The following is a 56,615-nucleotide window of genomic DNA, read 5'->3' as shown; positions in this document are numbered from 1 at the left end:
GCGCCCGCCGGTGCCGGTCAGGGTCAGGGCTCGGCTGTCCACATCCTGCCTCAGCCATTTGCGCTGCAACAGCACCCGCAGCAGCGCCGCCCCCAAGGCGCCCGCCAGGTGCGGGCTGCGCATGCTCCAGTCCAGGCACGGACAAGCCAGGCTTCGGCGCAGCCTGCTCAGCTCGACCACGTCGATGCCCAGGCCGCGGAAGAACTCGACACCACTGTCACTGACCCGGTAGTCCTCGCCCTCCTCTCCCATCAGCAACCAGCCGGCTTCCAGCATCCGGTCGTGCAACTGCACCCCCAGGGTGCCCGCCAGGTGGTCGTAGCAAGTGCGGGCAAATTGCAGGCGGTCCGGGGTACGCGGGGTGAAGGTACTGCCCTGGCCGATCACCATCAGGGCCTCCAGGGCCTGGGCCACCAGCGGATCGCCGAGGCCGTAGTAACGGTGCCGCCCCTGGACCTGCACCCGCAGCAGGCCGGCGTCCCTGAGCTTGGCCAGGTGGGCGCTGGCGGTGGAAGTGCTGACCTCGGCAATCGCCGCCAGCTCGGTGCTGGTACGGGCGTGGCCATCCATCAGCGCACAAAGCATCCGGGTACGGGCCGGCTCGGCGATGGCCGCCGCCACGTTGGATACCCCCAGGTCGTTCTGCACTACATTCATATTTCGCTCCATGACGAATCGTGTCTTCGAAAAGATGAGGATAGTAGCAACCTGGATATCTGCCCAACAAAGAGACAAATCATGGACCCGATCAGCGCTGCCACCCACTTTGCCCCCTACGATTTCTATTACGCCCGCCTGCGTGCCCGGGGAGGCCTGACCTACGATTCAGCGCTGGGCCTATGGGTCGCCAGCAGCGCCGCCGCGGTGGCGGCGGTGCTGAACCACCCCGCCTGCCGTGTCCGACCGCCCCAGGAGCCGGTGCCCCGGGCCATCGCCGGGCGGCCTGCCGGGGACGTGTTTGCGCGCTTGATGCGGATGAACGATGGCCTGCGCCACGGCTGTCCCCGTGCAGCCATGGCGGCGCCGCTGCAGCAGCTGGGCGCCATCGACCTGCAGCCCTGGCTGGCACAGTGGCGCCCTGCCCTGAGCGCCCCCCAAGGCGCCAACGATCTGCAACGCTGGCAGTGGCGCCTGCCGGTGGCACTGCTGGCAGGACTGCTGGGAATAGCCGCCGAGCGGCGCGAAGACCTGGCCCGACGCACCGGCGAATTCGTTGCCTGCCTCTCCCCCTTGAGCAACGCAGAACAGTTGCAGGCCGCCGACTCAGCGGCGCAGTACTTGATCCAACAGATGCAGGCATTGCTCGATGCGCCGCAACACAGCCCGTTCCTGAGGGCGATCCTCGAGCGCAGCCAGGGCCTTGCCCCAGAGGATCTGCAGGCCAACCTGCTGGGCCTGCTGGCACAAACCCACGACGCCTGCGCCGGGCTGATCGGCAACAGCCTGATCGCCCTGCTGGCGGAGCCGTCACTGTGCCAGCGCCTGTCCCAGGACCCGGACCGGCTCAGTGCCTGGCTGCTCCAACGCCAGCGCCTGGACCCGCCGGTGCAGAACACCCGGCGGTTCGTCGCCACGGCTTGCACCCTGCTGGGCGTGGACCTGCAAGCCGGCGAGACGGTGCTGGTGCTGTTGGCGGCGGCCAACCACGACCCGGCCCTGGCCGCGGTCACCGGCTGCGATCCGGCATACCAGGGGTTCAGTTTTGGCAGCGGCACGCACCGCTGTCCCGGCCAGGGCCTGGCGCTGAATATCGTCCAAAGTTTGCTGCAGCAGCTGCTGCGCTCGCCGGGGCTGAGCACCCTGACGCTAGACTGGAATTACCTGCCTTCGGTCAACGGCCGCCTGCCGCTGTTCACCGATGCCGCCGGATAACCGGCAAGCGCCTTGGCAGTCTCCGCGCGCTTGAGGTAAAAGGTGCCCCACTGCCAAAACCGATCCTGGAAAAGGAACAACAATGCTGTTTGTGGTGATGCTGGGGGGAAAACACCCCAGAGCGAAAATTGAAGTCCACGATGTCCAGTTCGTGGTCGCCGAGCGTCTCGAAGCCGCCTACCCGCAACTGCGCGAAGGCTGGTTCGGCAGCCAGGCGGGCTTGCACATCGACGCCTGGATGCAGGTCGACGGGGTCGAGGACTGCAAGGTCGAACTCAGCCCCCTGGCACCGCAGCCGGGTGCACCACGCCTGTACTTCCTGAACCTGGGCGGTTACGAAGCGGCGGCCTTTGGCGAGGCCCACAGCTACCTGCTGGTGGTGGCCCGGGACAAGGCCGAAGCCAAGGCCAAAGGCAAACGGCAGATGCTGGCCCACTGGCACAAATCCCACACCGATGCCTTGCTGGACGTGGACGACTGCCTGCCGATCGACCTGCTGGAGGGCCGTTATGTGCACCTGGTGCCCGGCCCGCACCGGGGCATCGTGCAGCGCAACGACTACATCCTCCTCAACTGAGTTCAAGACGGCCAGTGACCGCCCCCGGCACCCGATAGTCCAGTTCGAGATCGCTGATATCCAGCACCTGGCTCAATAGAAACGCCCGCAACCGGGCGATGTGCTCCTGGCGTGGACTGTCGCGCAGCCACACCAGGTAATAGCCGTCCCCTGAGGCCACCGCGCTGGGGAACGGCAGGCTGATCCGCCCCAGACGAATGTCCTGCGCCACCAGATGCAGGTCGCCGATCGACAGGCCGTGCCCGGCCATGGCAGCGCAGATCGCCTGGTCCAGGGTGTCGAAGACATTGCCCCGCTCCAGCCGCACCTGCTCCAGCAACGCCCGGTCCTGCGGTGCTTGTGCCTGCAGCCAGCGGCGCCAGTCGCGACGGTCCGCCGAAGGATGGATCAGCTCGGCGTCCTTGAGCCGCTCCAGGGACCAGGGCGGTCCGTCCGCGGGCTCGGGTGGGCCGATGGGAATCAGCCACTCATCGAACAGCTTGCAGGCCTCGATCCCGGCGCCAAAGTGTCCGTTGCCCAGGAGAATCGCGCAGTCGTAGGGCTCGGCGTAAAAATCCACATGGTCGAAGTCCATCCAGACACTGGCCAGTTGCACCGCCAGCGCCGGCTGTTGCCCCTTGAGAGCCTCCAGAACCCGCAGCAGCCAGCGCATGGTCAGGGTCGAAGGCGCCTTGAGGCGCAACTGGCCGGTGTTGGCCCGCAGCGGCAGGCAGGCATCCTCGATGATCCGAAAGCCCACCTTGAGCTCCCGGGCCAGGCGCTGTCCGGCTTCGGTAAGCACCAGCCTGGGGCCGTGGCGCTCGAACAGGCGACAGCCGAACTGACTTTCCAGGGTACGGATATGCCGGCTGATGGCGCTTTGGGTCAGGGACAGTTCCTCGGCGGCCCGGGTAAAGGAGCTGGAACGGGCGGCCACTTCAAAGGCCCGCAACGCGTAGAGCGGCGGCAGGGATTCGACCATCGACAGGCACCAACAATGATTAAAACTCATAGTAGGTCATAGCTTTTTGCGTTTTTCAATGCAGCTCAAAGCCGCCAAGCTGCGGCCTTGCACATGACTTGAAAGGCGTTATTCGTGGACCTGAACCTGTCGCTATTGTTGGCCTATGCACTCAGCGTACTGATGCTGGTGGCCACCCCGGGGCCCGTGGTGGCCCTGATCGTCAACACCAGCATCAATGCCGGGCCGCGCCAGGCCGTGTTGACCGCCCTGGGCAGCAACGCCGCCTCACTGCTGCTGGCGCTGCTGGCGGTGCTGATGCTGACCACCGGCCTGGCGCTGGACCCGCGCCTGATCGGCTGGGTCAGTCTGCTGGGCTGTTGCTTCATCGGCTGGCTGGGCGTGCAAGGACTGCGGGAGGTGTTTGGCCCAGCACCCGTGGCGGCAGCGCCACGCGCTGACCAGGGCCGCCAGGGCCGCCAGGGCCTGGCCAGCGGTTTCCTGGTGGGGATCGGCAACCCCAAGGACATCGTGTTCTTTGCCTCCTTCTTCCCCCAGTTCATCCAGGTCACCCGCTCCTTGCAACACAGTGCGCTGCTGCTGACGCTGGTCTGGGTGCTGGTGGATTTTGCCGTGCTGGGGGCTTACATCCTGGTGGCGCGTCAGGGTTTCTCGCTGAAGTACAAACGCCTGGTGACCGGCATTTCCAGCCTGGCGCTGTTACTGGTGGCTCTGCTGGGCCTGGGCTACGCCGTGCTGGAACTGAGCAATGCCGGCGCCCAGCGGTGACGCGTGACTGTGCCCCGGGCATTCGTAGCCCGTGGCGACATTGTGGAAAAACCGCTCGCCAGCCGATAAAAATCTCCTGTGGGAAGCACGCCATGAATTAACATAGCCAAGTGCTATCCACCCCTCAGGACCACCCTCTTCCATGCTGTCCAGAATCCGATGATTGCTGTCTGGCCCCTGCTGTGTCTGTCCCTGTTGCTGGCCCTGCTGGCGTTGTGGCTGTTGCGCCGCGAACGCCGCGCCCAGGCCCAGTTGCGCGTCTATCGCAAACTCGCCGAAGGCGTGCCCGACGATGCCGAGCGCTTCAAGCGCAGCCAGTACTTCGCACGCATCGGCACCTGGGACTGGGAAGTGGACACCCAGCGGCTGTACTGGTCGGAAGCCATCTACGGCATGTTCGGCTTCAAGGTCGGCGAAGTGGTGCCCTCCTACGAACTCTTCTGCTCCTGCGTGCATCCGGACGATCGCGAACGGGTCCGCGCCGGTGAGTTGCGCTGCCTGGAAACCGGCGAGAACCACGATGAGGAATACCGCGTGGTGTGGCCCGACGGCAGCATCCACTGGCTGCGGGAAACCGGCAACGTGGTGAAGAACGTGCACGACACCACCATCAAGATGATGGGGGTGGTACGGGACATTACCGATGAGAAAGTCTCCACCAGCCAGTTGCAGCAATTGGCGCATTTCGATCCGCTGACCGGCCTGCCCAATCGCCTGATGCTGGAACAGCGCCTGTCCCGGGCCCTGGAGCAGGCGCGTCACAATCAGACCCGGGTGGCCCTGGTGTTCGTCGACCTCAACGGTTTCAAGGCGATCAACGACCAGTACGGCCACGCTGCCGGCGACCGGGTCCTGAGCGCCACGGCCCGGCGCCTGCAAGGCATCCTGCGCACCAGCGACACCGTGGCGCGGATCGGCGGCGACGAATTCGTGGTGATTCTGGAGGGGCTGTCCCCGGGGCTCGACCTGGAGGAAGAAGCCCGGCGCATCGGCGAAAAGATCTTCAATGAACTGTCGCCTCCGGTGGAGGTGGACAGCCATCGCCACAGCATCGGCAGCAGCCTGGGCGTGGCGGTGTTTCCCGACCATGCCGGGCGCATGGACCAGTTGCTGCACGTCGCCGACCTGGCGATGTACGAGGCCAAACGCAGCGGCAACAACCAGTACCGCCTGGGGCAGTAATACCGCCAGCCTTGCCTAGGCGTCGCGGCCCGCGCCCAGCAAGCGCTCCTGCAGCAAGCCCAGGGCCGCTTGAAACAGCGGATGCCATTGGGCCGACGGCGGGCTGGCCAGGGGATGCCAGAAAAACTCGAACTGATGGCCGCCATCATCCGCAGTGAAATGGGTCCAGCTCTCGGGCAGTGGCACCCGCACCCGGCACTCATGGAAGGCCCACACCTGGCCAGAAAACCCCGAGTGCCAAAGCCCGAGAAAGCGGCTTTCCTCGGCCTGGACGCCAGCCTCTTCCGCCAGCTCGCGGACCGCCGCAGCTCCCGTCGACTCTCCCGCCTCCACCGTGCCCTTGACCAGTTGCAGACCGGCCAGCGGGTGGCGAAAGGCCAAGACCTCAAGTTCAGTGGTGTGGCGCAGCACTACCGGGCAAGCCTTGTTGGCGGGCATCGACCTCGCTTGTGCAGTTCGCGCCTGCACCTCAATCGTCACGGGTCAGCACTTCCAGCAACTCGATCTCGAAGATCAGGTTCGAGTTGGGCGGGATCGCCCCCATGCTGCGCTCGCCGTAGCCCAGGTGCGCCGGCACCAGCAGTTTGCGCTTGCCGCCCACTTGCATGCCCATCAGGCCCTGGTCCCAGCCCTTGATCACCCGCCCGGTGCCGATCACGCACTGGAACGGCTTGCCGCGATCGTAGGAGGAATCGAAGCTGCTGCCGTCCTCCAGAAAGCCCCGGTACTGGGTGGTGATCAAAGCGCCCTTGACCACCGCCTTGCCGTCGCCCAGCTGGATATCGATCACCTGCAATTGGTCACTCATGCTTCACTCCCGTTCAAACATTGCCCCGACACGGGACCGCGGCGCGCTTTTTCGCAGAATTGCCGCTGCTTGGCAATCACTGCGCTGCAGCCGCCCCGTGCTGGACCTGGACCGCTGTGTCGGTGCCCAGAAACATCTCGCCGAACGCCGCCTCGACCTCCTCAACGCTGGCCAGCCCGGCATCCCAGCTGACTTCAAGGTTGGGCAAGGCACGGCACCAGTCCAGGGTGCTGGAAAAGTGCAGGGTCAAATGCCCCGGCGCCAATTGCAGGCGCTCGATACCACCGTAGCCGGCCACGTCCTGCCCGCCCAGTTCTACATAGTAGGTGTCCATGCCCAGTTGCCGATCCTGCTCGTCAACGCATTCGGCACGCTGTAGCAGCAGGTAATGCCCTGGCTGTTGCCCATCGTCGGCAAAGCCCAGTATCCGGACCTCGTCCTCAGTGCAGGCACTGTAGGTGGTTGCATGAAACTTCAGGCTCATCAGCATCTGCTCCTTTTAACGCTCACTGGCGCAACAACCCGGACTCATAGTCCAGCCAACCCTGTTCAAAGCATGCCTGCAGGTAGTCCAGCACGCTGTCCAGCAGCACCGAGGCCGGCACATTGATTGCGTAGAAGGCCTTGCTCATGCCCTCCCAACGGCAGCCCAGGGCATTGATCCGTTCCAGCACCTCGGACGTCCGGGCCCGGCCGGTTTCAAAAAACACCAGGCGCAGCGTGCTGTTGCCACTGCTGCGTTCGATCTGCTTGAACCACTTCAAGCCATCGTCCTGCACCTGGACTGCGACGTCGTCCTCGTAACAGACATCCGGGGAATAGAAGGGAATATTGGCGACTCGGTACAGACCGTCAGGCTGCTGTTGCGCCCAGACCCCTTCGCTGGCGACCGGTGGATAGTCGTCGACCACCGTCAACCTGAGCATGATCTTGTCCATCACCTGTCCCTGGTTCATTGAATAAAAAACGCCCGCCCGGCCTTGAGGCCGACGCGCGCCGAGCGCTTTTTCGCAGAATTGCCGGCCCGTGGCAATCCTTGAATGGCAGTGTGGCAAAGGTCTGTCACTGCCCGGGACGTTTCCGTTAACATGGCCGCCCTCACGCCCCACCCCGATAAGGACATCCCATGGCCACCGCCGATATCGTCGCCCTGGTGCTGCTCGCCGCTCTGGCGCTGTACCTGGTCAGTCTCTACAACCGTCTGACGACCCGGCGCAATCGCCTGCGCAATGCCTTCGCCCAGATCGAAGTGCAACTCAAGCGCCGCTACGACCTGATTCCCAACCTGCTGGAGACCGTCAAAGGCTACCTGCAGCACGAGCGCCAGACCCTGACCGCCCTGGCCGAGGCCCGCAACAGTGCCCGGGACAGCCTGCAAGCCGCCGCCGCGCAACCCGGCGACAGCGCGCGCATCGCCCGCCTGGGCCAGGACCAGGGTGCCCTGGACCAGGTCCTCGACCGCCTGCACCTGAGCCTGGAGGCTTACCCGGAACTCAAGGCCTCGCAGAACATGGCGCAGCTCAGCGAAGAGCTCACCAGCACCGAGAACAAGGTCGCCTACGCGCGCCAGGCCTTCAACGACGCCGTGACCGACTACAACCTGTGCAAACAGCAGGTGCCGGCGCTGTTTTTCGCCGGGCTGTTCGGCCATCGCGCCGATGCCGCCCTGCTGCAATTCGCCGACAGCGCGCAGATCCAAGACGCCAGCAAAGTGTCCTTTCAATAACCCCGCCGCCTGCCCCCGGAAGCTTGCATGAAGTTCTTTCAACACCAGGCCCGTGCCCGGCGCCACACCCTCAAACTGCTGCTGTTGATGACCCTGGCGGTGACCACCCTGGTCAGCCTCAGCAGCCTGGGGCTGGGCCTGTTGTGGCGCGAGCTGAATCAGCAGTACGGCCAGCCCAAGGTACTGAACTGGACCGTGGTCGCGGTCATAGCAGTGCTCATGCTCGTGGTGGTGGTGCTGGGCAGTTGGTACAAGACCTGGCGCCTGCGGGCCGGCGGCAAGGTGATCGCCGAGCACCTGGGTGGACGCCTGATCAACGACTCGCCACGGGGCAGCGAAGAACAGCGCCTGCTGAACATCGTCGAGGAAATGGCCCTGGCCTCGGGCGCCACCCTGCCGGCCGTGTATGTACTGCCGGAAGACGCGATCAATGCCTTCGCCGCCGGACTGACCCCGCAGCAGGCGGTACTCGGAATCACTCGCGGTGCCCTCATCCATCTGGACCGCGACGAATTGCAGGGCATGGTCGCCCATGAGTTCAGCCACATTTACAACGGCGACATGCGCCTCAATACCCGCCTACTGGCAGTGATCCACGGCCTGCTGGTGTTCAGCCTGGCGGGCATCGCGGTGCTGCGCCAGGCTGAAAAGCAGCACCTGGGCAGCGACCGCCACCGCTTCTTCTGGCAGATCATCTTCGCCGTGCTGGGCCTGGCCCTGCTGGTCTTCGGCTCCCTGGGCAGCTTGCTGGGCAATATGATCAAGGCCGCCATCTGCCGCCAGCGCGAGTTTCTCGCCGATGCCTCGGCGGTGCAGTTCACCCGCAACCCCCAGGGCATTGCCGGCGCCCTGAAAAAGATCGGCGGCAGCAGCGCCGGTTCACGCCTGCGCGCCTTCGCCGCTGCGCAGTACAGCCACCTGTATTTCCACCAGGGGGTGAAACTGCGCCTGGAACGCCTGTTCGCCACCCACCCGCCGCTGGCCGCGCGCATCCAGCGCCTGGACCCGCAGTGGGATGGGCGCTTCAAGCCGCTGTAAATGCGCTACCAAAGGGCAATGTCGTAAGTGATGTAGAGGCGGTTGCTGTCGCGTCCCCGGGAGTAGTCGGAGCGATACACATAATTGCGCAGCTTCACCCCCAACCCCTTGAGCGAGCCTTGCTGGAGTACATACGCCAGTTCGGCGTCTCGCTCCCACTCATCGACCCGGGTCCGGGACTTGCCGTCGTTGCCGCTCAGGTAGCGCGAGCTGAAGGTCAGGCCGGGGACACCCAGGCTGGCGAAGTTGTAGCCATAGCTGAGCATCCAGGTCTTCTCGCCCTCTTCGATGAACTTGCCGATACCGGCGTTACTGAAGGAGTAGACCGTGGCGCCGCTGATATACGGCAAACCCGCATCGCCACTGAGGTGCTGATAACCACCGCCAAGGGAATGCCCGGCGATGGCGTAGGTCAATTGGCCGCTGAGCATGCGGTTGGCGATCTTGCCGTCAAAGGCCGCGCCTGAATCGGCGCTGCGGAAGTAGCGCAGATCGCTGGTCAAGGTCCCCTGCCCCAGCGCCAGGTCATGTTGCAGGCCGACAAAGTCCTGCCGATAGAAGTTCTCAAGCTCGCCATGGAAATAGCTCAGGCGCAGGTTCTTGCTCCACTTGTACTCGGCCCCGCCGTAACGGAAGTCCCCGGACTGGCCGCCGCTGTAACCGTCGGGCACCAGCCCCACGCTGTCGGTGGAGTCCCGCAGCTTGAAGCGCTGCAGATAACCGCCGGTCAAGCTCAGGCCGTCGATATCCGTGCTGGTGAGCTGGGTGCCCTGATAGGTCTGCGGCAACAGACGGGCATCGTTGTAGACCAGCACCGGGGTCTTGGGCAGCAAAGTGCCGTACTTGAGGATGGTCTTGGCCAGCCGCACCTTGGCCGTGGCGCCGGCACTGGCAAATTCGCCCGCGGCGCGACCGTCGTCGTGCACCGGCAGCAGCCCGGTGCCACTGCGCCCTTTGCCGGAATCGAGCCGGACACCCAGCAGCCCCAGGGCATCGACCCCGAACCCCAGGGTGCCGGGGGTGAATCCGGACTGATAGTCAAGCAGGAAGCCTTGAGCCCATTCCGTGCGCTCGCTCTTGGCAGTGCGCGCAGCCTTGGCGCTGAGGCCGTGTTCGTCGCGGAAGTTTTCGTTGAAATAAACGTTGCGCAATTGCAGCTTGAGGCTGCTGTCATCGTTGAAATCAGCGGCCTGAAGCCCGGCCACGGGTGGCAGGCTCAAGCAGGAAAATACCGTTGCGCGAATCAGCAAATGGCTCATGTCGTACTTCTCGTTGTTGTTATTCAAGGCGCAGTTCGCCAAGCGCCCCGCCAGCAGGCGCGCCAGGCCACAAAGGAGGGTTTCGAAGCAATCAGACGAACAGGGTCAGGGCACCGGTCAGCAAGGCCAGGGCGGTAATGACCAGGGAGGTCAGCACGGCCCACTTCACCGTGGCTTTCTGGAAGTCGCCAATGTCACGGTCCACCATGCCCACCAGCAGCAGGGTCGAGGCCACCAGCGGACTCATCAGGTGCACCGGCTGGCCGAGAATCGAGGCGCGGGCGATTTCCAGGGGAGAAATGCCATAAGCCGCCGCCGCGTTGGCCAGGATCGGCACCACGCCGAAGTAGTAGGCGTCGTTGGACAGGACGAAGGTCAACGGCATGCTGGTGAGCGCCACCACCAGCGGGAACAGGTGACCCCAGGAGGGCGGAATCCAGTCCACCAGGGTCTGTGCCAGGGCATCGACCATCTTGGTGCCGGAGAAGATCCCGGCGAAGATCCCCGCGGCGAAGACCAGCAGCACCACGGTCATGGCGTTGCCTGAATGGGCAAGAATGCGCTCCTTCTGAATATCCAACTGCGGGTAGTTGATCATCAGCGCCAGGACAAAACCGATCAGGAACAGCACCGCCGAGTGCATCAGGCCCAACACCAGCGCGGTCATCACCGCCACCACCAGCAGCAGGTTGACGTAGGCCAGCCTGGGCCGCTTATGCGGCGTGTCTTCCAGAATCGCCTGGATGTAGCAGTCACCGCCACCGCTTTGCAGCTGGGTATTGCCGATACGCTTGCGCTCGGCCCGACCCAGCAGGTAGGCGGTAAACACCACCCAGGCGGCGCCGCCGATCATGGTCGGCAACAGCGGCACGAAGTACTCGCCGGCATCCAGGCCCAAGGCGGCGATGGCTCGGGTTGCCGGCCCGCCCCACGGGGTCATGCCGCTCATGATGCTCAGGGACAACATGGCGATGGTGGCGAGGATCATCGGGTTCATGCCGATGCGCTTGTACAACGGCAGCATGGCCGCGCAGGTAATCATGTAGGTGGTGGTGCCGTCGCCGTCCAGGGCGACCACCAGCGACAGCAACGCGGTGCCGATGGCGATCTTGATCGGGTCGCCATTGACCCGCTTGAGAATCTTGCGGATCAGCGGATCGAACAGCCCCGAATCGATCATCAAGCCGAAGAACAGAATGGCGAACAACAACAGCGCCGCCGACGGCGCGACCATTTTCAGGCCGTCGAGCATCATCTTGCCGGTGCTGCCGGCAAACCCGCCGAGCAGCGCAAAAACGATAGGCACCAGCGTCAAGGCGACGATGGGCGACAGGCGCTTGGTCATGATCAGGACGGTAAAGACCACCACCATGGCGAGGCCGAGTAAAGCGAGCATAAGTCGATTCTCTTGTTTTTATGATGAGCATGACCGGCGCGCGGGCGCACGGCCACCCGAGCACCGGACGCCCCGTTCAAGGGCGCCCGGCGCAGGTGTTGAGTCGGTACTTGGGGTAAAGCGGTCCTGCCTGGCGGGTCTAGCCGAGCTTGCTCGCCAGAGCGGCCGCGGGGCTGTCATCGGCGGCAGCGGCCTGAGCCGCAAGCGGCTGGCCATCGAGCGTGCGCAACAGTAACTGGCGGTCGCAGGCCTGCTCCGAGAGGGCGATCACCACCGTCGCCACGGCGTTGCTCGCCAGGCTGGTCAAGGCCCGGGCCTCGGACATGAAGCGATCGATGCCGATCAACAACGCCAGGCCGGCCAGGGGAATGTCATGAATCACCGTCAGGGTCGAGGCCAGCGCCACGAAACCGCTGCCGGTCACCCCGGCGGCGCCCTTGGACGACAGCAGCATGATCGCCAGCATGGTGACGATCTGGCCGGCGCTCAGCTCGATGTTGCACGCCTGGGCAATGAAGATCGCCGCCAGGGACAGGTAGATCGCCGTACCGTCGAGATTGAACGAATAGCCGGTAGGCAGCACCAGCCCCACCACGCTTTTCTTGCAGCCCAGGGCCTGGAGTTTTTCCAGCATGCGCGGCATCACCGGCTCCGTGGACGAGGTGCCGAGCACCACCAGGAACTCTTCACGCAGGTAGCGCAACAGCTTCCACAGGCTGAAGCCGTTTGCCCGACAAATGCCGCCCAGGACCACGCAGACAAAGAAACCGCAGGCGACGTAGAGGGTCATGATCAGCTTGGCCAAGGCGCCCAGGGAGGTGATGCCGTACTGGCCCACGGTAAAGGCCAGGGCGCCAAAGGCGCCGACCGGCGCGAAACGCATCAGGTAGGAAAAAATCTTGAACACCATCTGCGAGGCCGACTCCAGCACCTCCAGCACCGGCTTGCCGCGCTCGCCCAGGGACGACAGGGCAAACCCGCACAGCACCGCGATAAACAGCACCGGCAGCACCTCGCCCTTGTTGAAGGCGCCAATGAAGGTCTCGGGGATGATGTGCATGAAGAACTCCACCACCCCCAGCTTGGCTGCCGAATCGGTGTACTGGGACAGGCCCTGGGTGTTCAACCGGGTGGGGTCGATGTTCATCCCCGCGCCGGGCTGGAACAGGTAGACCGCCGCCAGGCCGATGCACAGGCTGATCAGGGTCAGGCCCAGGAACAGCAGCATGGTCTTGCTCAGCAGGCGGCCCAGGGAACGCTTGTCGCTCATGCCGGCGATGCCGGTGACGATGGTGCAGAACACCACCGGGGCGATCATCATCTTGATCAGCTTGATGAAGGCATCTCCCAGAGGCTTCAGGGCAATGGCTTGCTGGGCCCAGAAGTGCCCCACCAGAACCCCGAGGAACACCGCACAGAGGATCTGGAAGTAGAGCGATTTAACAACTTTCATGGCATCACCCATTTTTAGAATTGTTCTGATGCAACCGGGATCGACAGCGCGTCAACTACCCGGCAAGGCGTTGTGAAACAGGCGCGTAGACATACCCGGAAAATAACCGGCGAGCGGTGCGGACCACCGAGGCGCGGATGGTCTCGGGGCGGGTGCCGCTGTAGGACAATACGACATCTATTGCCCCGCTGGGGTGTTCGATACGGACCTTTTGCAGGCGCGGCTCGCTGATCCCGCCCAGCATCTCGGCCACCACGCTGCCGGCGGTGACACAGGCGGTAGCCAGGCCGATGGAGCCGGTAATGGCCAGGGCTCGATGGCAGTTGTGGGGCATGAAATAGCGCACCGAGAGAGTGCCCCCCGCCCGGGCCCGGGACACCAGGACCGGCTTGGGAATCACTTTGTCGCTGACATCCCCCAGGCCCATGGCCAGGCCGGCCTTCACCCGCAGGCTTTCCAGACGCTGGAGAAAGTCCGCGTCGGCGTCCAGCTCGGCCGGGCTTTCATCGCCGCGCTTGCCCAGGCAGGCCGCCTGCACCAGCACCATGGGCATGGCCATGTCGATGCAGGTCACGGCAATGCCGTCGATCAAATCCTGGGGCTGGCCCGTGGGGAACAACTGGCCGGTCTTGCTCCCGGCGGCATCGAGAAAGGTCAGGGCCACCGGCGCCGCGCTGCCCGGCACGCCGTCAATGGTGGTATCGCCTTCGTAGCTGACCTTGCCATCGGGAGTCTGGACCTGGGCATTGACCAGGGTGCCGGTGTTGAGGTTGCGAATCCGCACCTGGGTCTGTGCCCCCGTGGCCTTGACCAGCCCCTGCTCGATGGCGAAGGGCCCGACGGCGCAGAGCATGTTGCCGCAGTTGGGCGCGGTATCGACCCGCCGCTGGGACACCATGACCTGGACGAACAGGTAGTCGACATCCGCGTCCGGGTGCAGCGACGGACTGACGATCGCCACCTTGCTGGTTTGCGGGCTGCCACCGCCGATGCCGTCGATTTCCAGCTCGTGGCCGGAGCCCATCAGGTTGAGCAACAGCTCATCACGCTCGGACACGGCCACCGGCAGATCCCAGGCCAGAAAAAACGGCCCTTTGGAGGTGCCGCCGCGCATCAACACACAAGGAATTCGTTGCATGAACACTGACTCTTGTTGATCAATCGAGGTAATTGATGTTCTGGACACAAGAGTGTCAGGGATTAAAAAGTGTTTCCAATGCAAATATCAGAGACATTATTGCGTTTCACGCATGAATTAAATATCGTGTCCGGCAGCGTTCCACCCGACTCCCGCTTTGAGAAACCCGCATGGAATATGAGCTTCAGGACATCAGATCTTTCGTGAAAATCGCCGAACTGGGGAGTTTTCACGAAGCGGCCGACGCCTTGCACCTGTCCCAGCCGGCCCTGAGCCGACGCATGAAAAAGCTCGAAGAGGGGCTGGGCACCGCCCTCCTCGACCGCACCACGCGCAAGGTCAGCCTGACCAGCGTCGGTCGCGATTTTCTACCCAAGGCCCGACGCCTGCTGGACGACTTCGACGACTCGATCCTCAACATCCGTGAGCTGGCAGAACGGCAGATCGGTCAGGTGACCCTGGCCTGCATCCCCACGGCGGCCTTCTACTTCCTGCCGTCGGTGATCCGCCTGTACAACCAGCGCTACCCGAAAATCCGCATCCGTCTGCTCGATCTCAGTGCCAACGAAGGCCTTGAAGCGGTGCTGCGCGGCGAAGCGGACTTCGGCATCAACATGATGAGCGGCCAGCACCCGGACATCGAGTTCGTGCCACTGGTCAACGAGCCCTTTGTCCTGGCCTGCCGGCGCGACCACGAACTGGCCAAGCGCAGCTCGGTGACCTGGTCGGAACTGAGCGACTACCGCTTGATCGGCGTCGGTCGCCTGAGCGGCAACCGCATGCTGCTGGACCATGCCCTGTCCGGCTTGAGCTGGCGTCCCCAGTGGTTCTACGAGGTGCAGCACCTGTCCACGTCACTGGGCATGGTGGAGGCCGGGCTCGGGGTGTCGGCGATGCCAAGCCTGGCCATGCCGGCCGCCGATCACCCGACCCTGGTCAGCGTTCCGTTGACCGACCCCGTGGTCAATCGCACCCTGGGCCTGGTGTATCGACGCGGCGCATCGCTGTCGCCGGCGGCGGAAAAATTCGTGGCGATCCTGCTGGAGCAGTGGCCGCACTGACCGGTGCGTCCCTCCAACTCCCCCCTCTCCAGCCTCCCTCCTACTCCGACGTGCCTTGCAGGGCGCACCGCCAGTCTCAGAACATCCACGCCGTTTTTATCCGGGCGCAGACTGGCAACAGCCATCCGCTGATTGTCACCGGCGAGCCTTTATCATCCACTGCGCCCCGTTCTCCCTGGAGTCCCCCCGATGCCCCATGAAGGCAACCTGCTACAAGCCGCCGTCGTGTTCCTCTGCGCCGCCGTGCTGATCGTGCCCCTGGCCAAGCGCCTGCAACTGGGGGCCGTGCTCGGCTACCTGCTGGCCGGGGTGCTGATCGGCCCCTCGGTGCTGGGGCTGGTGGGCAATCCGCAAAGCGTCAGTCACATCTCCGAGCTGGGGGTGGTGCTGTTGCTGTTCATCATCGGCCTGGAGCTGTCGCCCAAGCGCTTGTGGGTGATGCGCAAGGCGGTGTTCGGCGCTGGCCTGGCCCAGGTGTTGTTGACCGGCACAGTGATCGGCGTGGTGGCGCTGTTTCTGTTCGGCCAGTCGCTGAACAGCGCCATCGTGCTGGGCCTGGGCCTGGCCCTGTCATCCACCGCCCTGGGCCTGCAAAGCCTGGCCGAACGCAAGGAGCTGAACAGCCCCCACGGGCGCATGGCCTTCGCCATCCTGCTGTTCCAGGACATCGCCGCCATTCCGCTGATCGCCATGGTCCCAGTGCTGGCCGGCAACGATCACCACACCAGCAGCGCCGAGGATCTGCGTCACGGCCTGCAAGTGCTGGGCAGCATCGCCGTGGTGGTGGTGGGCGGGCGTTACCTGCTGCGCCCGGTGTTTCGCATCGTGGCTCGCACCCGCTTGCCGGAAGTGTCCACCGCCACCGCCCTGCTGGTGGTGATCGGCACGGCCTGGCTGATGGATCTGGTGGGCGTGTCCATGGCCTTGGGCGCCTTCCTCGCCGGCCTGCTGCTGGCGGACTCGGAATACCGCCATGAGCTGGAAGCGCAGATCGAACCCTTCAAGGGCCTGCTGCTGGGGCTGTTCTTCATCAGCGTCGGCATGGGCGCCAATATCAGCCTGCTGCTCAGCGCGCCCATCGCGGTGCTGGGCCTGACCCTGCTGCTGATCGGCCTCAAGCTGCCGCTGCTGTTTGTGGTCGGGCGGCTGGCCGGCGAGCTCAATCGCGAGAGCGCGGTGCGCCTGGGCGTGGTGCTGGCGGCCGGCGGTGAATTCGCCTTCGTGGTGTTCAAGATCGGTCGCGACCAGGGCCTGTTCGAGGCCCGCCTGCATGACCTGCTGGTGCTCACCATTACCCTGTCCATGGCCCTGACCCCGTTGCTGTTGCTGGCCTGCTCGCGCTGGCTCAAACCCAAGGCCAAGCCCCTGGAAATGCCCGCCGAATACCGCCAGATCGATGCCGACAGCCCGCGGGTGGTGATCGCCGGCATGGGCCGCATGGGGCAGATCGTGGCGCGTATCCTGCGGGCGCAGAAAATCCCCTTCGTCGCCCTGGACACCTCGGTGGACACCATCGAACTGATCCGCAGTTTTGGCGGCATGCCGGTGTTCTACGGCGACCCCATGCGCCCGGAAATCCTCAGCGCGGCCAAGGTCGGTACAGCGGAGTACTTCGTCATCGCCACCGACGATCCGGAAACCAACATCAAGACCGCCGAACAAGTGCGCAAGCTCTACCCGCACCTGAAGATCATCGCCCGGGCGCGCAACCGCCAGCACGTGCACCGGCTGATGGACCTGGAGGCCCAGGCCGTGCGGGAAACCTACTACTCCAGCCTGGAAATGAGCCGCCGCACCCTGGTGGGCCTGGGGCTCAGCCAGGCCCAGGCCGACTCGCGAATCCAGCGCTTCACCCAGCACGACGAACAACTGCTGGCGGCCCAGCACGCGGTCTACGACGACGCTGCCAAAGTGCTGCAGAGCGCCCAGGAAGCCCGAGCCGAACTGGCCCGACTGTTCGCCGCCGACGAGCAGGACGAGCAGATCGAGAGCCCGCTGCCGCCGATGCGCTGAGCCACCAGCCCTGCGCCACCTCGCTTTCGCCGGCTTGCCGGCGAAGGCGGCCTTGAGGGCGCCGGGGAATAATCTGAGGGCCGTGGTGTGCCCTTCGCTGGCAAGCCAGCTCCTACAGGCACGGCACGACACACCGTAGGAGCCGGCTTGCCGGCGAAGGCGGCCTTGAGGGGCCGGAGAATGATCTGAGAGCCGTGGTGTGCCCTTCGCTGGCAAGCCAGCTCCTACAGGCCCGGCACGCTTGAGCGACTACCGTCAGGTTCTGTCAGGAGCGGTTGTGTAAAGTGGATGCCGCCTCGCCACTGAACGGATACACCCCATGAGCTCAAGCCAGCAGAACGCTCCCGCCCTCAAGGAGATCTTCAACCAGGAACGCCTGGAACACATCGCCGAGCAGATGCACGCGGTGTATCCAGACTTCCAGCGCCAAGCCTTCTTGCAGCTGGCCAGCCAGGATCTGCCCCAACTGTCGCTGATGCAGCGCCTGGCCCGGGTCAGCGACAGCCTGCATCAGGTACTGGACCTGGACTACGCCACCAGCCTCGAGCTGTTGCGCCAACTGGCACCGCGCCTGAACAGCCGCTTTGTGTGCATCTTCCTGCCCCATTACGTGGCCAGTTTCGGCCTGGACGATTTCGAGCGCTCCATGCAAGCCCTGAAGTACTTCACCGGGTTTGGTTCATCCGAGTTCGCCGTGCGCCACTTTCTGCGCCAGGACTGCCAGCGCACGCTGGCCGTGCTGCAGGAGTGGGCCACCGACAGCGATGAACACGTGCGTCGCCTGGCCAGCGAGGGCAGCCGTCCGCGCCTGCCCTGGTCGTTTCGCCTGGAACAGCTGCAGGCCGACCCGCAGTTGGCGGCGCCGATCCTCGAACGCCTGCGCAACGACCCCAGCCTGTACGTGCGCAAATCCGTGGCCAATCACCTCAACGACATCACCAAGGAGCACCCGCAATGGGTCCTGGAACGCCTTGAAGGCTGGCCCCTGGAGCAACCCCACAGTGCCTGGATCGCCCGTCATGCCTTGCGCAGCCTGATCAAGCAGGGCGACCGCCGGGCCCTGGCGATCATCGGGGCCGGGGCCCGGCCCGAGGTCGAGGTCAGCCGCTTCCAGGTGGCTCCCGGGCAATTGCGCCTGGGGGACAGCCTCAACCTGTCCCTGACCCTGGTCTCCACCAGCCCCCGCCACCAGCGCCTGGTGGTGGATTACGCCATCGACTACGTCAAGGCTTCAGGCGCCACGGCGAGCAAGGTGTTCAAGCTCAAGACCTTCACCCTGCAAGGCCTGGCCCGGGTGGACCTGGGCCGCAGCCAGCAGATCCGCGAACTGACCACCCGCCGTCACTATCCCGGACGCCATGGCGTGCAGTTGCTGGTCAACGGCGAACCCCTGGCCACCAGCCATTTCGACTTGCTCATCCCCTGACATTCAAGGAAGACCGCGTGGCAATCATCAGCAAATGGGCGAAATCCATCGCTCGGGTCCTGGAAAGCAGTTTCAGCGTCAGCAGCACCATCGCCAGCCACTCCGGGGTCCTTGGCGACGCCCGGGAGAGTTTCATCCGTGACGTCCTCAAGCGTTTTCTACCGAGCAACATCAGCATCGGTGCCGGGCAGATCATCGACGCCCAAGGCGGCATCTCCAAGCAGATCGACCTGATCATCTACCGCAACGATTTCCCCACGCTGCGCACCTTCGGCTCGGCCGACGTGTACCTGATCGAAGGGGTGATCGCCACCGTGGAGGTCAAGTCCCAGCTCAACGAAAAGAGCCTGTTCGAGGCCCTGGAGAACGGCAAGTCGGTGCGCAACCTCAAGCCCTCGGTGCTGCGCCATTCCCTCGACGAGTACAGCGCGCGCATCTATGACCGCGACTATCAGAACCTCACGGTCTCGCAGATGAATTCGGTCATGGGCCTGGTGCTGCCGCCAGCGTATGTGTACGGCTATCGAGGCTATCCCGGCGCCAGCCTGGAGCAACTGCGCAACAGCCTGAACAGCTGGCACAACCTCCCCGACCGTGCCGGTGAACTGGACGTGACCCTGATGCCCGAGGTCATCGCCACCCAGGGCTGTGTGACCCTGAAGAACCTCAACAACCACCTGGCCCTGCCCCGGCCCGGCGCCGCCGACCTCGAAGCCTGTCGCCAGAGCTACAACACGGCCATGTCCAGCAGCATGAGCAAGCAGGAATTCTTCGCCTGCTTTCGCGAAAGCAACGCTGAGAGCTTCGACTACGGCATCGCCATCAAGGCCTACGAAACGCCGCTGCAGTACCTGATTTCCAGCTTGCTGGAGGCGGTGACCTCACGCATCGGCTACCAGCAACTGGGGGGGACGGCGATCCAGTACAACCTGTTGAAATACCACCTGAGTGAAGAGATGGAGGGCGGCTGGTCCGGCGCCGCGATCAACCTGACCCGGGTGCGTGATCCCAAGCTGGATCTGGCGGGCAAGTTCGGCCTGTGGAAGGCCAGGACCTGAAGCCATCGACAGCCCCCACAGACCGTCCCCCCGCAGGAGCCGGCTTGCCGGCGAAAGCGATCCTGAGGACGCCGTGGAGAATCGGCAGACCGCGGCGCGGCGGTTCGCTGGCCTGCCGGCCACGCCGTATTTCAGCGCCGGGCACCCGGCAGCATGCGCTTGAGGGTGTTGTCGCCTACCCAGTAGTGGTGGAACAGCCCGGCCACGGCATGCAGGCCGATCAGCCAGTAGCCGGCGCTACCCAGTTGCTCGTGCCAGTGCTTGAAGAATCGCGCCTGATCAGGGTCCACCGTCACCGGCGCGGCCGGCAGGAAGAACTCGAAGTAAGGCACGGGCTTGCCCGCCGCCGAGAGCATCAGCCAGGCCAGCAGCGGCGTGGCAATCATCAGTGCATAAAGGACCAGGTGCATCAGGTGCGACAGCCCGGTCTGCCAGGCAGAGGGCGCCGGCAAGATCGGCGGTCGCGGTTGCAGGCGAGCCACCAGGCGAATCCACACCAGGGCGAAGATGCTGATCCCGAACAGGCTGTGCAGCCCGAGAAACAGCCCCCGGGCCGTACTGCCCTTGGGCATCAGGCCCTTGAGTTCGATGCAGGCATAGACGCCGACGAACAGCGCCAGCATCAGCCAGTGCATCAGGATCGACAGTCGCGCGTAACGCGATGGTACGGATTGAGCAGTCATACACAGTCCTCACGGTGGTTCGGGACGCCCGAGTCATTCAGGTCGTCGCAGGGCCCGCGCAACGCCTTTTGTCGCTCGGGTGGGCCACCTTGTGTTGCCAGCCTTAAGGCAACCTGAAGAGCGCAAAAAATGTCTTTTGGCCATCTTCAGACTTCGTTAAGAAAGCCTGCCGATACTCCTCCCCAACATGCCTCGGGAGGCTCTGCATCCATGCCTGGTTTTGACTGGAACATCCATCTGCCCCTCAACTTCGGCCGGGACTGCGCCACGGCCCTGACCCTGGCCCGCAGCCTGCCCGGGGAGGTTCAGCGCCCCGTCTTCGAAACCTACGTCAGCCAGCGATTCCAGCAGGTCCACGGCGCCACCATCCGTCAGTTCATGCCGGAGCTGTTCGGTTTGAGTGATCCCCAGGGTGCGCTGTGCGCCGTCGCCGGGGTGCGCCTGGCCAGCAGTGGCCCGCTGTTTCTGGAACGTTATCTGGATGCACCGATCGAGGAGTTGATCGACTTCGCCGCCCAGCGCCCGACGGCGCGTCAGGGCGTGGTGGAAGTGGGCAACCTGGCGGCCAGCGACACCGGCAGCGCACGCCTGTCCATCATCGCCATCACCTGGCTGCTGGCCATGGGTGGCCTGGAGTGGGTGGCGTTCACCGGCAACATCGGCCTGGTCAACAGCTTTCATCGCCTGGGCCTGCGCCCCCTGACCCTGTGCGCGGCCGATCCCGAGCGCCTGGGTGAAGAGCGGCATCACTGGGGCAGCTACTACCAAAGCCAGCCATCGGTACACGTGGGCAGCATCCGCGCAGGCTTCATCCACTTGCGCAACATGGGGATGTTCAACCGCCTGGGCCTGCCGGAGTCATTCGAGGAGAACACCCATGTCGCCTGAAGTGCAGCGCTTCAAGGAAGCACTACGCAAGCACGCCGAAGAAAAGACCACCCACATTGCACTCTGGGGCGATCGCCTGCGCCTGGACTACGCCACCCTGTATGCCGAGGTGATCGACCGCCAGCAACGGCTGCGCGAGGCACAGGTAAACGTGCTGGCCCTGGCCCTGGACAACGGCCCGGAACTGCTGCTCTGGGACCTGGCTGCGCTGTTCGAGGGCCTGACCTGCCTGACCCTGCCGCCCTTCTTCAGCGCTGCCCAGCGCCAGCACTGCCTGGAACAGAGCCGCGCCGAGCTGCTGCTGGCCGAAGACGGCCAGGAGGCGCCACTGCAAGCCGCCGGGTATGAGCGCCAGGGCGAATTCTGGCGCCGACGCTTCGATGGGCCCTCGATCCTGCCGCCAGGCACCGCGAAACTGACCTTCACCTCCGGCACCACCGGCACCCCCAAAGGCGTGAGCCTGGGCGCCGACAGCCTGCTGCAGGTGGCCCGGGAACTGGAACAGGCCAGTCACTCCAGCAACCCGCGCCATCACCTGGCGCTGCTGCCCCTGGGGATTCTCCTGGAAAACCTGGGCTGCTACGCCGCGCTCTATGCCGGTGCCACCCTCAGCCTGCCGAGCCAGAAAACCCTGGGCATCCAGGGCGCCAGCGGGGTCGACGCGCCCACCTTGCTCGGCTGCCTGGCCCAGCGCCAGCCCGAAAGCCTGATCCTGGTGCCGCAGTTGTTGCTGTTGTTGGTGGGGGCCGCCGAACAGCGCCTGTTCAATCCCACCAGCCTGCGCTTTGCCGCCGTGGGCGGGGCCAAGGTCTCGCTGGAGCTGCTGCAACGCGCCCAGCGCCTGGGCCTGCCGGTGTACGAGGGCTATGGGCTGTCGGAGTGCGCCTCGGTGGTGTGCCTCAACCGTCCCGGCGCACACCGCCCAGGCAGCGTCGGCCAGCCCTTGCCCCATGTCCGAGTGCACCTGGCAGCCGACGGCGAGGTGCTGATCGAGGGCTCGCTGCTGCTGGGCTACCTGGGTGAACCCGAGCGGGTCGAGCGCTGGTGGCACAGCGGCGATATCGGTGAGTTCGACAGCGATGGCTACCTCTATCTCAAGGGCCGCAAGAAGCACCAGTTCGTCACCAGCTACGGGCGCAACGTCAACCCTGAATGGGTCGAAGCCGAACTGACCCAGCGCAGCCATATTGCCCAGGCCTTCGTCTACGGCGAGGCCCTGCCTCGCAACCATGCCCTGCTCTGGCCCCATCGGCCAGACTGCAGCGACAGCCAACTGGACGCCGCCGTGGCCCAGGCCAACGAGGCCTTGCCGGACTACGCCCAGGTCCACCACTGGACCCGCCTGCAGCAACCCTTCACCCCAGCCAACGGCCTGCTCACCGCCAACGGCCGGCCTCGCCGCGAGGCCATCGTTGCACGCTACCGCGACCTGCTCTGCCCTACTGTTCATTCCGAGGAATCATCGTCATGAGTTTTTTCGACCAACTGCAAGCCGCCACCTCCCGGGAACGGGAACAGCTGTTCAGCCTGCCGATCATTCGTGAAGCCCTGGCCGGCCAGGTCAGCCTTGAGGGCTACCGGGCGTTCCTGACCCAGGCCTACTACCACGTGCGCCACACCGTGCCGCTGATGATGGCGTGCGGCGCACGCCTGCCGGAACGTCTGGAATGGCTGCGCGGCGCGGTGTGCGAGTACATCGAGGAGGAGTACGGCCATGAACAGTGGGTGCTCAACGACATCGTCGCCTGCGGCGGCGACCGTCTGGCGGTTCGCGATGGCCGCCCGTCCCTGGCCATCGAGTTGATGGTGAGCTTTCTCTATGACCTGATCGCCCGGGACAATCCGGTGGGACTGTTCGGTATGGTCAACGTGCTCGAAGGCACCAGCATCGCCCTGGCCACCCTGGCCGCCGGCAGCATCCAGGACAGTCTGCAACTGCCCCAGAACGCCTTCAGTTACCTGGCCTCCCACGGTTCCCTGGACATCGAGCATATGCAGACTTACAAGCGCCTGATGGACCGTCTCGACGACCCTGCCGACCAGGCCGCAGTGATCCATGCCTCGAAGGTGGTCTACCACCTGTACAGCGAGATGTTCCGCGGTCTGCCACGTGTCGGGGAGCGCGCCCATGCGCCTGCCTGAAACCCGCGCCGTGCTCACCGGGGCCAGTGGCGGCATCGGCCTGGCCATCGCCGAGGCCCTGTGCGCCAGTGGCGCCCAGGTGCTGGCCGTGGCCCGGCACAAAGACCCCCTGGAGCCGCTGCTGGCGCGTTACCCGAATCAACTGTGCTGGGTCTCGGCGGACCTGACCTTTCTCAGCGACCGGCGCAAGGTGCTGCTGGCCGCCGAGGCCATCGGTAGCGTCAACCTGCTGATCAACGCTGCCGGAATCAATCACTTCGCCATGCTCGAACAGCTCGAAGACGCCGAGATCAACGCCATGCTGGCGGTCAACATCGGCGCACCGATGTGCCTGACTCGCCTGCTGCTACCGCTGTTGCAACAGGCTTCCAGCGCCATGGTGGTGAACGTCGGCTCCACCTACGGCTCCATCGGCTACCCCGGTTATGCCGCCTACTGCGCCAGCAAGTTCGCCTTGCGCGGCTTCTCCGAGGCACTGCGCCGGGAACTGGCGGACACCCGGGTCAACGTGCTCTATGTGGCGCCGCGAGCCACCCGCACCAGCATGAACAGCCCCGCCGCCCAGGCCTTGAACGATGCCTTGAAAAGCAACGTCGACGATCCGCAGACCGTGGCCAGCGCGGTGGTCCACGCCATTGCCGGCGACCACCGCGAGTTGTACCTGGGCTGGCCGGAACGCTTTTTTGTCCGCCTCAACAGTCTGCTGCCCAACCTGGTGGACCGCGGCCTGCGTAAACACCTGCCGCTGATCCGGCGGCTGAGTATCCGATCCGAACGGGAGCACGAAAAACCATGAAGAACCTGATCAGCGCACTGTTGCTGGGCTGTTTGAGCCTGCCCGCCTGGGCCCTGGATACGGCGGACCAGCAACGTCTCGGCGTCATCCAGCAAGGCTGGGCGCACATTCAGTACCAGGTGCCGGCCGAGCAACGGGCCGCCGCCTTTGAACAGCTGGCCACGCAAACCCGGGCCTTTACCCAGGAGCGCCCGGCGGTCGCCGAAGCCTGGATCTGGTCGGGCATCGTCACCAGCAGTTGGGCCGGAGCCCAGGGCGGGCTGGGGGCCTTGAGCAAGGTCAAGGCAGCCAAGGCCGACCTGGAACGGGCGCTGAATCTGGACCCCAAGGCCCTGCAGGGTTCTGCCTACACCAGCCTTGGCGCACTGTATGATCGCGTTCCTGGCTGGCCCATCGGGTTCGGCGACGCCGACAAGGCCGAGGAGCTGCTCAAGCAAGCCTTGCAGCAAAACCCCGACGGCCTGGATAGTCTGTACTTCTGGGGTGACCACCTGTATCGCCAGGGCCGCTACGGTGAAGCCCGGGTCGCTTTGCTCAAGGCATTGCAAGCTGCTCCGCGCCCCGGGCGGGAAGTGGCCGACAAGGGCCGGCACGAAGAGATCCAGGCGCTGCTGGCCGAGGTGGGCAAGAAAATCAAATGATCCGGACAGGACAGGAGTCGTTGTGCGCTTACTACTGATCGAGGACGACCAGCCCCTGGGCGAAGGTATCCACCAAGCCTTGACTCGCGAAGGCTACACCGTGGACTGGCTCAAGGACGGCAGCAGCGCGTTGCATGCGCTGCTCAGCGAAACCTTCGACCTGGCCTTGCTCGACCTCGGCCTGCCGCGCCTGGATGGACTGCAAGTGCTCAAGCGCCTGCGCGACAGCGGTTCGACCCTGCCGGTGCTGATTCTCACCGCCCGGGACGCCACCGAGGACCGTATCGCCGGCCTGGACGCCGGCGCCGACGACTACCTGATCAAGCCCTTCGACCTGGACGAGCTCAAGGCCCGGCTGCGGGCCCTGCTGCGGCGCAGTGCCGGGCGCGCCCGGGTGCTGATCGAGCACGCCGGCATCAGCCTCGACCCTGGCACCCAGCAGGTGCACTACCACGGCGAGCCGGTGGCCCTGACACCCAAGGAGTACCAGCTGCTCTACGAACTGCTCTCGCCGCCGGGCCGGGTGATGACCCGCGACCGCCTGGTGCAGTTGCTCTACGGCTGGAATGAAGAGGCCGAGAGCAACACCCTGGAAGTGCACATCCACCATCTGCGCAAGAAGTTTTCCGCCGACCTGATCCGCACCATTCGCGGGGTCGGTTATCTGGTGGAGGAGCGTCGATGAATTCGATCCGCCGACGCACCCTGACCCTGATCATCGGTCTGCTGTTCGCCGGCCTGCTGATTCTGACGACCTTCAACCTGCACGACAGCAACCACGAGATCGACGAGGTCTACGACGCCCAACTGGCGCAACATGCCCGGCTGCTGCTGGGCATCATGCGCATGCCCAACAGCAGCGCCGAGCAGGCCCAGCTGTATCACGCCTTCAACCTGGCACTGAGCCAGGCCATGCCCCAGGTCGACGGTCACCCCTACGAAAGCAAGATCGCCTTCCAGGTGTGGGACCGCAAAGGCAGCCTGCTGGTGCGTACCACCAGCGCCCCCGCCCTGGCGGTGCAGCCGCTGGCGCCAGGGTTCGGCAATGAACAGGACGGCAACGACCATCAGTGGCGCACCTTCATCCTGGATGATCAGGATTCCGGGCTGCGGGTCTGGGTCGGCGAGCGAGTCGATGTGCGCAGTGACCTGGTCAACCGCATCATGCGCCACACCCTGTGGCCCAATGTGGTCGGCAGCCTGCTGCTGGTGCTGATGATCTGGCTGGCCATCGGCTGGGGCCTGCGCCCCCTGGCCAATATGGCCGCCCTGCTCCGGGCCCGGCCCAGCGGTTCCCTGGAACCCTTGCACCTGGAACCGCTGCCCAGGGAACTGGAACCCATGCAGGCTGCCCTCAACCGCATGCTGACGCAGATTCAGGAACTGCTGGGCCGCGAGCGGCGTTTCATTGCCGACGCCGCCCATGAGCTGCGCACGCCCCTGGCGGTGTTGCGCGTGCACGCGCAGAACCTGTTGCAAGCCGGCACCGAACAGGAACGCCGAGCCTCCCTGGAATCGCTGATCCTGGGCGTCGACCGCGCCGGGCGCCTGGTCAATCAGTTGCTGACCATGGCCCGCCTGGAACCCAAGGCGCAGATGCCCAGCGAGCAGACCGTGGACTTGGCCCACACCGTGCGCGACAGCCTGGTGCAACTGACCCCGTGGCTACTGAACAAGGGCCTGGAGCTGTCCTTCGAGGTGGACGAGCGTCCCTATCCGGTTCGCGCTGAAGCGGCCTCCATCGATATTGCCCTGAATAACCTGATCAGCAACGCGGTGAACTTTTCACCGGCCAATGGCGTGATCAGCGTGCGCCTGACCCAGGTCGACGAACACTTCGAACTGAGCGTGGAAGACCAGGGCCCGGGCATCGATGAAGGGGAACGCGAGCGGCTGTTCGAGCGCTTCTACAGTCGCGGCAACGTCCACGGCGCCGGCCTTGGGCTGACCATCGTCAGCGTCATCGCCCGCCACCTGGGGGGCCGGATCAGCCTCGACAACCTGCCCCAGGGCGGCCTGCGCGCGACCTTGTCGATTCCCTGCCAGCAACCGCTGCGGCTGGGCAGCGCCTGGACGGCGCGCCGCGAGCCATAGCCCATGGGCGGGCGCCGGGACTGAACGCTCAGTCCGGCGTGGCCTTCCCGGACAGCGCGATCAAGTGCTCGCTGCAGCCGAAGCCGCCCACCGCATCGTCGTACCAGGACACTTCCACCACCGCAATGCAGCCGTCATAGGACTGCCCCACCCGCGTGCCGTCGGCCTTGAACACCCGCAGGTAGCCGCCAACGCTGTACCGCGAGCTGTCGCCATCACCGGGCATGGTCATGGTGGGAATCCAGGTGCGCCAGCTGAACAAGCGGTATTTCTGGTAGTAGAAGGCCTGGTCAGGACTGTAGTCGCGGCCCTGATACGGCGTGCCGTAGTAGAACGAACCGTAGGCCTGGTACGCCAGGAACAGCGCCAGTGCGGAGCCCAGAATGAGTTTGATTTTTTGCATCGGGAGGGTCGTTCCTTTTACCCGTGGGGTCTTCAAGAGGGGGCAGGTCCAGCAGGCGCAGGCAGGCCTGGACAATCGCCTTGAGCAGGGCCGGGCATGGTCCTCACCGACGGTGCTCAAAACGCCGGCATTCTAGAGCAATAGCGGCGCAAAAGAGAGCTGGGAATCCTGCGGTGCAAGGGCTGTCTGGGGCATGGGATCGACGGCGGGCCGGCTCGTTGACAAGCGCCGTGGCAACGCCGACCATCTGCCGCCGTCAGCACTGGCGGATGCCTGGATCGAGGAGTGGCAAGGGTGAAAAGGATGAGCGTATTGCTGTTATCACTGGCCGCTGCCTGCAGCGCGGCCCAGGCCACCAGTGAGGTCGACGCTGCCCGCCAGTCCCTGAAGAACTACGGCCTGGCCAACTGCCTGGCCGAGCGCTTCGAGGAACCCTCGGCCATGCGTCGAGACGTCGGCCACGCCGTCGGCATGTACGGCGTGCTGGGGATAGGCCTGTACAACGTGCTGCAGAACGAAGACACCCTGGAAACCCTGCACAACCCCTACACCGCCACCACCGACTACGTGGCACAAGCCTATGAGCAGGCCTCGGGAAGCAGCAAATACAGCCGCGACAAGGTGGTGCTGCATGCTTGCCTTGAGGTCTACAACTCCCGGGCCTTCGATGAGTTCATCCAGACCCAGGACCGCTACGCCCGGCCTGGCGGCTAAGACGCCGCCTTCTCTGCCCGATGTCGCAAAGGCGTTGTTCGAGGTCGAATCCAGCCTGCCGACCCAGCTCGCGCTGTCCATACTCAAGGGCCCTGTCCCCCGGTAATGGAATACCCCTGTGAACCTGCCACCGCTCCTGCCTGACACCGCCCCTGCCCTGGTCAACCCGCTGCGTCTGGACCAGGACGATCTGCGGCACTTCAAAGAGCGTGGCTTCATCAAACTGCGCAGTCTGTTGACGCCCGCGGCCATCCTGCAACTGCGCGAGCTGGCCAACAGCCAACTGCGCCCTGCCCCCTCGGGCACCTCGGCCCATGGCGACGGTTTCAGCCGCCTGACCCACCGAGTGACTCAGGTTGGCATCCTCGACCGCCTCTACCGGCAACCGGCCTTCGCCCAGGTGCTGACCCGCCTCACCGGCTGCCGCTTGATCATGAGCGAGGCCCAGAGCTTCGAGCTGGGGGTGGGACGCTCGGGCTTTGCCTGGCACTACGACTCGCTGAACTTTCGCTACATCCGCCCCCAGGACCCGGCCTTCAGTCTGTGGATGCCGTTGCAGCCGATCCGCCCCCAACTGCAAGGTGGCGGCATGGCCTGGGTGCCCCTGTCGCTGTTCTCGGCCCAGGAGAACTTCCAGTTCTCGCGCCTGCTGGCAGGCAAACTGGCACGGGGCGAGTCGGTGGCCGAATTTTCCGCGCACCTGCGCCAGACCTACTGCACGCCCGGGGTGCTTACCGACGCCTTCGAGGAGCAACGCATCGAAGAGGCCTTCGATCCCGGCGACGCCCTACTGTTCAGCAAATACCTGTGGCACCGCTCCAGCCCCTTGCTGCCCGGCGACCTGGAACGGCGCCAGGCCGTGACCCTGCGCTTGCTGGACTGGCGGGCATGCCTTGATCCACTGATGCAGGAAGGTGAAACCCGCAGCGCCGGTGGCCTGGGCATGGGCCTGGACGGCGGCCCGCTGAACCCGGTGTCCTACGGCTCGCGCTTCGTCGACATCAAGCCCGGTGCACCAATCCGCAGTTCGGCCCATTGCGGGCCGATTCTCTGAACCAGGCTAGATCTCGGGCCCCAGCAACACCTGCTGCTGCGCCGCGCACAGCTGCACCAGATAGTCCCAGACCACCCGCAACCGCACCGATTTGTGCAGCTCGCGGCGGGTGCTGATCCAGTAGGCGCGCTGGATGCTCTCGGCCGGCAGCAGCGGCACCAGTTGCGGGTCGGCGGCGGCCATGTAGCACGGCAGCACGGCGATCCCCAGACCGGAGCGGGCCGCTTCCTGCTGGGCGATGACGCTGGTGCTGTGGAACACCACCTGGGGGTTGCGGCAAAAGCTGTTGAGGAACATCAGTTCCTGGCTGAACAAGAGGTCGTCGACATAACCGATCCAGGCGTGGCGCCCCAGGTCCTCGCGGCTGCGCAGGGGCGGCGCGCGGTCCAGGTAGGCCTGGCTGGCGTACAGGGCCAGGCGGTAGTCGGTGAGTTTGCGGGTCACCAGCATGTCGGCATTGGGGCGCTCCAGGTGAATGCTGATTTCCGCCTCGCGATTGAGAATGCTGACAAAGCGCGGCACCGCCACCAGCTCCACTTCCAACCCCGGATAACGTTCGAACAGGCCATACATGCGGCTGGCCAGGAACTTCACCCCCAGGCCTTCGGTGACGCCGACGCGGATCTTGCCCAGGGGCGCACTGGACTGGGTGATTTCCTCCTGCACCAGCAAAGCGACGTTTTCCATGGCCTCGGCGTGCTTGAGCAGCGCCTCGCCGGCCGGGGTCAGCTCGTAGCCCTGGGCATGCTGGACGAACAGCGCGGTGCCCAGGGCCTTCTCCACCGCCTCGATATGCCGGGCCACCGTGGCGTGGGTGGTGTTCAGTCGCCGAGCCGCGGTGAGCAGGCGCCCGCTGCGTTGCAGCTCGAGGAAGTAGCGCAGATCGTTCCAGTCGAACATGGAAAATCCTGGTCGATGTCGAAGAGGGACGCTGTTAGAAAACGCACAGCAGGTGGGTAAAAACTAACATTCTTTTAACGAAAGCTAACAACTAGGATGAGGGCAAAACAAGAACGAAGAAAAGAGGTCACGGATGCTCCCTGCCTTTGACGCCTACGACTACATCGTGGTCGGCGCCGGTCCCGCCGGCTGTCTGCTGGCCAATCGCTTGTCGGCCAATCCCCAGCACCGGGTGCTGCTGCTGGAAGCCGGCGGCCGCGACAACTACCCCTGGATTCACATTCCCGTGGGCTACCTGTTCTGCATCGGCAACCCGCGCACTGACTGGTGCTTCAAGACCGAAGCCGAACCGGGCCTGCAAGGTCGCAGCCTGAGCTACCCGCGGGGCAAGGTGCTGGGCGGCTGCTCCTCGATCAACGGCATGATCTACATGCGCGGCCAGGCCGCCGACTACGACGGTTGGGCCGCTGAAGGCAACCCGGGCTGGAGCTGGAACGAGGTCCTGCCGCTGTTCAAGAAAAGCGAAAACCACTTTGCCGGGGGCAGCGAGTTGCACGGCGCCGCCGGTGAATGGCGGGTCGAGCGCCAGCGCCTGTCATGGCCGATCCTCGACGCCTTCCGCACGGCTGCGCAGCAGAGCGGCATCCGCAACATCGACGACTTCAATGGCGGCGACAACGAAGGCTGCGGCTACTTCCAGGTCAACCAGAAGGCCGGGGTGCGCTGGAACGCCGCCAAGGCTTTTCTCAAGCCCATCGCCAACCGCCCCAACCTGGTGGTGCTGACCGATGTCGAGGTGCAGCGGCTGATACTCGAGGACGGCCGCGCCACCGCGGTACGGGCCATCAGCCAGGGCCGCCAGCAGACGTTCAAGGCCCGCCGGGAGATCATTCTGTGCGCCGGTTCCGTCGGCTCGCCAAGTATTCTGCAGCGCTCCGGGATTGGTCCGAGCGCGCTGCTGCAGCGGCTGGGGATCGGGGTCAGCCATGACCTGCCCGGGGTCGGCGGCAACCTCCAGGATCACCTGCAGTTGCGCCTGATCTACAAGCTGGAAAACGCTCGCACCCTGAACCAGATCGCCGGCAGCCTGTGGGGCAAGATGGGCATGGGCTTGCGCTACCTGTATGACCGCAGCGGCCCGCTGTCCATGGCCCCGAGCCAATTGGGCGCCTTTGCCCGCTCGGGACCGGAGCAGACCAGCGCCAACCTCGAATACCACGTGCAGCCGCTGTCCCTGGAGCGCTTCGGTGAGCCCCTGCACAGTTTCCCGGCCTTCACCGCCTCGGTCTGCGACCTGCGTCCGCAAAGCCGCGGCCGGATAGAGATACGCTCCGTGGAACCCGGGGATGCACCGCTGATCCAGCCCAATTACCTGAGCCATCCGGAGGATCTGCGCGTCGCCGCCGATGCCATCCGCCTGACCCGGCGCATTGTCGGCGCCCCGGCCCTGCAGCCGTTCAAACCCAGCGAATACCTGCCCGGGCCGCAGCTGCAGAGTGAGGAACAACTGCATGAAGCGGCGGCGCGCATCGGCACCACCATCTTTCATCCGGTGGGCACCTGTCGCATGGGCAATGACGCCCAGGCGGTGGTGGATGCGCAACTGCGGGTGCACGGCATTCCCGGACTGCGGATTGCCGATGCCTCGATCATGCCGCGCATCACCTCCGGCAACACCTGCTCGCCGACGCTGATGATCGCCGAGAAGGCTGCCGAACTGATTCTCGCCAGCGTCCCCAGGAGTACCGTCCAGCACAAGGAGAACACCACCCCGGCATGAGTGCAGGAGCCGGCTTGCCGGCGAAGGCGCCTCCAAGGCCGGCACCTGGCTCAAGAGCCTCTTCGCTGGCAAGCCAGCTCCTACGCTCGGGAGGTAAACGAAGGTTCATCGCACGGTCGCGGTGAATCGCAACAACGGCGTCGGTCACGGCGCCGGCAGTGGAACAACAACAATAATCACTGTAAGGAAGCCCCCTATGTCAGAACACGCTCAGCCTCTCAATGCGTCCCTGGACGACTGCGCCGCCAAGGGCAGTCAGAAGGTGATCTTCGCCTCGTCACTCGGCACGGTGTTCGAGTGGTATGACTTCTTTCTCTATGGCGCCCTGGCGGCGGTGATCAGCAAGCAGTTCTTCGCCGGGGTCAACGACACCACCGCGTTCATCTTCGCCCTCATGGCCTTCGCCGCCGGCTTCGTGGTGCGCCCCTTCGGCGCCCTGGTGTTCGGTCGCCTGGGGGACATGATCGGCCGCAAGTACACCTTCCTCGCCACCATCGTCCTCATGGGAGTGGCGACTTTCGCCGTGGGCCTGCTGCCCAACTACGCCAGCATCGGCATCGCCGCACCGATCATCCTGGTGGCCCTGCGCATGCTCCAGGGCCTGGCCCTGGGCGGTGAATACGGCGGTGCCGCCACCTATGTGGCCGAGCACGCGCCCCAGGGCAAGCGCGGTTTGCACACCAGTTGGATCCAGTCCACCGCAACCCTCGGCCTGCTGCTGTCGCTGCTGGTGGTACTGGCTTGTCGCTATTTCACCGGCGATCAATTCGAGGTCTGGGGCTGGCGCCTGCCGTTCCTGCTGTCCATCGTCCTGCTGGGCATCTCCACCTGGATCCGCATGAGCCTGCACGAGTCGCCGGCGTTCCTGAAAATGAAAGAAGAAGGCCGCGCCAGCAAGGCGCCGATCCGCGAGTCCTTCGGCAAATGGGAGAATCTCAAGGTGGTGCTGATCGCCCTGTTCAGCATCAACGCCGGGCAAGCGGTGACCTTCTACGCCGCGCAGTTCTATGTTTTGTTCTTCCTCACCCAGTTCCTCAAGATGGACCCGGCCCTGGCCAACAGCCTGCTGATCATCAGCGTGGTGATCGGCGCGCCCATGTTCATCTTCTTCGGCTGGCTCTCGGACAAGGTCGGCCGCAAGCCGGTGCTGATGCTCGGCCTGCTGCTGGCCACCGTGCTGTATTTCCCGATCTTCAAGGCCCTGGCCCATTACGCCAACCCGGCCATCGACCAGGCCAGCCGCCAGGCGCCCATCAGCGTCAGCGCCGACCCGGCCACCTGTACCTTCCAGTTCGACCCGGTGGGCAAGGCGCGCTTCGACAGCCCCTGCGACAAGGTCAAGACCTTCCTGGTGAAACAGGGCCTGCCCTACAGCAGTGTCGCCGCCCCGGCCGGTAGCCCGGTGCAGGTCAGCGTCGGTGACGTGAAGATCAACGGCTTCGACGAAGCGGCGCTGCGTGGCGCGGTGACCCTGGCCGGCTATCCGCAGCAGGCGGACACGCAGAACGTCAACAAGCCCATGGTGGTGCTATTGATCGTGGCGCTGATCCTGATCGCCGCCATGTGCTACGGCCCGCTGGCAGCGCTGATGGTGGAGCTGTTCCCGACCCGTATCCGCTACACCTCGATGTCCCTGCCCTACCACATTGGCAACGGCTGGTTTGGCGGCTTCCTGCCCACCGTGTCCTTTGCCCTGGTGGTGTACACCGGCGATATCTTCTACGGCCTGTGGTACCCGGTGCTGATTACCGGGGTCAGCCTGGTGGTGGGCTTGCTGTGTTTGCGTGAGACCCGGGATATCGATATCGACCACGTCTGACGGGGCCGTTCACGGGCGAGCAGGATTGCGTAGGAGCCGGCGGCTGTCAGGTGTTGTTGCAGCCGCTGGCGATGGTGTCTTGATTGGAGGTGCTGGACTGCGACGGTTCCAGGTTCCACTCGGGCGGGTTGCTGGCGATCGTCAAGGGCGGCATCGATGGGACGGCTTGAATAACGCGCTGCTTTGCGCCACTGTCTCGGCACTTTTTCCGGCGGAGACCGAGCATGCTGTTGATCCTTCCCGCAGTGATGGCCCTGGCCTTGATCCTGGTGTTCTGGCGCCGTCAGAAAGCCCTCACTGCGTTGCGCCGGGAAGCCTATATCCGCAACTTCACCTTGCCACCGCGGCTGTTCGAGCCGCTGCGCACCCAGCATCCACACCTGAGCCTCAAGGACTGCCAACTGGTGGCCCAGGGCCTGCGCCAATTTTTCCTCGCCTACCTCAAAAGCGGCCAGCGCTACGTGTCGATGCCGTCCCAGGTGGTGGACGACCTGTGGCATGAATTCATCCTGCATACCCGGGACTACCAGGCGTTCTGCAACAAGGCCTTCGGCCAGTTCCTCCATCACACCCCCGCTGCGGTGCTCGGCCAGAATGCCGAGCAAAAGAGCGACAACGGCCTGCGCCGGGTCTGGCGCCAGGCCTGCCTGGAAGAAAACATCAACCCGGCCCAACCCAGCCGCCTGCCGCTGCTGTTCGCCCTGGATGCCAAGCTGAAGATCGCCCGGGGCTTTCACTACGTCGCTGACTGCCAGTCCCTGCGGCGCCTGACGGACAACGGCAGCACGGCCGCGGTGGTGCACTGCGGCAGCGAGCTGCACAGCAGTTCCTTCGACAGCGACTCCTCCAGCAGTGGCAGCGACAGTGACGGCTCGCGTTTCGGCGGCGACGGGGACAGTGGCGCCAGCGATGGCAGCGGTTGTGGGGGTGGCGGTTGTGGCGGCGGGGGTGGTGACTGACGTTCAGTGAAGAGCGGCGCCTTGGCGCCGCTCCCGTCACACAGCGTTGATCAGGCGATGATGTCGGTGACGGCCGCCTGGCCCACGGTGCCCACGGCGAAGTCCACCGCGCCATGACCGGTCAGGTCGATCATCAGGCTGGTCTGGTTGGTCTCGGCGAAGTAGGTGAGGATCGCATCGCCGGCGTGGCCAGTGAAGCCGCTGACGAAGTTCAGGGTGGCGCCGGTGGAGGCAAACAGGCCGCTGAGGTCGATCTTGTCCTCGCCACTGGCGAAATCCATGATCCAGTCCGGGGCGTCGAAGGTCGAATCCGCAGCCGCGCCGTAGACGAAGGTGTCGGCCCCCGCCCCACCCCACAGGCTATCGCCGCCGCCACCGCCGTAGAGGATGTCGTTGCCGGCACCGCCTTCGAGGATGTTTGCCGCAGCGTTGCCGATCAGCAGGTCATTACCGGAACCGCCGATGGCGTTTTCCACGGTCACGCCATGGGCGATGGAGACGTTGCCCACCAGGCCGCCGACATCGGAGAAACCACCCTCGTTGAGGTTGATTTTCTGGTTCTGGGTGAAGCCAGAGAAGTCCAGGGTATCGTTGCCGCCACCGTCCCAGACCGCGAACACCAGCTTGTCGGAGGCGCTATGGGCGCTGTAGAAATCCCGCTCGGTGTTGGAGTTGAAGCCATAGACCGTGTTGTCGGCACGGGTCTCGTGGTTGGCGCCATAGAGCTTCTGCACCGCGACGATATCGTCCAGCAACGGCGCCGAGGCGTAGGCACCGCCGCCGTCCTTGCTGAAGTTCTGCCCGGTGTGGCTCTCGCTCCAGTAGCTCATCAGGCTGTAGCCGCGGGTGTCCTGGGCGTAGGTGACGTCGTTGTAGGTGGGGCTGCCGCTGCCGGCGTTGTACACACCCGGATGGGACAGGCCCAGGCTGTGGCCGATCTCGTGGGTCAGGGTCTGGCGACCATAGTTGCCATTGCCCGGAGTTTCGTTGACCCGGTACTGGTCGTTGATCAGGTACCAGGACTGGCCGTCATAGCTGCTGCCGGACGGCAGGTAGGCGAAGGCCGCGCCGCCGGTGCTGACGTTGTAGTTGCCGAAGCTCAGGTGGCCGTCACCGCCCTTGGCGGACTCGCTGAAGGTGATGTTGGCCACGTCCGACCAGGACTGCAGGGCCAGGAAAGCCTGAGCCTTCTGCAGCGCGCTGAACTCGCTGAAACTGCCCAGGGCCGGGTTGTAGTTGGCCGGTTTGTCAGTGAGGAAGCTGTAGCTCAGGTCGATCTTGCCGTCGCCATTCTGGTCGTGCCAGGACAGGCCCTTGCGCAGGATCGAGTCGGCGGCCTGGTCGGCGGTGAACGATGGCTTGCCGTTCACCAGTTCGCTGCCGCCCCGGTCATACAGATGGCTGAAGGCATGGACCTGCTGGTAGGCATTACTGCCCGCTGCGAGCGGGTCGATCCCGTAACCGATGGTTTCAGGAAGTGCTTTGGATAGTGCGTTTGACATTGTTACGTCCTTGTTCCAGACAAAAAATTTCCGATAGAACAGCCACGACCCCGCCTGCGAGATCGTCCTATCACTCGCCCATTGAGGCCCTGGAAACCTGACACAGTCGTCAACGGCGAGTCCACGGTTTTTTTTGTCCGACAAAAGCCCGAAAACCGCTCTGTCCCGGGGTAAATATTCCACTCGCGCACAGCTCTGGCAGCCGATAGGCTAAGCCCCCATCCGGGGTTGCAAAGGGCCGCTCAGGCCTCTGCCTCCAGGCTGTTCCACGAGGAGTCCGCGATGCGCAAAATCCTGCTGCTGGGCACTTTGATGATGTTCACCGGCGCCGCCCACGCCGAAGCTGTACCGCTGTTCAACGTCTCCTGCCCCGGCAATCTGGCCGTCAGCGCCGACCAGGGCGGTCCGATTTACATCAACGGCAAAGTGGTCAAGAGCCGCGCCGTGGATGACCGGCATTTCCAGGTCAAGACGCCGGAAACGAACCTGACCATCAGCGTCGAGGACGACGATTCAGTGAGCGTGAAGTACAGCGACAAACACGGTGCCAGTGGCCTGTGCGAAGCCGTGGACGACTGAGGCGCCTCAGAACAGGCCCATCTGCCCGCCCACCAGGGTGCTGAAGTCGTCCTGCACGAACGGCAGGATGGCGTCTGCCACCGGCTGCAGTTGCCGGGTCAGGTAGTGCTCGTAGTCGATGGCCGCGCGGCGGTTTTCCAGGGGCTCGGGGCCAGCCAGGGTGATCACATAGCTGATCCAGCCACCGTTCTGGTACTGCAGGGGCCGGCCCTGCTCGCGGTTGTACTCGTCCGCCAGGCGCGCCGCGCGCACATGGGGTGGCACGTTGCGCTCGTAGTCGTCCAGGGGACGGCGCAGGCGCTTGCGGTAGATCAGCAAATCGTCCAGTTGCCCGGCCAGGGTGCGTTGCACGTAGTCGCGCACGTAGTCCTGGTAGGGCTGGCGGTGGAAGATGCGCTGGTACAGCTCCTGCTGGAATTCCCGGGCCAGGGGCGACCAGTCGGTGCGCACGGTCTCCAGGCCCTTGTAGACCATCTCCTGGCTGCCATCGGCGCGCTGCACCAGGCCGGCGTAACGCTTCTTGCTGCCCTCCTCGGCGCCGCGGATGGTGGGCATCAGAAAGCGTTTGTAGTGGGTTTCGAACTGCAGCTCCAAGGCGCTGTCCAGGCCGTATTGCTGCTGCAGATGCTCGCGCCACCACTGGTTGACGTGGGCCACCAGGCCGCGGCCGATCAGCGCCGCCTGCTCCTCGTCATGCAGGCTGCCGAGCCAGACGAAGGTGGAGTCGGTATCGCCATAGATCACTTGATGGCCCTGGGCTTCGATCAACTGCCGGGTACGGGCCATGATCTCGTGGCCACGCAAGGTGATGGATGACGCCAGGCGTGGATCGAAGAAGCGGCAGCCGCTGGAGCCGAGCACGCCGTAGAAGGCGTTCATGATGATCTTCAGGGCCTGGGACAATGGCGCGTTGTGCTCGCGCTTGGCCACTTCGCGGCCCTCGGCGACCCGGGTCACGATCAAGGGCAGGCAATGTCGGGTACGGGAGAAGCGCGCGCCGCGAAAGCCTGGCACCGAGTGCTGGTCATCCGGTTGACGCAGGCCCTCCACCAGCCCCACCGGGTCGATCAGGAAACTGCGGATGATCGAGGGGTACAGGCTCTTGTAGTCCAGCACCAGCACCGACTCGTAGAACCCGGGCCGCGAATCCATGACAAAACCACCGGGGCTGGCCTGGGGCGGCAGCTCGCCGAGATTGGGCGCGACAAAGCCCTGGCGATGCATCAGCGGCATGTACAGGTGAGTGAAGGCCGCCACCGAGCCACCGCTGCGGTCGGCGGGCAGGCCGGTGACCGTGGCCCGCTCCAGGAGAAAGGTCAGCAGCTCGGTCTTGGCGAAGATCCGCGTCACCAGCTCGCAGTCCTTGAGGTTGTAGCGGGCCAGGGCCGGCTTGTCCTCGGCGAACATGCGGTTGATTTCGTCCATGCGCTGGTACGGGTTGTCGATGGACTTGCCCTCCCCCAGCAGCGTCTGGGCCACGTTCTCCAGGCTGAAGGACGGGAAACTCCAGGTCGCCGAACGCAATGCCTCGATACCGTCGATGATCAAGCGCCCGGCGGCCGAGGCAAAGTAATGGGTGCGGCTGCCGTGCTCGCGCCATTGCATTTCCTCGCCACCACGCCCCAGGCGCAGGGGCACGGCCAGGCGCCGGGCATGTTCGTGAAGCACCCGCAGGTCGAACTGCACCAGGTTCCAGCCGATGATTGCGTCAGGGTCGTGCTCGGCCAGCCATTGGTTGAGTTTCTCCAGCAACTGCTCGCGGCTGGCGCAGAACTCCAGGTCGAAGTCCACCGGGCTGTCGTCCTCCCGGGCCTTGCCGAGCATGTACACCTGGCGCTGGCCACACCCCTCCAGCGCAATGGAGTACAACTCACCGCGCTCGCTGGTTTCGATGTCCAGGGACACCAGCTTGAGGGTCGGGCGGTAGTCCGGCGCCGGCTTCATCTGCGCCTCAAGCAACAGGCCGTCGGGCCCTGGCTGGCCGCCAAAGGACACCGGCGCGGTAATGAAACGCTCCATCAGGTAGCGCTCGGGCGGACGAACGTCGCCCTCGAACACCTCGACACCGGCACGGCGCAGGGTCTTGTCCAGGCGCATCAGTTGATTGTGCTGCGGGCAGTACATGCCCAGCACCGGGCGCTGGTGGAAGTCCCGCAACTGCAAGGGGCGCAGTTGGACATCCGGGTCGTCGGCCAGCAAACGCTCGGCCTGGGCCCGCTGGGCCGCCGGAATGAAGGCCACGGACGTTTGCAACGGCAAGCGGATACGGCGCGGCCCCTGATCGGTGGCCAGCCAGAATTCGACTTCCGTGCCCGCCGGCGTGTCGCGCCAGTGCCGGGTCAGGACGAAGCCTTGTTGTACATCCACCGCTGCAACCTCAGAACATTTCAAGGCGCCGATTCTACCTGCCCTGACCGGCATTGGGGGGCCTGGGTGATGGCTTTTCGGCTTTTGTCAGACAATATGTAGTGCCTGAAAATTTTCACTACAAAACCGTTGACGAGAGGATTTCGCCCTTGCATGATGCAGGCGTCCCCCCGATCGGGGGACGAGGCAAAGGTGTTATGAGCAAGCTCGTCTGACCGCCGAGCTGTGACCCGGATGTGTACTGCCCACAAGGCAGATTGATGAAACTGACCTGGCATTGACCGTCCAGTACCAAGACGGGAAGCCGGCGAAAACTCTTCAAGATGCTTGTGGCCGATGGTGGGAATGTCGGCAGCTTCATCCAGGTTTACGCTGCTTCTCTTCGTTGTGACGCTATTGCGTAGCAGTTAATCAAGGCAACTACACGCATCAGGCTCTGGGCCTTATCTGTATCCGACAGACACCCTCTGTCGCCCTGTTTCCGGTATCAGGGTTCAACTTACCGACGTAGCAAGATGAATTAGCGAATCAACTTAGATAGATCGATAAATGGTCAAGGGGGCTACAAATGAATCTTAATAATCAACCCACTATTGATGAATTGGCACGTATGTTCGCCGCACAGAAAGACAGCCACGACAGCCACATCCTGTGGATTGCCAAGTCGGGCCAAGTGCATATCGACTGCCTGTCGCCCCATAGCCATGAAGCAGAGTTCGACCAGAGCAACCAGGAACTGGCGGCCCGCCTGAAGATGTACCGCCGCGGCCAGGGCTACGTCGGCAAGAAAGCCGCCGCCGACAAAGACTTCATCGGTCGGGTCCTGGAGACCCTGAAAGCCGAATGGCAATCGCTGCGGGACAAGTCGGAAGTTCGGGTGATTGATCGGTTTTGCTAAAAAATTGACAACCTAATATAAAGCTACATGGGGCGCTGAACTTTCAGCGCCCCTTTTTATTGCCTGTAAATTACCTAAGTAGACTTTTCCGAACACCGAAATCGGCTCAATGGCCCCCTTACTCCCCTCGGCTGGACAGAATAGTGGCTAATTAGTAGCATCGCGCGCTCAAGCCGACTTGGAGTTTGGTCTTCAAGATTCCATAAGCATTCTGAAGCCCCCAAAACAACCACGAGATGGCAAATTCGATAGCCAGTTAAACCGGGAAAAGGATTTTTTGTGACTGATCGCAGCGGTGTTTTGCATTACATCATTGAACGGTATTACTCGGGGGACGTTGAAAATGCGTGTGCCCTCACCGGATACAGCACCAAGCAGATCGCAGACTGGTGCTCTGGCCAATGCCAGCCACAGCACATCACGGTCGAGTACTTCATTCACCGCGCCTTTACGCCTGAATTCCAGTCAGTGGTGGAGTTCGCCGAGTTCAAGCAGGACCAACCGGTGATGGCGCAGTTGAAAGACCTGTTCAAGGGCCACGAAGAACGAGCGGGTATCTATGCCTTCTATGACTCGATGGCCAACCTCATCTATCTCGGCAAAGCCACCAACCTGTTAAAAGAAGCCTACTCGGCCATTCGCCGCGATGTGGACATTCAGTTCCCCGCCGGGATCAAGAACAAGCCCGAAAAACGCTATGAAATCGTTCGCTACATCTCAGCCTACGACGTCGGCAGCTCTGATTGGATGGACTTCCCAAAACACGTTGAGTCGCTGATCCTCAGAATCTCAAAGCCTATCTTGAACAAGAACATCGGCCATATAGAACAGGCGTATACGCTTCCCGGAATCGACTGACACGCGTTCTATCCCTCCAGCGGCCGGGAGATTTTCACAGAAAACAGGCGACAGGACGGTCTACCGTCCTGTCGCCTTTTTACAGGCTTGCTTCAGAACGCAAAACACGAACACCCAAACGCCCCCCAGCCCCCACTGAAAGTCACTCACCGGCACATTGGACATGCGCGCCTTCTGGTGCCCGTGGGCATGCACCGCGCAAGGTCCGCTGCATTGGTGCACCCGGTTCTGCAAGGGTGCGTTGGGTTTCCAATGCCCCGGCACCTTGACCACCGGCGACCAGTCCGGGGTCACCGATCGTCGAGGACGCCCTGGCGGTCGGACGCCTGGTGCCGGTGCTGTGTGACTGGCAAGCGCCGCCCATCAGCGTCAATGTGGTGTAGCCCTCGGCGCGGCGGGTGCCGCAGAGGACTCGGGTGTTTATCGATTTTCTGGTGGGGCACCTGACGGAAAAAACTCAGCTTGATCACCTCCGTCAGAAACTGTTGAATTTTATCTTCACGTTTGGCTTGTAGCGGCCGAAATCGATGGAAGCGATTTCTATCTCAGCTAATTGGCTGCGAGCACGTTTTTTCTCGGTATCTGGTTCAACATCAAAAGCAAGGAAGATGCGAATGGCAATTATCAACGGGACAAACGGTGCTGACACGCTGACAGGTACCGATGGGTATGACGAAATCAACGCTCTGGGCGGTAATGATGTCATTAAGGGTAGTCCGGGAGCAGACAAGATCGATGGTGGCGCCGGTTTTGACACGATTGACTACTCGACCTCATCTGCCGGGGTCAACGTGGAAGTACGTTTCGGCACCGGCCCGGCCGGCAAGGGCGGAGATGCCGAGGGTACTACCCTGACCAGCATCGAAAACGTCATCGGCTCGGCATTCAATGACATCCTCACCTCCGGCCCGGATCACACCGCCACCGCCATCCGCCTGGAAGGTGGCGCAGGTGACGATATCTATTACATCAACACCAGCGTCACGCCGACCATCGTCGAGCAGGCCGGTGGCGGCAATGACGAAGTGCGGGTATCGGTAATCAACCCGAGCGGCACTGTCCTGGCGGCCAACGTTGAGCGCCTGACTTACACTGGTAGCCAGAACTTCATCGGTTACGGTAACGACCTCGACAACATCATCACTGGCAATTCAGGCAACGACACGCTGTACGGCGGCGCAGGTGCTGATCAGTTCCTCGGCGGTGCGGGCCTGGATATTGCCGGTTACACCGACAGCAAGGCCGGCGTGATGGTCAATCTGAAAACCGGCGTGAACACCGGCATTGCCGCAGGCGATACCTACACCGATATCGAGACGATCAAAGGCTCGAGCTACAACGACACGTTTGTCGGCAACGGCCTGGGCATGGCCTTTGACGGCGGCGCTGGCGTGGACACCGTCGACTACTCGACCTCGTCCGCCGGAGTGAACGTTGAAGTGCGTTTCGGCACCGGCCCGGCCGGCAAGGGCGGAGATGCCGAGGGTACTACCCTGACCAGCATCGAAAACGTCATCGGCTCGGCATTCAATGACATCCTCACCTCAGGCCTGGATCACACCGCCACCGCCATCCGCTTGGAAGGTGGCGCGGGCGACGATATCTACTACATCAACACCGGTGCTCAGCCGACCATCGTCGAGCAGGTCGGGGGCGGCAATGACGAAGTCCGGGTGTCGGTGGCCTACCCGACCGGCACCATCCTCGCAGCCAACGTTGAGCGCCTGACCTACATCGGCAGCCAGAACTTCATCGGCTACGGCAACGACAGCGACAACATCATCACTGGCAATTCAGGCAACGACACGCTGTACGGCGGCGCAGGTGCTGATCAGTTCTTCGGCGGTGCGGGCCTGGATATTGCCGGTTACACCGACAGCAAGGCCGGCGTGACGGTCAATCTGAAAACCGGCGTGAACACCGGCATTGCCGCAGGCGATACCTACACCGATATCGAGACGATCAAAGGTTCGAGCTACAACGACACGTTTGTCGGCAACGGCCTTGGCATGGCCTTTGACGGCGGCGCTGGCGTGGACACCGTCGACTACTCGACCTCGTCTGCCGGGGTCAACGTGGAAGTACGTTTCGGCACCGGCCCGGCCGGCAAGGGCGGAGATGCCGAGGGCACTACCCTGACCAGCATCGAAAACGTCATTGGTTCGGCATTCAATGACATCCTCACCTCCGGCCCGGATCACACCGCCACCGCCATCCGCTTGGAAGGTGGCGCTGGCGACGATATCTACTACATCAACACCGGTGCTCAGCCGACCATCGTCGAGCAGGCCGGTGGCGGCAATGACGAAGTCCGGGTGTCGGTGGCCTACCCGACCGGCACCATCCTCGCAGCCAACGTTGAGCGCCTGACCTACATCGGCAGCCAGAACTTCATCGGTTACGGCAACGACAGCGACAACATCATCACCGGCGGCTCGGGCAACGACACGCTGTACGGCGGCGCAGGTGCTGATCAGTTCTTCGGCGGTGCGGGCCTGGATATTGCCGGTTACACCGACAGCAAGGCCGGCGTGACGGTCAATCTGAAAACCGGCGTGAACACCGGCATTGCTACTGGCGATACCTATACCGACATCGAGACGATCAAGGGGTCGAGCTACAACGACACGTTTGTCGGCAACGGCCTGGGCATGGCCTTTGACGGCGGCGCTGGCGTGGACACCGTCGACTACTCGACCTCGTCCGCCGGAGTGAACGTTGAAGTGCGTTTCGGCACCGGCCCGGCCGGCAAGGGCGGAGATGCCGAGGGTACTACCCTGACCAGCATCGAAAACGTCATCGGCTCGGCATTCAATGACATCCTCACCTCCGGCCCGGATCACACCGCCACCGCCATCCGCCTGGAAGGTGGCGCGGGCGACGATATCTACTACATCAACACCGGTGCTCAGCCGACCATCGTCGAGCAGGCCGGTGGCGGCAATGACGAAGTGCGGGTGTCGGTGGCCTACCCGACCGGCACCATCCTCGCAGCCAACGTTGAGCGCCTGACCTACATCGGCAGCCAGAACTTCATCGGTTACGGCAACGACAGCGACAACATCATCACCGGCGGCTCGGGCAACGACACGCTGTACGGCGGCGCAGGTGCTGATCAGTTCTTCGGCGGTGCGGGCCTGGATATTGCCGGTTACACCGACAGCAAGGCCGGCGTGACGGTCAATCTGAAAACCGGCGTGAACACCGGCATTGCTACTGGCGATACCTACACCGATATCGAGACGATCAAGGGTTCGAGCTACAACGACACGTTTGTCGGCAACGGCCTGGGCATGGCCTTTGACGGCGGCGCTGGCGTGGACACCGTCGACTACTCGACCTCGTCCGCCGGAGTGAACGTTGAAGTGCGTTTCGGCACCGGCCCGGCCGGCAAGGGCGGAGATGCCGAGGGCACTACCCTGACCAGCATCGAAAACGTCATCGGTTCGGCATTCAATGACATCCTCACCTCCGGCCTGGATCACACCGCCACCGCCATCCGCTTGGAAGGTGGCGCTGGCGACGATATCTACTACATCAGCAACGGAATCACACCGACCATCGTCGAGCAGGCCGGTGGTGGCAATGATGAGATGCGCGTGACAGTGGTCAACCCAAGTCATACCTACATGGCAGCCAATATTGAACGCCTGACCTTTATCGGCAATGGCGCCTTCACTGGCTGGGGCAACGATCTCGACAACATCATCGCCGGCGGCTCAGGCAACGACACGCTCTACGGTGGCGCGGGAGCCGACCAGTTCTTCGGCGGCGCAGGTTACGACACGGTGGGGTACCTCGATAGCAAAGTGAGCATGACCCTCAACCTCAAGACTGGCGTGCATTCCGGCATAGCGGCAGGTGACACCTACACCGACATCGAAGCAATCAGGGGCTCCAACCTGAATGACATCTTCTACGGTGGAACTTCCGCCATGGGGCTGGATGGTGCTGCCGGACAGGATCTGGTCAGCTACGAGCTGTCGGACAGTGCCGTGACTATCGATCTGTCTAGCGGAGTCAACACCGGAGACGCGCAGGGTGACACCTACACCAACATCGAAATTGTCCAGGGCAGCAACTTCAACGACACGCTGTCGGGCTCGCGCTTGAGTGACATTTTGATTGGCGGTAAGGGTGCGGATCTGATTGATGGTCGTGAAGGCCAGGACAGTGTCTGGTATGTCACCAGCACCACAGGCGTCACGATCAATCTGCAGACCAACGTGAATCAGGGTGGCGATGCCGAGGGTGATGTGCTGCGCAACATCGAGCGTGTGGTGGGCAGTCACTACAACGACAGCCTGACAGGTGATGCCAGCGTTAACTATCTGGAAGGCGGGCTGGGCGATGACGTCCTGTACGGTGGTGACGGCAACGATTATCTGTACGGCGGACTGATTTCGCAGATCGGACCTTTCAGCCTCGAAGGCCTGACCAACGGACCGCAGGCCGATACGTTGTATGGCGGTAATGGGAACGACACCATAGTCACTGCAAGCAACGATCAGGGCAGTCGGGCCTACGGTGAAGCGGGGGGCGATGTGATTACCGTTGTACACGGCATGGCCGACGGTGGTGAAGGCAATGACCTGCTGACGGGCACCGGCCTGGGCTTTTCACTGTTTGGCGGCGCGGGTGATGACAAGCTGGTCTTGCGCGCCAGTGGTTGGGCCAACGGCGGCGAGGGTGACGATACCTACACGATCGACACGCGGGCATTGGTCACGATTCAGGACGACGGTGTCAGCCGTGGCGACAAGTTGGTGCTGTCAAACATCAACAGCACCAACTTGCTGGTGGACCGCATCGGTGATGATCTCTACCTGCACCAGTCGAGCTTTGCTACAGGCCAGACTCCACAGGAAGGTGTGTGTCTGAAGGGCTGGTTCGCTGGTTACGACACCATCGAGCAAATCCAGACATCGAATGGAATGTTCATCAATCTTCCGGCCAACAGTGATGCATTTGCCTTGTTCGGCTGAGCATCTGACCCCTTCAACCCGTTGAGCTAGTCAGCGAAAAGGGATGAGTTCAGTAATGGACTCATCCCTTTTTCAGGCCTGATGGAAAGTCCGACTCAGGGTCGTTATATAAACCGGCCCGCAGGTGACACCTACACTCTGTAGATACCTTTGATAGCCGCGTGGCTCCCCCATGAAAATCTCTCCCCAACTGGCCGCCTCCAGCCTCCTCGGCGCCCTCGCCTACCTGGGCCTAGCGATCTGGGGCCTGGGCGGTTTCGCGGCCTTCTTCGGCCATCCACAGTTGACCCTGATCGCCCTCGCCACCCTGCTAATGGTGGTCGCCTCGCTGTCTAGCGAGGTCAACCTGAGCAGTGGCGTGCGGGAAGATCAGGGCAACCGCTGGGTGCTACCCGTGTTCGGGGTGATCGGTCTGTTGAGCGGCTTTGTCCCGGCCTACAGCGACCGCATGGATTTCTGCACCTTCGGCGGCGAAGGCCTGCGCTGGCTGGGTGCCCTGCTGTTCACCCTCGGTGGCGTACTGCGCCTGTGGCCGGTGTTCATCCTCGGCCGACGCTTCAGCGGCTTGGTGGCGATCCAGCCCGGGCACAGGTTGGTGGTGGACGGCCTGTATCGCCACCTGCGCAACCCCAGCTACCTCGGTCTGCTGGTGAACGCCGTGGGCTGGGCCCTGGCCTTTCGCTCCGGGCTGGGGCTGCTATTGGCGGCGCTGACCCTGATCCCGCTGATCGCGCGGATTCATGCCGAGGAAGCCTTGCTGCGTAGCCATTTCGGCCAGGAGTACAACGACTATTGCGCCCACAGCTGGCGCCTGCTGCCCGGGGTCTACTGAGGTTCTGTAAAAAAATCAGACACCCCTGGCGACAGTAATGCACCGCTCTAGCACGCACCTCTCCCCGAGGGCGAAGGACGCTCGCCAGGGGACTGGAGCCTTTTACCCCCTTACATTGGCTGGCGGATTCTTGCAGTATTGATTCGCCTTGGAGAGACGGACCCATTGATCAGCCCCTCCAGCGCCCGGTTCACATGAAGAATAATCACAACGAACTCGACAGCGAGATCACCCGGCCGATGTATCCCCTGAGCCCGTATCACGGATTCGACAGATCAGCTCCCACGCCCCTGCACAGTGGCCGCGGTGTGCGTGTCGACGCTCGGCTCTCACTGTCCTGCCGCTGCCACGCCCCTGCGCCCCATGAGGTCCATGAGGACCGCGCCGCCGTCATCGGTGTGTACTTCCTGGACAGGCCCTGCCCATGAAGCTTCTGGTCAACCTGCCCATGGCCCTGTGCCGTTCCCGTCTGCGCCACTCCTCACGTCCTCCGGACCACTCGCTTCTGGCCTGATCGCGCCCTCCTGCGCGTGCCGCTCCCAGACCTGATTTCTACCCTTGCAACCGCACCGTGCGCGGCGTTGTTGCAGGACCTGAAAACCTGCGCGCCCCAATGGCGCAAGCGAGAACCCTGATGAAATTTGCCGCCCTCGACGAAGCCCGTGACTTCCTGGCCGCCAACCCCGACATCGACATGATCGAGCTGTTCATCCTCGACGCCAACGGCGTGCCCCGAGGCAAGCTGCTGCACCGCGAAGAACTGCTGGCGGTGTATGAAAGCGGCCGGCCCCTGCCCAGCACCATCCTCGGCCTGACCCTCAACGGCGACGACGTGGAAAACTCCGGCCTGGTGTGGGACGTCGGTGATATCGACTGCCGCGCCTACCCGCTGGCCGGCAGCCTGGTGCGCCTGCCGTGGCGGCAGATTCCCACCGCGGCTGTGCAGGTCAGCATGCATCCGCAGGAGGGCATGCCCGCCAGCATCGCCGATCCGCGCCACCTGCTGATCAAGGTGATCGACGGGCTCAAGGCCGAGGGTTACCACCCGGTGATGGCCTGCGAGCTGGAGTTCTACCTGCTGGACGCCAAGCGTGACGGCAACGGCCGACCGCAACCGGCCCTGGACGCCGATGGCGGTCGTCCGCGCAGCACCCAGGTCTATGGCCTGCGGGAGCTGGAGCAGATCGAGCCGTTCCTCGCCGATCTCTACGCCGCCTGCAAACTGCAAGGCATTCCGGCGCGCACGGCGATCTCCGAGTACGCCCCGGGCCAGGTGGAAATCACCCTGGAACACGGCGATGCCCTGGAGGCCATGGACCAGGCGGTGCGCTACAAGCGCCTGGTCAAGGCCGTGGCTCACAAGCACGGGATGCAGGCCACCTTCATGGCCAAGCCCTTCGACCACCTGGCCGGCACCGGCATGCACATGCACGTGAGCATTGCCGACGCTGCGGGCCGCAACCTGTTCGCCTCCGAGGACCCGGCCGGCACCCCGCTGCTGCGTCAGGCGGTGGGCGGGATGCTCGCGTCCCTGCTGGAATCGCTGCTGCTGTTCTGCCCCAACGCCAACTCCTACCGCCGCTTCCAGGCCAACAGCTACGCGCCCCTGGCGCCGACCTGGGGCGTCGACAATCGCACCGTGAGCCTGCGGGTGCCCGGTGGCCCGGCCAACAGTCGGCACATCGAACACCGCATCTGCGGCGCCGACGCCAACCCTTATCTCGCCGCGGCGGCGATCCTCGCCGGCGTCCATCGTGGCCTGCGCGAACAGCTCGATCCGGGCGACCCGGTGCAGGGCAATGGCTACGCCCAGGCTACCGAACTGCTGCCCACCGACTGGCTGACCTCGCTGATCGCCCTGGAGCAATCGGCCTGGGCCCGGGATGCCCTGGGCCATGAATTCCTCGGCGTGTACCTGGCGGTCAAGCGTGCCGAGTACCGCCAGTTCATGGCCGAAGTCGGCGAGCAGGACTGGCGCTGGTACCTGACCCAGGCCTGAGCCGCAGTAACGATCTGCGGTGCTGGACTCATGGGCAAGGCGGCCTGAAACCGCTTTGCCGGACCTGAGCTGCGCCCGGCAGATCATCGACAGTTGCTGAAGCGCTGGCCGCTGCCCCCACGCAGCCGCCGGTTGTTTTTTCCACGAGGATTTTTCAATGACAGCCGCCTTCGATCCGCGGACCCCGGCAGCCGAGCGCTGCCCCAGCTACTACAGCGCCACCCTGAATCAGGAAACCCACTACCCGACCCTGCAAGGCAGCCATCAGGTGGATGTGGTGATCATCGGCGGCGGCTTCACCGGCGTTGCCAGCGCGGTGGAATTGGCCGAGCGCGGCCTGAAAGTCGCCATCGTCGAAAGCCACAAGATCGGCTGGGGCGCCACCGGGCGCAACGGTGGCCAGGTCACCGGCAGCCTTTCCGGCGATGCGGCCATGCGCAAGCAGATGCGCCGCGAACTGGGCGACGAGGTCGATGATTTCATCTGGAACCTGCGCTGGCGCGGGCACCGGATCATCCAGCAACGGGTGGAGAAATACGCCATCGCCTGCGACCTCAAGCACGGCCACCTGCACGCCGCCTACAAGCCCAGCCACCTGCCGGGCCTGCGCGCCGATTACGAAGAAGCGGTGCGCCGCGGCATGGGCGACGAAGTCAGCCTGCTGGACCGAGCCCAGGTGCGCAGCCTGCTGGAAAGCGACCTCTACCACGGCGCCATCAAGAACACCCGCAACCTGCACCTGCACCCGCTGAACCTGTGCCTCGGCGAAGCCCGGGCCGCCGAAAGCCTGGGGGCACTGATTTTCGAGCACAGCGAAGTGCTGCAGATCGTCCACGGCGAACACCCGGCAGTGATCACCGCCCAAGGCCGGATCAACGCCAAGCAAGTGCTGCTGGCCGGCGACGTCTACCACAAGCTGGAGCCGAAGAAGCTCAAGGGCAAGATCTTCCCGGCCATGGGCGGCATCGTCACCACCGAGCCGTTGGGCGACCTGGCCAAGCGCCTGAACCCCGAGGACCTGGCGGTCTACGACTGCCGCTTCGTCCTCGACTACTACCGCATGACCGCCGACGGCCGCCTGCTGTTCGGCGGCGGCGCCAACTACAGCGGCAAGGACTCGCGAGACATCGCCGGCGAACTGCGCCCGTGCATCGAACGCACCTTCCCGGCGCTCAAGGGCGTGGGCATCGACTTCCAGTGGAGTTGCGCCATGGGCATCGTGATCAACCGCATCCCGCAACTGGGCAAGCTCTCGGACAACGTCTGGTACTGCCAGGGCTACTCCGGGCACGGCGTGGCCACCAGCCACATCATGGGCGAGATCATGGCCGAAGCCCTGACCGGCCACCTCGGCCACTACGACACCTTCGCCGCCTGCCAACACATCCGCGTGCCCTTTGGCGACCAGTTGGGCAACCCGATGCTGGCGGCGGGCATGTGGTACTACCAGATGCTGGAGAAACTGCGCTAACCCAGGTCCCGGTACGCACTGACGTACAGCACCGTCAACAAGCCGTTCGACACGATCCTGGGGCTGCTACCGAGCATCCTCCAGGATCAGGTCGGCGCCCTTCTCCGCCACCATCAGCACCGCCGCATGGGTGTTGCCAGAGGTGACGTTGGGGAACACCGAGGCATCGACTATGCGCAGCCGCGCCAGGCCGTGCACCTTCAGCCGCGCATCCACCACCGAGTGCTGTTCGTCACGGCCCATGGCGCAGGAGCCGCACAGGTGGTAGATCGAGCCGCTGTTCTCGCGAAAGTACTGCAGCATCTGCTCATCGCTGTCCACCGCTGGCCCCGGTAGCACTTCATCCACCGTTATGCTCTTGAGCGCCGGGGTCTGCATGATCTTGCGCAGCAGTCGGCTGCCTTGGATCACCTCGGCAATGTCTTTGTCGGTGCTCAGGTAGTTGGGATCGATCAGCGCCGCATCGCGAGGGTTCTTCGAGGCGATCTGGATGCTGCCGCGACTGGTGGGCCGGCAGGGGTTGAAGCACAGCAGGAAGCCGGAATACGGCTCGGGTTTGAGGCTGGCCTTGTTGCTCTTGGGGATCTGGTACGACAGCGGGTTGAAGTACAGCTGCAGATTAGGGTGCTCCTGCTCTTCGTCGCCACGGAAGAAGCCTCCGGCCTGGTTGACGCTCATGGCCAGTGCGCCCTTGCGCGTCAGCAGGTATTGCAGGCCCAGCTTGAGCTGGCCGAACAGCGAACTGAGCTGGTCGTTGAGGGTGGGCACATTGGCCTTGTAGTAGTAGCTGACGCACAAGTGGTCCTGAAGGTTCTGTCCCACCGCCGGCAAGTGCCGAACCAAAGGAATCTGGTGCCGGGCCAGCAACTCGCGATCACCGACCCCAGACAGTTGCAGGATCTTCGGCGTGTCCACCGCGCCGGCACACAGGATCACCTCCTTGTTGGCGCTGAAGGTCCGGACCACCCCGTGCTGGGTCACACTGATGCCCGTGGCGCGCTGTTTCTGCTCATCGAACAGCACCCGGTCGACCAGCGCGTAATGCTCGACCTTGAGATTTGACCGACTCAACGCCGGATGCAGATGGGCAAAACTGCTGGAGCAGCGCTGGCCGTTGCGGGTGTTGACGTCGTAGATACCCGCACCTTCGAACTTGGCGCCATTGAAATCTTCGCTGCGCGAGTAGCCCAGTTCCTCGCAGCCCTTGAGGAACACATCACAGATGGGATGGGTCTGTCCCTTCATCGGAGTGATGCTGATGGGACCGCTAGCGCCGTGGTATTGGCTGTCCCCCAGAGGGTGGCTTTCCAATTTGCGGAAGTATGGCAGCACGTCATTGAAGCTCCAGCCGTCGTTGCCGGCCGCCGCCCAATCATCGAAATCATGGGCCTGACCACGCACGTAGATCATCGCGTTGATCGAGCCGGAACCGCCCTGAACCTTGCCCCGTGGCGCATAAAGGGCGCGGTCGGCGAGCTGCTTCTGTGGCTGGCTGTAGTACATCCAGTTGAAGGTCGGGTTGTAGTACATCTTGGCGAACCCCACCGGAATTTTGAACCAGAACGATGAGTCCTTGCCGCCCGCTTCCAGCAGCAATACCGAGTATTGGCCCGAGGCCGAGAGCCGGTTGGCCAGAACGCAGCCGGCGGCGCCGGCGCCGGCGATGATGTAGTCGTATGTCATGCAGGGTTATCGCTCAGATGGTGTTGGAGGCAGCCGTAGCGGCTGCCCATGCCCTGCCCGTCGCCGGGCCGGAGGTGCTCAGCCTTTGGCCGGGGAGGTATCCTTGACGTCGACCGGGCTCGCGGCCATTTGCAAGTGCAGGCGTTCGCCGCTGTAGGGCGAGTGCCTGCGTACCACGTCCATGTTCAGCTCCACCCCCAGGCCCGGCTCGCTGGACGGGATGATGTAGCCATCCTCCCATTGCAAAGGCCTGGTCAGCACTTCGGCGTGGAAGCCGCCCCAAGTCATGATGCTTTCCTGGATCAGGAAGTTCGGCGTGCAGGCAGCCAGCTGGAAGCTCGCCGCCGCGCCGATCGGGCCGTTGTACAGGTGCGGGGCGATCTGCGCGTAGTAGACCTCGGCCATACTGGCGATCTTCTTCGCCTCCAGCAGACCCCCACAGCGCGCCACGTTCATCTGCAGGATCGAGGCACCACCGGCCTGCAGCAGCTTGAAGAACTCGTACTTGGTGGTCAGGCGCTCGCCGGTGGCAATCGGGATGCTGGTCTTGGCCGCCACCTGCGCCATGGCCTGTTCCTGGCCCGGCGGCACCGGCTCCTCGAACCACAGCGGATCGTATTGCTCCAGGCGCTTGGCCAGGCGTATGGCCGAGGACGGCACCATCTGCCCGTGGGTGCCGAACAGCAGGTCGCAGCGATTGCCCACCGCTTCACGGATCTTGCGGCAGAAGGTTTCGCAGCGCTCCAGCACTTCCAGGGACAGCTGGTGCCCGGAGTACGCGGTGTAGGGCCCGGCCGGGTCGAACTTCAGGGCAGTGAAGCCCTGGTTCATGTTCTGCACCGCGCATTCGGCGGCCAGGTCCGGGTCGTCGTAGTCGTATTCGCCACGGCTGTTCTGTGGATACAGGTAGGTGTAGGAGCGCAGGCGTTCGTGGACCTTGCCGCCCAAAAGCTCATACACCGGCTTGTTCGCCGCTTTGCCGATGATGTCCCAGCAGGCCATCTCCAGGCCGCTGACCACGCCCATCATGGTCAGGTCCGGGCGCTGGGTGAAACCGCTGGAATAGGCCTGGCGGAAGAAGCGTTCGATGTGGTGCGGGTCCTGGTCCAGCAGGTAGCGCTGAAACACGTCTTCGATGATCGGCTGCATTGCCTGAGGACCGAAGGTGGCGGCGTAGATCTCGCCCACGCCTTCGATGCCACAGGCGGTGCGCAGCTTGACGAACAGCCAGTACATGCCGCCGATATGCGGTGGTGGAACAGCGACAATATGGGTTTCAAGGGCGACGATTTTCATCTCAGGCTCCTGTTTGCGAATGCTGCTGGGTGCGGTTGACGCGAGCGCGCAAGGCAATCGCGGCCAGGGTGCCGAGGGCGCCGACCGCGGCGATATAGCCGAAGTACAAGCGGTAGCCCAAGGCACCGGGGAAATGTTCGGTGAGATAGCCGTTGATCAGCGGGATAAAGGCGTCCGGCAGGTAGCCCACCACCGAGACGATGCCGATGGCCAGGCCGGTGATGCGCAAGGGGATCCGACAGGTATCGAGAATCGCCCAGTACAGTCCGCGAATGGCGTAGGTCATCAGGCCGATGAAGATCACGGTGGCGATCAACAAACCCAGGCTGCCCAGGGCCGGGAACAGGATCAGCCCGACGATGCCCAAGGTCGCCAGCAACAGCGCCACGATCAGCACCGAGATATTCGAGAAGCGGTCCCCCAGCCAGCCGCCACCGATGCCACCCAGCGGCCGCATCCACAGCTTGATGGTGGTGATGGTGCCGGCCATTACCGCGGTCATGCCGTTGCCCTGCAGGTAGTCGGAGAAGCTGTAGGTGGCCCAGAAGATGTGGTAGCCGCAGAACACGATGGCGGTCACCAGCCACAGCTCGGGGATCTTCACCAGGGTCGCCAGGTCGCTGAGCAGGTTGAAGCGCCCCTGCTCCACCGGCGCCGTGTCTTGCATGGACTTGGGGTCCTTGAGCAGCACCAGCACGCAGCCGATGGCGATGCAGGTAAAGGAGTACAGGTAGACCACATGCCGGAACCCCTCGGCCGTCGACTCGCCACGCGTCTCGGTGGCCAGGGCGAACAACCCCAGGGCCAGGGTCGCCAGCAAGGCTTCCACCAGGCCACGGCCGCCGTCGAGGATGCCAAAGAAACGCCCCTGCTCGTTGTGGCGGGCAATCATCTTCACCCGCTTGAGCACCGAGGCCCAGAAGGTCAGCCCGGTGGTCAGCCCCCAGCAGCCGAAGATGATCATCAGCGACGTCAGTGATGGCGCAGTGGAGTACCACAGGCCCAGGGCGCCGGTGGCCACCAGGGAGAAGAAAATCAGCAAGCGCGGAGCGATACGGTCCGCCAGCCAGCCGCTGGGCAGGTAACTGATCAGGAAGATAGTGCCGAGCATGGAGTACAGGTAACCCAGCTCGCTGTGGTTGATGTGCAACACCTCGAGCATGGTGGTCTGGTAGACCTGACGCAGGTAGAGGATCGGGTAGATCGCCCCGGCGGCCAGCACCAGCAGCATCAGTTGAAAGTAGCGACTGCGCTTGTCGCTGTTGTCCAGCGGCAATGCGGCAGAACCCGGGATAGCGGCCAGATCGGCGGCATTTTTTGACATGACGATGCCCTCGGGCGCCGGTATCCGGCGCCGCTCATTATTATTAGTGGGGCAGCGGCAAGCTTCGAGCTTCACGCGGAAAGAACGACTGCGCTGCTCTTGCTTGCAGCTTGCGGCTGATGACTGACGGCGGCCTTCAGAAAGGCATGACCACCAGGCGGGTCTGGGTGAACTCAAGCATGCCGTGCTTGCCGTCGTCGCCGCCCAGTCCCGAGCGCTTCCAGCCGGCGTGGTAGCCCTGGTAGGGGTCGGCCGGGGTCCGGTTGACGTACAGCTCGCCGGCCTGGATGGCCCCGGCGACTTTCATCGCGGTGCGGTAGTTTTCGGTGTAGAGCACCGAGGCCAGGCCGAACTGGTGGTCATTGGCCAAGGCCAGGGCCTCATCGATATCCCGGTACTTGAGCACCGGCAGCACCGGACCGAAGATTTCCTCCTGCACGATCTCCATGTCCTGGCGACAGCCGCTGAGCAGCGTCGGCGGATAGAAATGCCCTGGCCCCTCGGGCATCACGCCACCGGCTTCGAGCACCGCGCCCTGGGCGACCGCTCGCTGCACCAGGCCATGTATCGCAACCCGGGACGCCGCGCTGACCAGAGGCCCCATGCGGCTTGGGTCCTGGCGCCGGTCACCGAATTGCACGGCGGCGATTTTTGCCTTGAGCAGGGCCAGGAAGCGCTCATGCACGCTTTCATGGACATAGACCCGCTCCACCGCCGTGCACAACTGGCCGCAGTGGGTGGTCTTGGAGGCGATGATGGCGCTGGCTGCCTGCTCCAGGTCGGCGTCGGGCTCGATGATGGCCGGGGTCTTGCCCCCCAGTTCCAACGACGGCTTGGCAATATTGGCCTTGCAGTAGTCGAGCACGATACGCCCGGCATTGACGCTGCCGGTCAGGGTGATCATGCCCACTGCCGGGTGGGTACAGACCGTGGCGGCGGTGGCGTGGTCCATGGTCAGGATGTTCACTACACCCGGCGGCAGGCCCGCCTGCTGCACCGCCCGGGCGATTTCAAACGCCGACAGCGGCGTGTTGTTGCTCGGCCGCACCACCACCGTATTGCCGGCGATCAGCGCCGGCGCCACCTTGCGCAGCAAGGTGTAGACCGGGTAGTTGAACGGGATCAGGCAGGCCACGACGCCAATCGCCTCGCGGTGCAGAAACAGCTTTTCGTCGGGGCTGTCGCTGGGAATGATCTCGCCCTCGATGCGGCGCGCCCATTCAGCGTGATAACGAGTGATCTGCGCGGCATAGCGGGCTTCGTTGCTGGCGTCCGCCAGGCTTTTGCCCGATTCGGCCGCCAGCGCCTGGCCAATGGCGTCGGCACGCGACTCCAGGGCGTCGGCCAATGCGCGCAGGTAATCACCGCGCTGGATGCTGGTCAACGCTGCCCATTTTTTCTGTGCAGCGCAGGCGGCGCTCACCGCTCCACAGGCCTCTTCCTGAGTGGCGGCCGAGACATGCCCGACAAGGGTTTCGTCAGCCGGATCATAAACAGCAATCGATGCACCGCTGGCTGGTTTGATGAAGTCGCCATTAACAAAATTCTGTTCAAGTTGCATGAAAGTTGCCCCGTCGTTGGCAGAGAGGTGGCGCAGGTAGCCTGGAGACGATCCAGGCCCGGCGGTCAAAGGGTCTGGCGTAGTCGAGCGGGCACAGCACAGCGATCCACGGACATGGCGATGACGTGCGGGCAAGGCTGGAAGACGCGGACAAGGGGCAGCGACAGGCAATCGGCAAGGATCGGATATGGCATGGCTGAGCACTCGGGTTGTTGTTATGTGAGTGCTGGCAGTCTTGTCGTCCGGCGCGACAAGGACAAACGATTAATTGTGCGGACTAACATGCAAAAAACGCAGGTTATGACGCACTGATGATGGTGGTCTGAAGGACCTCTTCGCTGGCACGCCAGCTCCTACACAGGTTGCGCATGTGGGCTTTTGTAGGAGTCGGCTTGCCGACGAAGGCGGTCGCGCGGCCTCTAGCCCAGGGGTGTGGAGGCTGTGGAGGGCTCAAGCTGGCGCTGCGCCAGCCAGACTTCCTCTTGCAGCCACTGGCTGAATACCTGCAGCTGCGGCAACGGCGCCTGGGCCGGGCGCGTCACCAGCCAGTAGGACTGGTGCCCCTCCACATGCACGTTGTGCACCTGGGTCAACTGCCCCGCCGCCAGCTCCGCCGCCACCATGTGCCAGTCGGCAATGGTGATCCCCAGG

At 63.9% G+C, this 56,615-nt stretch carries 50 protein-coding genes and 3 pseudogenes (2 of these 53 running past the window's edge); 31 read left to right on the top strand and 22 right to left on the bottom strand.

The features are described from left to right. On the bottom strand, positions 1-657 hold the 5' portion of the coding sequence (locus WIN67_RS13130) for a metalloregulator ArsR/SmtB family transcription factor (RefSeq protein WP_339071417.1). 93 nt of this gene lie to the left of the window's left edge; only the first 657 of its 750 coding nucleotides appear in the window; it begins with the start codon at positions 655-657; its stop codon lies beyond the left edge, outside the window. Between the two features lie 81 nt (positions 658-738). Here WIN67_RS13130 and WIN67_RS13125 point away from each other — a divergent pair, with 81 nt between their 5' ends. Further along, positions 739-1,872: a cytochrome P450 gene (locus WIN67_RS13125; protein ID WP_339071416.1), complete on the top strand. Its 1,134-nt coding sequence runs from the start codon at positions 739-741 to the stop codon at positions 1,870-1,872. Between the two features lie 82 nt (positions 1,873-1,954). Beyond that, on the top strand, positions 1,955-2,449 hold the full coding sequence (locus tag WIN67_RS13120) for a DUF1543 domain-containing protein (RefSeq protein ID WP_123393268.1): 495 nt from the start codon (positions 1,955-1,957) through the stop codon (positions 2,447-2,449). Here the strand turns inward: WIN67_RS13120 and WIN67_RS13115 are convergent. Beyond that, a complete protein-coding gene (locus WIN67_RS13115) occupies positions 2,442-3,410 on the bottom strand; it encodes a LysR substrate-binding domain-containing protein (RefSeq protein WP_272754804.1) in 969 nt (322 codons plus the stop codon). The genes WIN67_RS13120 and WIN67_RS13115 overlap by 8 nt on opposite strands. A gap of 120 nt (positions 3,411-3,530) precedes the next feature. Here WIN67_RS13115 and WIN67_RS13110 point away from each other — a divergent pair, with 120 nt between their 5' ends. Both WIN67_RS13110 and WIN67_RS13105 read left to right on the top strand, forming a co-directional pair. Next, positions 3,531-4,178 (top strand): LysE family translocator, encoded by a 648-nt coding sequence (locus tag WIN67_RS13110; protein ID WP_339071707.1) that lies wholly within the window; start codon positions 3,531-3,533, stop codon positions 4,176-4,178. 159 nt (positions 4,179-4,337) lie between these two features. Beyond that, positions 4,338-5,360 carry a sensor domain-containing diguanylate cyclase gene (locus tag WIN67_RS13105; RefSeq protein WP_110595772.1) on the top strand — a complete coding sequence of 341 codons (1,023 nt, stop codon included), beginning with the start codon at positions 4,338-4,340 and terminating at the stop codon, positions 5,358-5,360. Between the two features lie 15 nt (positions 5,361-5,375). On the opposite strand, the gene WIN67_RS13100 is transcribed toward WIN67_RS13105, so the two are convergent. The 4 genes from WIN67_RS13100 to WIN67_RS13085 form a co-directional block, all read right to left on the bottom strand. Further along, positions 5,376-5,798 carry an NUDIX hydrolase gene (locus WIN67_RS13100; RefSeq protein ID WP_339071415.1) on the bottom strand — a complete coding sequence of 141 codons (423 nt, stop codon included), beginning with the start codon at positions 5,796-5,798 and terminating at the stop codon, positions 5,376-5,378. Between the two features lie 31 nt (positions 5,799-5,829). Then, on the bottom strand, positions 5,830-6,168 hold the full coding sequence (locus WIN67_RS13095) for an FKBP-type peptidyl-prolyl cis-trans isomerase (RefSeq protein ID WP_060843293.1): 339 nt from the start codon (positions 6,166-6,168) through the stop codon (positions 5,830-5,832). A 76-nt stretch (positions 6,169-6,244) separates the two neighbouring features. Further along, positions 6,245-6,652: an Imm10 family immunity protein gene (locus tag WIN67_RS13090; RefSeq protein ID WP_102880088.1), complete on the bottom strand. Its 408-nt coding sequence runs from the start codon at positions 6,650-6,652 to the stop codon at positions 6,245-6,247. A 22-nt stretch (positions 6,653-6,674) separates the two neighbouring features. Beyond that, positions 6,675-7,124: a DUF4265 domain-containing protein gene (locus WIN67_RS13085; RefSeq protein WP_306400253.1), complete on the bottom strand. Its 450-nt coding sequence runs from the start codon at positions 7,122-7,124 to the stop codon at positions 6,675-6,677. Between the two features lie 170 nt (positions 7,125-7,294). On the opposite strand from WIN67_RS13085, the gene WIN67_RS13080 reads away from it, so the two are divergent. Together WIN67_RS13080 and WIN67_RS13075 are read left to right on the top strand one after the other, a co-directional pair. Beyond that, a complete protein-coding gene (locus WIN67_RS13080) occupies positions 7,295-7,894 on the top strand; it encodes a LemA family protein (protein ID WP_102879815.1) in 600 nt (199 codons plus the stop codon). 27 nt (positions 7,895-7,921) lie between these two features. Continuing rightward, positions 7,922-8,932, top strand: coding sequence for a M48 family metallopeptidase (locus WIN67_RS13075; protein ID WP_102879816.1), 1,011 nt, complete (start codon positions 7,922-7,924; stop codon positions 8,930-8,932). Positions 8,933-8,937: 5 nt separating this feature from the next. On the opposite strand, the gene WIN67_RS13070 is transcribed toward WIN67_RS13075, so the two are convergent. From WIN67_RS13070 to WIN67_RS13055, 4 genes are all read right to left on the bottom strand, one after another. Continuing rightward, on the bottom strand, positions 8,938-10,191 hold the full coding sequence (locus WIN67_RS13070) for an OprD family porin (RefSeq protein ID WP_102880089.1): 1,254 nt from the start codon (positions 10,189-10,191) through the stop codon (positions 8,938-8,940). A 91-nt stretch (positions 10,192-10,282) separates the two neighbouring features. Continuing rightward, positions 10,283-11,587, bottom strand: a complete 1,305-nt coding sequence (locus WIN67_RS13065; RefSeq protein ID WP_110595774.1) for a CitMHS family transporter — start codon at positions 11,585-11,587, stop codon at positions 10,283-10,285. Positions 11,588-11,726: 139 nt separating this feature from the next. Next, a complete protein-coding gene (gene dctA / locus WIN67_RS13060) occupies positions 11,727-13,052 on the bottom strand; it encodes a C4-dicarboxylate transporter DctA (protein ID WP_123393260.1) in 1,326 nt (441 codons plus the stop codon). 43 nt (positions 13,053-13,095) lie between these two features. Continuing rightward, on the bottom strand, positions 13,096-14,178 hold the full coding sequence (locus WIN67_RS13055; RefSeq protein ID WP_339071414.1) for a 4-oxalomesaconate tautomerase: 1,083 nt from the start codon (positions 14,176-14,178) through the stop codon (positions 13,096-13,098). A gap of 170 nt (positions 14,179-14,348) precedes the next feature. Between WIN67_RS13055 and WIN67_RS13050 the strand changes: the two genes are divergently transcribed. The 4 genes from WIN67_RS13050 to WIN67_RS13035 all read left to right on the top strand — a co-directional run bounded on the left by WIN67_RS13050 (position 14,349) and on the right by WIN67_RS13035 (position 19,736). Then, entirely contained in the window at positions 14,349-15,239 is an 891-nt protein-coding gene (locus WIN67_RS13050; RefSeq protein ID WP_102879820.1) for a LysR family transcriptional regulator, read from the top strand. 189 nt (positions 15,240-15,428) lie between these two features. Beyond that, the gene (locus WIN67_RS13045; protein WP_102864377.1) at positions 15,429-17,252 is read left to right on the top strand and encodes a monovalent cation:proton antiporter-2 (CPA2) family protein; all 1,824 of its coding nucleotides are present in this window, start codon (positions 15,429-15,431) and stop codon (positions 17,250-17,252) included. Between the two features lie 319 nt (positions 17,253-17,571). Then, complete coding sequence (locus tag WIN67_RS13040) at positions 17,572-18,678, top strand: DNA alkylation repair protein (RefSeq protein ID WP_102879822.1); 1,107 nt, start codon at positions 17,572-17,574, stop codon at positions 18,676-18,678. A gap of 17 nt (positions 18,679-18,695) precedes the next feature. After that, positions 18,696-19,736, top strand: a complete 1,041-nt coding sequence (locus tag WIN67_RS13035; protein ID WP_265074673.1) for a DUF6602 domain-containing protein — start codon at positions 18,696-18,698, stop codon at positions 19,734-19,736. A gap of 131 nt (positions 19,737-19,867) precedes the next feature. On the opposite strand, the gene WIN67_RS13030 is transcribed toward WIN67_RS13035, so the two are convergent. After that, a complete protein-coding gene (locus tag WIN67_RS13030) occupies positions 19,868-20,419 on the bottom strand; it encodes a cytochrome b (protein ID WP_102879824.1) in 552 nt (183 codons plus the stop codon). A 210-nt stretch (positions 20,420-20,629) separates the two neighbouring features. Between WIN67_RS13030 and WIN67_RS13025 the strand changes: the two genes are divergently transcribed. From WIN67_RS13025 to WIN67_RS12995, 7 genes are read left to right on the top strand one after another with little or no spacing between them, the layout of a single operon-like run. Next, a complete protein-coding gene (locus WIN67_RS13025) occupies positions 20,630-21,307 on the top strand; it encodes a thermostable hemolysin (RefSeq protein WP_102879825.1) in 678 nt (225 codons plus the stop codon). After that, positions 21,297-22,778, top strand: a complete 1,482-nt coding sequence (locus WIN67_RS13020; RefSeq protein ID WP_339071413.1) for an AMP-binding protein — start codon at positions 21,297-21,299, stop codon at positions 22,776-22,778. Before WIN67_RS13025 ends, WIN67_RS13020 begins: the two co-directional genes overlap by 11 nt. Then, entirely contained in the window at positions 22,775-23,449 is a 675-nt protein-coding gene (locus tag WIN67_RS13015; protein ID WP_102879827.1) for a TenA family transcriptional regulator, read from the top strand. Before WIN67_RS13020 ends, WIN67_RS13015 begins: the two co-directional genes overlap by 4 nt. Next, entirely contained in the window at positions 23,436-24,245 is an 810-nt protein-coding gene (locus WIN67_RS13010) for an SDR family oxidoreductase (protein ID WP_102879828.1), read from the top strand. The genes WIN67_RS13015 and WIN67_RS13010 overlap by 14 nt, the downstream gene beginning before the upstream one ends. Further along, positions 24,242-24,886, top strand: coding sequence for a tetratricopeptide repeat protein (locus WIN67_RS13005; protein WP_102879829.1), 645 nt, complete (start codon positions 24,242-24,244; stop codon positions 24,884-24,886). The genes WIN67_RS13010 and WIN67_RS13005 overlap by 4 nt, the downstream gene beginning before the upstream one ends. Before the next feature lie 22 nt (positions 24,887-24,908). Next, positions 24,909-25,571, top strand: a complete 663-nt coding sequence (locus WIN67_RS13000; RefSeq protein WP_102864368.1) for a response regulator — start codon at positions 24,909-24,911, stop codon at positions 25,569-25,571. Further along, on the top strand, positions 25,568-26,980 hold the full coding sequence (locus WIN67_RS12995) for an ATP-binding protein (RefSeq protein ID WP_170003083.1): 1,413 nt from the start codon (positions 25,568-25,570) through the stop codon (positions 26,978-26,980). Before WIN67_RS13000 ends, WIN67_RS12995 begins: the two co-directional genes overlap by 4 nt. Before the next feature lie 28 nt (positions 26,981-27,008). Here the strand turns inward: WIN67_RS12995 and WIN67_RS12990 are convergent, their stop codons facing one another. Continuing rightward, positions 27,009-27,383 (bottom strand): hypothetical protein, encoded by a 375-nt coding sequence (locus WIN67_RS12990; protein WP_339071412.1) that lies wholly within the window; start codon positions 27,381-27,383, stop codon positions 27,009-27,011. Between the two features lie 303 nt (positions 27,384-27,686). Here WIN67_RS12990 and WIN67_RS12985 point away from each other — a divergent pair, with 303 nt between their 5' ends. Together WIN67_RS12985 and WIN67_RS12980 are read left to right on the top strand one after the other, a co-directional pair. Continuing rightward, entirely contained in the window at positions 27,687-28,097 is a 411-nt protein-coding gene (locus tag WIN67_RS12985) for a hypothetical protein (protein WP_339071411.1), read from the top strand. Positions 28,098-28,215: 118 nt separating this feature from the next. Then, positions 28,216-29,151, top strand: a complete 936-nt coding sequence (locus WIN67_RS12980; protein ID WP_339071410.1) for a phytanoyl-CoA dioxygenase family protein — start codon at positions 28,216-28,218, stop codon at positions 29,149-29,151. A 6-nt stretch (positions 29,152-29,157) separates the two neighbouring features. Here the strand turns inward: WIN67_RS12980 and WIN67_RS12975 are convergent, their stop codons facing one another. After that, on the bottom strand, positions 29,158-30,051 hold the full coding sequence (locus tag WIN67_RS12975) for a LysR family transcriptional regulator (RefSeq protein ID WP_170003085.1): 894 nt from the start codon (positions 30,049-30,051) through the stop codon (positions 29,158-29,160). Positions 30,052-30,184: 133 nt separating this feature from the next. Here WIN67_RS12975 and WIN67_RS12970 point away from each other — a divergent pair, with 133 nt between their 5' ends. Next, entirely contained in the window at positions 30,185-31,831 is a 1,647-nt protein-coding gene (locus tag WIN67_RS12970; RefSeq protein ID WP_339071409.1) for a GMC family oxidoreductase, read from the top strand. Positions 31,832-32,027: 196 nt separating this feature from the next. After that, positions 32,028-33,650 carry an MFS transporter gene (locus WIN67_RS12965; protein ID WP_110595790.1) on the top strand — a complete coding sequence of 541 codons (1,623 nt, stop codon included), beginning with the start codon at positions 32,028-32,030 and terminating at the stop codon, positions 33,648-33,650. Positions 33,651-33,696: 46 nt separating this feature from the next. On the opposite strand, the pseudogene WIN67_RS12960 reads toward WIN67_RS12965, so the two are convergent. Then, positions 33,697-33,789: pseudogene (locus WIN67_RS12960) on the bottom strand (DUF2599 domain-containing protein); the annotation flags it as partial. An 85-nt stretch (positions 33,790-33,874) separates the two neighbouring features. On the opposite strand from WIN67_RS12960, the gene WIN67_RS12955 reads away from it, so the two are divergent. Continuing rightward, entirely contained in the window at positions 33,875-34,609 is a 735-nt protein-coding gene (locus tag WIN67_RS12955) for a glycine-rich domain-containing protein (RefSeq protein ID WP_265074665.1), read from the top strand. A 50-nt stretch (positions 34,610-34,659) separates the two neighbouring features. Here the strand turns inward: WIN67_RS12955 and WIN67_RS12950 are convergent, their stop codons facing one another. Next, positions 34,660-36,111, bottom strand: coding sequence for a serralysin family metalloprotease (locus WIN67_RS12950; RefSeq protein WP_222933760.1), 1,452 nt, complete (start codon positions 36,109-36,111; stop codon positions 34,660-34,662). Between the two features lie 282 nt (positions 36,112-36,393). Here WIN67_RS12950 and WIN67_RS12945 point away from each other — a divergent pair, with 282 nt between their 5' ends. Then, entirely contained in the window at positions 36,394-36,690 is a 297-nt protein-coding gene (locus tag WIN67_RS12945; RefSeq protein WP_102879838.1) for a hypothetical protein, read from the top strand. Between the two features lie 6 nt (positions 36,691-36,696). On the opposite strand, the gene WIN67_RS12940 is transcribed toward WIN67_RS12945, so the two are convergent. Then, positions 36,697-39,057, bottom strand: a complete 2,361-nt coding sequence (locus WIN67_RS12940) for a DNA polymerase II (protein WP_339071408.1) — start codon at positions 39,055-39,057, stop codon at positions 36,697-36,699. A 568-nt stretch (positions 39,058-39,625) separates the two neighbouring features. On the opposite strand from WIN67_RS12940, the gene WIN67_RS12935 reads away from it, so the two are divergent. Continuing rightward, positions 39,626-39,955 carry a hypothetical protein gene (locus tag WIN67_RS12935; RefSeq protein WP_273906542.1) on the top strand — a complete coding sequence of 110 codons (330 nt, stop codon included), beginning with the start codon at positions 39,626-39,628 and terminating at the stop codon, positions 39,953-39,955. A gap of 279 nt (positions 39,956-40,234) precedes the next feature. Further along, positions 40,235-40,813: a hypothetical protein gene (locus WIN67_RS12930; protein WP_339071407.1), complete on the top strand. Its 579-nt coding sequence runs from the start codon at positions 40,235-40,237 to the stop codon at positions 40,811-40,813. A 92-nt stretch (positions 40,814-40,905) separates the two neighbouring features. On the opposite strand, the pseudogene WIN67_RS12925 reads toward WIN67_RS12930, so the two are convergent. Then, a pseudogene (locus WIN67_RS12925) lies at positions 40,906-41,110 on the bottom strand (amidohydrolase); the annotation flags it as partial. Here WIN67_RS12925 and WIN67_RS12920 point away from each other — a divergent pair. The 6 genes and pseudogenes from WIN67_RS12920 to WIN67_RS12895 all read left to right on the top strand — a co-directional run. After that, positions 41,110-41,328, top strand: a pseudogene (locus WIN67_RS12920) (hypothetical protein); the annotation flags it as partial. The pseudogenes WIN67_RS12925 and WIN67_RS12920 overlap by 1 nt on opposite strands. Positions 41,329-41,427: 99 nt before the next feature. Beyond that, entirely contained in the window at positions 41,428-45,798 is a 4,371-nt protein-coding gene (locus WIN67_RS12915) for a calcium-binding protein (protein WP_339071406.1), read from the top strand. A 172-nt stretch (positions 45,799-45,970) separates the two neighbouring features. Further along, positions 45,971-46,630: an isoprenylcysteine carboxylmethyltransferase family protein gene (locus WIN67_RS12910; protein WP_339071405.1), complete on the top strand. Its 660-nt coding sequence runs from the start codon at positions 45,971-45,973 to the stop codon at positions 46,628-46,630. Between the two features lie 194 nt (positions 46,631-46,824). After that, positions 46,825-47,058: a hypothetical protein gene (locus WIN67_RS12905; RefSeq protein WP_339071404.1), complete on the top strand. Its 234-nt coding sequence runs from the start codon at positions 46,825-46,827 to the stop codon at positions 47,056-47,058. Positions 47,059-47,264: 206 nt separating this feature from the next. Further along, a complete protein-coding gene (locus tag WIN67_RS12900) occupies positions 47,265-48,629 on the top strand; it encodes a glutamine synthetase family protein (protein ID WP_110595806.1) in 1,365 nt (454 codons plus the stop codon). Between the two features lie 157 nt (positions 48,630-48,786). Further along, positions 48,787-50,100, top strand: coding sequence for an FAD-binding oxidoreductase (locus tag WIN67_RS12895; protein WP_339071403.1), 1,314 nt, complete (start codon positions 48,787-48,789; stop codon positions 50,098-50,100). Positions 50,101-50,166: 66 nt separating this feature from the next. On the opposite strand, the gene WIN67_RS12890 is transcribed toward WIN67_RS12895, so the two are convergent. The 5 genes from WIN67_RS12890 to WIN67_RS12870 form a co-directional block, all read right to left on the bottom strand. Next, positions 50,167-51,783 carry a GMC family oxidoreductase gene (locus WIN67_RS12890; RefSeq protein ID WP_339071402.1) on the bottom strand — a complete coding sequence of 539 codons (1,617 nt, stop codon included), beginning with the start codon at positions 51,781-51,783 and terminating at the stop codon, positions 50,167-50,169. 78 nt (positions 51,784-51,861) lie between these two features. Further along, the gene (locus WIN67_RS12885; protein ID WP_267269862.1) at positions 51,862-53,079 is read right to left on the bottom strand and encodes a mandelate racemase/muconate lactonizing enzyme family protein; all 1,218 of its coding nucleotides are present in this window, start codon (positions 53,077-53,079) and stop codon (positions 51,862-51,864) included. Between the two features lies 1 nt (position 53,080). Then, the gene (locus WIN67_RS12880) at positions 53,081-54,403 is read right to left on the bottom strand and encodes an MFS transporter (protein ID WP_179601097.1); all 1,323 of its coding nucleotides are present in this window, start codon (positions 54,401-54,403) and stop codon (positions 53,081-53,083) included. Positions 54,404-54,539: 136 nt separating this feature from the next. Beyond that, entirely contained in the window at positions 54,540-55,964 is a 1,425-nt protein-coding gene (gene aldA, locus WIN67_RS12875; RefSeq protein WP_267269861.1) for an aldehyde dehydrogenase, read from the bottom strand. Between the two features lie 419 nt (positions 55,965-56,383). After that, a protein-coding gene (locus WIN67_RS12870; RefSeq protein WP_236186867.1) for a LysR substrate-binding domain-containing protein crosses the window boundary here: on the bottom strand, positions 56,384-56,615 show its 3' end. 710 nt of this gene lie beyond the right edge of the window; only the last 232 of its 942 coding nucleotides appear in the window; its start codon lies off the right edge, out of view; it ends in the stop codon at positions 56,384-56,386.

The organism is Pseudomonas idahonensis (assembly GCF_037903935.1).
Classification (GTDB): domain Bacteria; phylum Pseudomonadota; class Gammaproteobacteria; order Pseudomonadales; family Pseudomonadaceae; genus Aquipseudomonas; species Aquipseudomonas danubii.
This window is presented reverse-complemented; position numbering and strand designations above follow the sequence as displayed.

Excerpts from the sequence above, each read along its gene's own strand:
- WIN67_RS13125 (WP_339071416.1), top strand. The coding sequence starts at position 739 with ATGGACCCGATCAGCGCTGCCACCCACTTTGCCCCCTACGATTTCTAT.
- WIN67_RS13120 (WP_123393268.1), top strand. The coding sequence starts at position 1,955 with ATGCTGTTTGTGGTGATGCTGGGGGGAAAACACCCCAGAGCGAAAATT.
- WIN67_RS13115 (WP_272754804.1), bottom strand. The coding sequence starts at position 3,410 with ATGGTCGAATCCCTGCCGCCGCTCTACGCGTTGCGGGCCTTTGAAGTG.
- WIN67_RS13105 (WP_110595772.1), top strand. The coding sequence starts at position 4,338 with ATGATTGCTGTCTGGCCCCTGCTGTGTCTGTCCCTGTTGCTGGCCCTG.
- WIN67_RS13100 (WP_339071415.1), bottom strand. The coding sequence starts at position 5,798 with ATGCCCGCCAACAAGGCTTGCCCGGTAGTGCTGCGCCACACCACTGAA.
- WIN67_RS13095 (WP_060843293.1), bottom strand. The coding sequence starts at position 6,168 with ATGAGTGACCAATTGCAGGTGATCGATATCCAGCTGGGCGACGGCAAG.
- WIN67_RS13090 (WP_102880088.1), bottom strand. The coding sequence starts at position 6,652 with ATGAGCCTGAAGTTTCATGCAACCACCTACAGTGCCTGCACTGAGGAC.
- WIN67_RS13085 (WP_306400253.1), bottom strand. The coding sequence starts at position 7,124 with ATGAACCAGGGACAGGTGATGGACAAGATCATGCTCAGGTTGACGGTG.
- WIN67_RS13080 (WP_102879815.1), top strand. The coding sequence starts at position 7,295 with ATGGCCACCGCCGATATCGTCGCCCTGGTGCTGCTCGCCGCTCTGGCG.
- WIN67_RS13075 (WP_102879816.1), top strand. The coding sequence starts at position 7,922 with ATGAAGTTCTTTCAACACCAGGCCCGTGCCCGGCGCCACACCCTCAAA.
- WIN67_RS13070 (WP_102880089.1), bottom strand. The coding sequence starts at position 10,191 with ATGAGCCATTTGCTGATTCGCGCAACGGTATTTTCCTGCTTGAGCCTG.
- WIN67_RS13065 (WP_110595774.1), bottom strand. The coding sequence starts at position 11,587 with ATGCTCGCTTTACTCGGCCTCGCCATGGTGGTGGTCTTTACCGTCCTG.
- dctA (WP_123393260.1), bottom strand. The coding sequence starts at position 13,052 with ATGGGTGATGCCATGAAAGTTGTTAAATCGCTCTACTTCCAGATCCTC.
- WIN67_RS13055 (WP_339071414.1), bottom strand. The coding sequence starts at position 14,178 with ATGCAACGAATTCCTTGTGTGTTGATGCGCGGCGGCACCTCCAAAGGG.
- WIN67_RS13050 (WP_102879820.1), top strand. The coding sequence starts at position 14,349 with ATGGAATATGAGCTTCAGGACATCAGATCTTTCGTGAAAATCGCCGAA.
- WIN67_RS13045 (WP_102864377.1), top strand. The coding sequence starts at position 15,429 with ATGCCCCATGAAGGCAACCTGCTACAAGCCGCCGTCGTGTTCCTCTGC.
- WIN67_RS13040 (WP_102879822.1), top strand. The coding sequence starts at position 17,572 with ATGAGCTCAAGCCAGCAGAACGCTCCCGCCCTCAAGGAGATCTTCAAC.
- WIN67_RS13030 (WP_102879824.1), bottom strand. The coding sequence starts at position 20,419 with ATGACTGCTCAATCCGTACCATCGCGTTACGCGCGACTGTCGATCCTG.
- WIN67_RS13025 (WP_102879825.1), top strand. The coding sequence starts at position 20,630 with ATGCCTGGTTTTGACTGGAACATCCATCTGCCCCTCAACTTCGGCCGG.
- WIN67_RS13020 (WP_339071413.1), top strand. The coding sequence starts at position 21,297 with ATGTCGCCTGAAGTGCAGCGCTTCAAGGAAGCACTACGCAAGCACGCC.
- WIN67_RS13015 (WP_102879827.1), top strand. The coding sequence starts at position 22,775 with ATGAGTTTTTTCGACCAACTGCAAGCCGCCACCTCCCGGGAACGGGAA.
- WIN67_RS13010 (WP_102879828.1), top strand. The coding sequence starts at position 23,436 with ATGCGCCTGCCTGAAACCCGCGCCGTGCTCACCGGGGCCAGTGGCGGC.
- WIN67_RS13005 (WP_102879829.1), top strand. The coding sequence starts at position 24,242 with ATGAAGAACCTGATCAGCGCACTGTTGCTGGGCTGTTTGAGCCTGCCC.
- WIN67_RS12995 (WP_170003083.1), top strand. The coding sequence starts at position 25,568 with ATGAATTCGATCCGCCGACGCACCCTGACCCTGATCATCGGTCTGCTG.
- WIN67_RS12990 (WP_339071412.1), bottom strand. The coding sequence starts at position 27,383 with ATGCAAAAAATCAAACTCATTCTGGGCTCCGCACTGGCGCTGTTCCTG.
- WIN67_RS12985 (WP_339071411.1), top strand. The coding sequence starts at position 27,687 with ATGAGCGTATTGCTGTTATCACTGGCCGCTGCCTGCAGCGCGGCCCAG.
- WIN67_RS12975 (WP_170003085.1), bottom strand. The coding sequence starts at position 30,051 with ATGTTCGACTGGAACGATCTGCGCTACTTCCTCGAGCTGCAACGCAGC.
- WIN67_RS12970 (WP_339071409.1), top strand. The coding sequence starts at position 30,185 with ATGCTCCCTGCCTTTGACGCCTACGACTACATCGTGGTCGGCGCCGGT.
- WIN67_RS12965 (WP_110595790.1), top strand. The coding sequence starts at position 32,028 with ATGTCAGAACACGCTCAGCCTCTCAATGCGTCCCTGGACGACTGCGCC.
- WIN67_RS12955 (WP_265074665.1), top strand. The coding sequence starts at position 33,875 with ATGCTGTTGATCCTTCCCGCAGTGATGGCCCTGGCCTTGATCCTGGTG.
- WIN67_RS12950 (WP_222933760.1), bottom strand. The coding sequence starts at position 36,111 with ATGTCAAACGCACTATCCAAAGCACTTCCTGAAACCATCGGTTACGGG.
- WIN67_RS12945 (WP_102879838.1), top strand. The coding sequence starts at position 36,394 with ATGCGCAAAATCCTGCTGCTGGGCACTTTGATGATGTTCACCGGCGCC.
- WIN67_RS12935 (WP_273906542.1), top strand. The coding sequence starts at position 39,626 with ATGAATCTTAATAATCAACCCACTATTGATGAATTGGCACGTATGTTC.
- WIN67_RS12915 (WP_339071406.1), top strand. The coding sequence starts at position 41,428 with ATGGCAATTATCAACGGGACAAACGGTGCTGACACGCTGACAGGTACC.
- WIN67_RS12910 (WP_339071405.1), top strand. The coding sequence starts at position 45,971 with ATGAAAATCTCTCCCCAACTGGCCGCCTCCAGCCTCCTCGGCGCCCTC.
- WIN67_RS12905 (WP_339071404.1), top strand. The coding sequence starts at position 46,825 with ATGAAGAATAATCACAACGAACTCGACAGCGAGATCACCCGGCCGATG.
- WIN67_RS12900 (WP_110595806.1), top strand. The coding sequence starts at position 47,265 with ATGAAATTTGCCGCCCTCGACGAAGCCCGTGACTTCCTGGCCGCCAAC.
- WIN67_RS12895 (WP_339071403.1), top strand. The coding sequence starts at position 48,787 with ATGACAGCCGCCTTCGATCCGCGGACCCCGGCAGCCGAGCGCTGCCCC.
- WIN67_RS12890 (WP_339071402.1), bottom strand. The coding sequence starts at position 51,783 with ATGACATACGACTACATCATCGCCGGCGCCGGCGCCGCCGGCTGCGTT.
- WIN67_RS12885 (WP_267269862.1), bottom strand. The coding sequence starts at position 53,079 with ATGAAAATCGTCGCCCTTGAAACCCATATTGTCGCTGTTCCACCACCG.
- WIN67_RS12880 (WP_179601097.1), bottom strand. The coding sequence starts at position 54,403 with ATGTCAAAAAATGCCGCCGATCTGGCCGCTATCCCGGGTTCTGCCGCA.
- aldA (WP_267269861.1), bottom strand. The coding sequence starts at position 55,964 with ATGCAACTTGAACAGAATTTTGTTAATGGCGACTTCATCAAACCAGCC.